Source organism: Jejudonia soesokkakensis, from assembly GCF_042664795.1.
Taxonomy (GTDB): Bacteria; Bacteroidota; Bacteroidia; order Flavobacteriales; family Flavobacteriaceae; genus Jejudonia; species Jejudonia soesokkakensis.
The window spans coordinates 403701-461371 of the sequence record NZ_JBHTBN010000001.1; the positions used below are offsets into that span (position 1 = coordinate 403701).

Sequence of the window (57671 nt, forward strand, 5' to 3'; positions counted from 1 at the left end):
ATTGAGTAAGGATTTTTTGATTCATGGAGGTGTGGTAGTTTGATTAAATTCCTCAAAAGAAATAGGACGAGAAACCAATGCCCATTTTATAGCTAAAGGATAATGTGACTTTATGAAGTCTAAAGGCGGGGTGCCAAACCAGAACAGATCTGGAAATCCTGTTCGTGACTGACTTCTAGCCATCGTGATATCTAACAATTGCCAACGACCATCGATCTTAACAGCATTCCATGTATGGTCTACTTTTCGATTTTTAGAAGTCCGAACGTATTTTTTTGAATACCCATGAATGACTTCAGCTTTGATTCCCACCTCTTGGCAAAGTGCTTGAAATAAAAAAGCATACCCCCCACACAACGCTTTTTTTCTTTTTAATACATTCTGAATGATTTTTTCTTCGGAAGTATAAATCTCTTGCTGTAATGTTCTATCCAATCGAAGGGCTGTGTCGTATTCAATATTGGAAGCAATCCAATAAAATATAGCTTCTGCTTTTTTAGCTTCAGTTGGAGAATTTTTAGTGATCTGAAACGCCAATCGTTGAATTGTTTTTTTCAAATCTATTGTACTAGACGTTGTGCGAACCGTAGTTCTTTCCGAAGCGATTCGCCTAGAAGAAATAACATCGCCTATCTGACTGTACGCAGATAAACCGAACAATAACAACACATAAAAAAACACGTTTCGCATTAAGTAGGACTTGAAATAGAAACGTGTTTCTTTTTAATTTATTTGTAAGCGTGTGTTAAAACTTCACAGTGGCTCCTACTAAAAAGTTAGTAGTAGCCTGCGGGTAATAGCCTGCGCCTTCAATGGTTGTCACTGTTCCAGGAGTAGAAAAATCATCATCAAATGTGAAGAAATACCCGTTAGAAACATATTCTACATTAAAAATATTATTGACCAAGGCAGTAAAAATAATTGAATCTACAAACGGAATTTTTCTTACTTCATAAAACACATTAAAGTCATTGATAAAATAATCTTCAAGTTTTGAACTTTCAGCATCTATATTTCCCAAAAATTGCTCCCCTACATACTTTGATAACAAAGCCAATTGTAAATTAGGAAGGGGTCTATACTCTAAAATGTTTCCAGCCACAATTTCTGGCGAGTAGGAAATATTTGTATTTCCTAAATTGGTCAACACGCCATCACGTTGAAAAAAGAAATCTCTGTTTTTATTACTACTTAACGCAATGTTGGGTCGTACTGTTATTTTTTCTGAAAGTGTAATACTGGCATCTACTTCAAGGCCCAGTCGGTAACTACTTCCGCTGGTAGCACGTATGGGAGCTCCTACATCGTCAATCGCTCCGGTTAGTACCAATTGGTCGGTATAATCCATGTAAAAGCCATTGGTATTTAGCTGTATATTTTCTGAAGCATAGCGCCAACCTAGTTCAAAATCATCCAGCTTTTCAGCCTTAAAAATCCCTTGCTCAAAATCACTTCGGCGCGGTTCTCTGTGGGCTCTTCCGTAGGAAGCGTAGAATTGATTTGCATCATTTAATTGAAATGACGCACCTGCCTTCGGATTAAAAAACGAATAAGTTTCATCTTCATTCAGCGTAATAAGATCTGAAGTTGTTCCGGCAGTCTCGTAATTGACAAAGCGTCCTTGCAGGTCACCAAAGAAACTCCATTGTTCATTGAAGCGATAGGTTGCTTTCCCAAATACTGAAACTTCACTTTTATCTCCGGTTCCAAAATAGTAGCGATCTTTATAATCGAAACCAATTGGAAATTCGGTATACAAGATCTCGCCAAAATGGTCTCCTTTATACGAACTGAAAAACACCCCCGAAGAAATATCCCAACTATTGTCTTTGAAATTGATGTTTCCATTAACGGCATAAAAATCATTGTCGAGCCATCTTCTTCGAATTAAATCGGTTTCAGAAATAGTTTCTCCATCAATGACAATGGGGTCTTCGCCATAGGTTTCAAAGTCTTCATCTTCTTTAAATTGTTCAAAATAACCTCTTCCGTAGGTATAATTAAGGGAGATATTTGAGCTCCAATTGTTGTTGAATTTTTGGTTCCATAATAACTGATAATGATCCTGAGCATAGTTATCTACTTCATTGTCATAAAACTGAATGTTGCCATCGTCATCTGTAAATTGTCCTGCTGGATTAAACGTTCGGTCGGTTGCTAAAGTTTCGGCATCAATTCCAAAATACGCCTGATAGGTTTCTTCTCGCCCTCCAAACGTGATGAATTTTATAAGTGTATTTCTTTCGACATAGGCTCCCTGAAGGTAATAGGACTTCAAATCGGAAGTCGCTCTGTCGATGTATCCATCAGACTGAATTGTAGACAACCTTCCTGCAACTTCAATCTTATCTTGCAGCAATCCTGTAGAAAATTTTACATTATGCCTTCTGGTATTATACGATCCAAATGAATTAGCGATTTGTCCGTACGCTTCTTCAGAAACACCATCGGTCAAGAGATTTAAACTCGCTCCAAAAGCACCAGAGCCATTCGTGGAAGTTCCAACCCCTCGTTGCAACTGTAAACTTTCTACCGAAGAAGTAAAGTCGGGAAGATTGACAAAAAAGGTTCCTTGACTTTCAGCATCATTAAACGGAATTCCATTTAAGGTGACATTTACTCTTGAAGCGTCACTTCCCCGTACCCGTATGTAGGTATAGCCAACACCCGCACCCGCATCACTTGTGGTAACAACAGATGGCAGATAGTTAAGCATATATGGAATGTCCTGCCCCAGGTTTCTTTTTTCGAGTTGCTCTTTGGAAAGGTTGGAGTGGGTAATTGGGGAGTCTGCTTCAACGCGAACCGATTTTATAAAAACCTCCTCTAGTTTTTCGGTTTTTGTAGTGTCCTGCACTTTTTCTTGTGCTGAAACATTTAGGTACACTAAACTAATTGCAATAGGTAAAATAATACGCTTCATTCGTACATATGTTTATGACGAATAAAAGGGGCGTTATTCTGGTTGTTAAAATTGAAAATGGCAAACTAGAGATGCTTCGACAGACTCAGCATGACTTATTGCTTTAATTTTTCCTAAACAGCATTACCTGTTCCAGGTTCTATGGGTATAATCTCAGCCAAAAGGATTTCAGATTTCAGATTTCAGATTTCAGACGTCAGAACTAGGTTTTAGTTCTAAAATCGCCAATCGTCAATCTATATCGTCAATCGATCGAGCACCCCTTTGAGATGTGATGCAAAGATAGAATTTTACTCTAGTTTGGGTGGTTTTCTGTACGCTTTTTTTAAGGCATTGTTCTTTTTGGCTTTAATACGTTTTTCGATGGCAGATCGGGAAGGTTTTGATTTTTTTCTCTTTTTGGCAACTTTGAGGTGTTGCTTCAGTAATTCGAGCATACGTTGGATGCCAATTGCTTTATTGCGGTGCTGACTTCTGGATTCACTGCATTGCAATGTAAGAATTCCTTCCGAAGAAATGCGGTTGGGGATTCTCGCTTTAAGTCTTTCTTTTTCTGCTTCTGAAAGCCCTTCCGAAGAAAAAATAGGGAAACTCACTTCTACTTTTGAGGATGTTTTATTGACATGTTGCCCACCTGCACCACTGCTACGCACTGCCTTAAACTGAAGCTCTTTAATAATTATCTCTTCCTTCATTATTCGTTAGGTCTGTGTTCTAATTCAAGCAGGTCATTTACGGTTTTAACAGGATTAAATGTTTGTAAAGGCACTTGTACCAAAGCTGTGTTCCATTTTGCCATAGCACCGTTCCAAAGACCTGGGAGCTCTAGTGCTTTGAGAGGTTTCCCATCTTCAGATTTATGAGCAATAAATCCCGCTTCAGGATCACTAAACTTATTAAGATCATATTTTTTTCCATGACGATCCCTCACCCCGCAAACCAGATCTACTGGGTTGAAATGTGTGGCTTCGCTAATAATATTTTTTTGTCGTAGGTCAGTAGTATCAATCTGGGAGGTTTCTACGATTTGTAAGGAGGTGTTTCCATAGTCATCTTTGACCCAAAAAGGACCGCCACCCGGAGCTCCAGTATTCTTTACCACTCCACAAACCCGTATAGGTCGCTTTAAGATATATTGTAATTGTATTCTGTCTTTAGAAATGTTTTTAATGTTTAACTCATTCCAAAGAAAAGACTTAATTTCTTCTAACATTTCTGAAGAAACCTCTTTAGCGTCAAGAATGTCGAGATATTTAAACACCTTTTTTTGAATCCAAAGTAGTTTACCTGCCAATATTTTTTTGTAACGGATGGTGGGTTCCACGTATTTTTCAGCAACTACATTATCAATATTTTTAATAAAGATTACATCGGCATCAACATCGTTTAAATTATCAAGCAATGCGCCGTGTCCCGAAGGTCGTAGAACAACATTGTTTTGAGCATCCCTAAAAGGCGTATTGTTTTCTGAAACGGCGATGGTGTCTGTTTCTTTTTTCTGAAAGGAATACGAAATGTGAAAATTGGTCTTTGTTTTCTTCGTGACTCTATTTTTTACCGCTTCAAATTCTTCTTTAAAATAAGGGACGTGTTCTTCTGAAAAAGTAAAATGCAAATACGCATCTTCATTGGCTGTAGCATAAAATGCAGCTTCATACAATTGCTCTTCAAAGGCAGTAGTATAGTATTTTTTATACTTATGAAAGGGAATTAACCCTTTGGGCAGATTTTTATAATTTAGTCCATGCTCTTCCAGCATCGTTTCCACAAACATTTTGAGTCTAACACCCTTCTTATTTGTTTTATAATTGGGATGTATTTCCCGAATCTTTCTTCGAACATCATTTACAAAAGCAAAGTCTTTTAGAGCATTGCAAAATATTTTGAGTTGAGATTTGTCACCTTCTTTGAGATAACTGTTCAACGTTTCTTCTTCGGGATCAAAAGTCTGTAAAAACTCGTGTAAAAAGCTAAACATTCGTGAGGCTGCGCCAGAGGCAGGAACAAACTTTATAATTTCAAGTTTAGTTTTATGTTCGTCGTAAAAAGCTAAAAGTTTATCTTCAGTTTCTGAAGGAATTACTTCAATGCCATTTCCTACTGTGGCTGCTGTAATAACTTCCAAAGGGGGAATCCCTCTTTGAAAAACCTCCAATTGCTTAACGACCTTATCTATAGTTACTCCGTGATTTTTAATTTGGTTTATATCTTTTTCTGTAAGCATATTAGTTGGTAAGTAAGGTATCTATATGAGCAATAGCCGTTTCTAATCGAATTTTTTTTGTGCCCGATAGTTTTTTGAAGGGAAGATTGTTAGTTTGTAATTCGTTTTCAAAAATACGTAATAGTGAGGACCTATCATAGGGTCTGTCTCGCAAATCATCTTGTTGCCAAGGAACATCAATATTGGTTAAAAAATAAAATGTGTAGGTGTTTTTTTGTGAGGCTTTTATTATTTCTGCAGGGCAAAAACCATCAAAATAATAATGAGAATAGACTTTTAATTCTAATAAGTTAGTGTCACAAAAGAGAAGTTGGGTAGCTTTTTCTGCGGAAGCGTTTTCCGAAGCCATTTGTCCTTTTGCAATAGGCACTAAATCTTCTAGGGTACAAACTTCTTTTTTAGAATCCCATTTTTCCTGAAGGTATTCTCGCATATACTCTGGAACCCAAAGCGTATTATAATGAGTAGCCAATTGCTTTGCAAGTGTTGTTTTTCCCGTGGACTCAGGGCCAAAAAGTACAATTTTTAAGCAATCACTTGGTCGCTGTTTAAGTGTTTCATCCATGTACGATATCCTAAAATTGAAATAACTATAAATATAAGATACAATAAACTGCTCAACGTGTATCCTTTGTAAAAATATAAGGGGACGCTTATAATATTACCAGCTAAGAGATAAAGCCAATTGGCAGCTTTTCTCTTAGCAAGCATCCACATTCCTGCAAAAAAGAGTGCTGTTGTTAGCGTATCGACATACGCTGTCCAGCTATTCCATTTGTCAAATAATGTATATACTAAAAACACCCCAATTAATGAAGCAGCACTGATTAATAAAGCAGTTTTATGATCGTTGGCTGTTGCAAGAGTAATGGGAGTGTTTTTGTCTGGCGAAACTTTTCGTGTCCAGATATACCAGCCATAGATACTCATTATAAAATAATACCCTTGGATAATTAAATCGCCCAGCAAGCCCCATTGCCATAGTAAGTATACAAATATAGAGGTGCTTATGATACCTGTTGGATACACCCAAACACTGTTACGCCATGAAAACAATGCAGAGGCCAATCCAAAAGAGACCGCAATTGCCTCTAGTATGATTTGGTCAGTTTGATATGCACTGTATTGCTCAAACAGATATTCAAAAATGGGGCTCATAATTGCTTCTGTCAGATTTTACAATTTTTATATAAAGCACTCCTCTTTCAATGGCTTCTAATGCAGATTTTAATTCCTTAGTAAGAATTTCCATGACCTTGTCATAGTCGCCAAACACCTGTGTGCTCAACGGATTTTCAAGGATGGTGAGTCCAGAGGTGCGTAAAGATTTTATAAGGTTGATAATAGCAGGTTCGTAGTCATCCTGCAGTGGAGTTAATGTAAGTTCGACAGAGATTTTCACAAAGATTCAGATTTAATATACAAAAGTACTTGTTTGAAATTGGAGATTTGGTTTATTGGTATTTAAATTATTGTTCAAAGGCTGTACCCATTACAATCATGTCTGCTCCTGCATTATAAATTTCTTGCTTTTGGGCTTCCGTTTTAATTCCGCCGCCTACGATAAGAGGAATTCTAAGTGTTTTTTTTACTTCGGAAACAATGGCAGGACTCACGTATCTTTTTGCTCCGCTTCCTGCTTCGAGGTAGATAAGTTTAGCGCCCAACAATTGTCCTGCTAATGCTGTATTGACAATAGCTTCTATCGCATTCTGAGGCATTGGATTGGTGCCGCTAACTTTTGCAACAGCCGAATCATTTCCACCCTCTATTAAGATATATCCAGTAGGAATAATTTCTAATGCCGAATCTTTTAGCTTAGAAGCACCTTTTATTTGTTGTCCTATCAAGTACTCCGGATTTCTACCAGAAAGTAGCGAAAGAAATAATAAGCCATCTGCAGTTTCAGTAATTTGGGTGTAATCACCAGGAAATATAAAAATAGGAAGAGTGGTGTAATTTTTTAAAGCAGTAACGGTAGCTTCTGTTTGATCTTTGGGTACTGTGCTTCCTCCCACAAACAAATGTGTTGTGTCTTTTGGGATACTCTTTAAAAAGGATTCACTTTTTGTAGGTATAAATTTTTCAGGATCTATAAGAATGGCTAACGCTTTTCTATTTTCTGAAAGCATTTTAATAAGTTGTGTGTAATATACATGCATCCTATAAAACTTCAGAAGTAATTGCATACGCCATGGTAAATTCCTCGAACTCCTGAAACCATACCTTATAACTTACTTCTCGTTCTTCAAAAGAAATCGTTGCGGTAGTTTCTAAATGGTCAAGTCTAAAATCTTCGACATAAATATGTTGTAAAAAACTAATACCAGGGGTGGCAAAACTTTTATATAGACTTTCTTTCGCGCACCAAACCATGGTAAGCTTTCGCATGATCGCATCATCGTTTGCTAAAGTTCTGTACTCCTCAATTGGAGTAAACTTATGAGCAATCTTAAGAATTTTATGGCGCTGCATCTCGATGTCTATTCCTATTTCTTCTTCACTGATAATGATGGCCGAAAAATTAAATGAATGTGTAATGCTAATGTGTTTACTGTCATTTAGATGAGGTTTTCCGTTCTCATCGTAGTAAAGGTCAAAATCGGTATACCCTTCATTTGCTAGTAAATGTCTAATGCTTAAAAATCCGCGACGGTGTAGGTCGCTTTTCATTCTATTTACTCGTTCACTACAATGCTTTGTTAATGAAATATCTTTATGAAGTTCATCAAATGATTCTTCAATCTTCCAAATCAGGACTTTAGTCTTATTACTTACTGTTATAGTTTTGTAAAGTGGCATTGTTTTTAAAAGTGTATTCCGTATTTTTGCGGTCTGAAAAAAGAGATTACTCCTTTCAGAAATAAAAATAAGTATTTATCAAATAGTTTGTCTGCTTTAGGACAACTAAAAAACAATTTTATGTCAACAAAAACGATTGCATACACGCCTTATAAGGTAAAAGATATTTCCCTTGCAGACTGGGGACGAAAAGAAATTGAACTTGCAGAAGCTGAAATGCCAGGTTTAATGTCTTTGCGTGAAGAATACAAAAATGAGCAACCTTTAAAAGGGGCTCGTATTGCAGGATGTCTTCACATGACAATACAGACTGCGGTTCTTATTGAAACATTAATTGCACTTGGAGCTGAGGTGACTTGGAGTTCATGTAATATATTTTCGACTCAGGACCAAGCGGCTGCAGCAATTGCCGCAGCTGGAATTCCAGTATATGCGTGGAAAGGAATGAACGACGAAGAATTTGACTGGTGTATCGAGCAAACGTTATTTTTTGGTGAAGATCGCAAGCCATTAAACATGATTCTGGATGATGGAGGAGATTTAACCAATATGGTATTTGATAAATATCCAGAATTGGCAAAGGGAATTAAAGGACTTTCAGAAGAGACGACAACAGGAGTTCACAGATTGTACGAACGTATGAAAAATGGGACTTTGGTTATGCCTGCCATCAATGTAAATGACAGTGTTACAAAATCAAAATTTGATAATAAATATGGATGTCGCGAAAGTGCCGTAGATGCTATTCGTCGTGCAACAGATGTAATGTTAGCAGGAAAAAGAGTGGTCGTTTGTGGGTATGGTGATGTTGGAAAAGGTACTGCAGCTTCGTTTAAAGGTGCTGGTTCTATTGTAACAGTAACCGAAATTGATCCAATTTGTGCTTTACAGGCTGCTATGGATGGTTTTGAAGTAAAGAAACTTGAAAATGTGATTGAGAAGGCAGATATCGTTATTACTACTACCGGAAACAAAGATATTGTTAGAGGGGAACATTTTTCGGCCATGAAAGACAAGACGATAGTATGTAATATTGGTCACTTTGATAATGAAATAGATGTTGCTTGGTTGAAGAATAATTCAGAAAAAGTGGAAATTAAGCCTCAGGTTGACAAGTATAATATCAATGGAAATGATATTATTTTATTGGCGGAAGGTCGTCTTGTAAACTTAGGTTGTGCAACAGGTCATCCAAGTTTTGTAATGAGTAATTCGTTTACAAATCAGACCCTAGCACAGATCGAGTTGTGGAAAAACAGTGATAACTACGAAAACAAAGTATATATGCTGCCAAAGCATCTTGATGAAAAAGTGGCAAAATTACACCTAGAGAAAATAGGCGTTGAGCTTACCGAATTAAACAAAGAACAAGCAGACTATATTGGAGTAGAAGTTGAAGGGCCGTTTAAGCCAGAGTACTACAGGTACTAATCTTATTCCTGCGACAGTAGAAATCTTAAGTATAAAAAAACCTCAACTTGGAAAGTTGAGGTTTTTTTATTTTTAAAAGAAGTAAATTTTATCGCTTATTCGCTTCTTTGATATACTTTTCTAATGCCATAGTCATAGAAGGTGTTTCTGGCGTAGGCGCCTGAATATCTACGCGTAATCCACTTTCGGCAGCAGCCTTCACAGTAGTATTGCCAAAAACAGCGATACGAGTGTCGTTTTGTTTAAAGTCAGGAAAATTATGTAGCAACGATTCGATTCCACTTGGGCTAAAGAATACTAAGATATCATAGAAGACATTTTCAAGGTCAGACAGGTCACTCACTACTGTTTTGTAGAAAACGGATTGTTTCCAGTTTACTTTAAGATCATTTAAGACCTGAGGCACTTCAGGTTTTAATTTGTCTGAAGAAGGTAATAGAAACTTTTCATTTTTATATTTTTTGATGAGCGGAGATAACTCGGTAAAAGTTCTTTTGCCAACATAAATCTTTCTTTTTCTGTATACCACATATTTCTGAAGGTAATAAGCGACGGCTTCACTCTGGCAAAAATACTTCATACTATCGGGTACTTTGAAGCGAAGTTCGTCTGCAATTCTAAAATAATGATCAACAGCATTGCGGCTTGTTAAAATAACTGCAGTATAGTCTTTAAGGTCAACTTTCTGAGCACGAACATCCTTACCAGAAACTCCTTCAACATGGATAAAAGGCCTAAAGTCGATCTTTACTTTCTGTCTATCAATTAAATCAAAATAAGGAGAGTTTTCAATCTTAGGTTCGGGTTGAGACACCAAAATAGTTTTCACTTTCATATAGTAGTTTTTTTCTCTATGTTAACGCCTTATAGATAATAATATAAGGTGAAATTTCAAGTGCGCAAAGATACAAAATAAAATAGAAGAAATTACCTAGAATTAATTTTCCATTTGTTTTATAGCTATAAAACAGCGCAATACAATTAAGCACTAGTAATAGTACTGCAAAAATTAGTAATAGCGTTAAACTAGGAGCGAAAACATACACGAAAAATAAATTGGCTACTAAGACCAATATAGCAATTAGGTTGCGATAACTTAATTTCTGATATAAATATCTGTTGATGAGGCTGTCCATGGAGAATACGGTCCCGATGATTTTCTCAACAAAATATTTTGTGAGTATAAAGAAAGTATAACCGCTAATTATTTGAACAAAAATCCATTTGTTAGTAGCAATTTCATCTGGGATTGCTGTCTTGGTAACAAGGTATATAAATACTGAAAAGGAAATAATCTGAGTGACAAATAGCAGCATATTAAAGGGATGCTGAATCTCTTCATTTCTGCCTTGCACTAAAAAATATTTATTGGAAAGCGGGAGCGCTATAAATTCCTGAAAACGCCTTGGAAATAAATATTTGGTGAGTCCGTATACCACAATACAACCTACAAAAAGAAGGGTAAGCCAATCCAGGGACTCGGTATGTCTTTCTATCAATTGCATTTCTAAATCATAACAAAGGTACAGTAATTAAGCAGTAAATTTTAGAGCACTTTGATGTATTTTTTCTGCTTTATATTAATTCAAAAAACGGTACATTTGCCAATAAAAAAGGGTCTATGTCGAAAGGCTTGGTGGTCATACCTACCTATAATGAAATTGAGAATATCGAACGTTTACTACGGAATATTTTTTCTTTACAACGGTCTTTCGATGTGCTTGTGGTAGATGATAATTCACCAGATTTGACAGCTCAAAAAGTAGCGTCACTTTCCGAAGAATTTAAAAACAAGCTTTTTTTATTAAAAAGAGAAGGAAAACAGGGGTTAGGTACTGCATACATTGCTGGATTTAAATGGGCACTGGAAAAGGACTATGAATTTATTTTTGAAATGGATGCCGATTTTTCGCATAATCCGAATGATTTGATACGATTGTACAATGCCTGCTATAAAGGAGGATATGACTTATCTATAGGATCTCGTTACGTGAAGGGTGTAAATGTAGTAAACTGGCCTATGAGTAGAGTTTTGCTCTCCTGGTTGGCTTCAAAATATGTGCAATTTGTAACGGGAATGAATATCTATGACACCACTGCAGGGTTTGTTTGTTACCGAAGAGCAGTGTTGGAAAAAATCAACCTTGATAAAATACAATTTGTAGGCTATGCGTTTCAGATTGAAATGAAATTTAAAACCTATTTAGCAAAATTCAGAATTAAAGAAGTCCCTGTTGTATTTACAGACAGAACGAAAGGAGAATCTAAAATGAGTGGAGGAATTATTTCTGAAGCTATTTTTGGAGTTCTTAAAATGAAATTTAAAAGCCTTATTGGCAAAAACAATTATAACGAAATTTAATGCAAGCCATACTAATTAAAAATGCGCAAATTGTAAACGAAGGCACCCTATTTACTGGAGATGTCCTTATCGAAGGGGACCGCATTGCGGCTGTTGATGAAAATATTAGTGTAAAGTCTGCCGACACAAAAGTAATCGATGCAGATGGACATTACCTTTTGCCAGGAATGATCGATGACCAAGTGCATTTTAGGGAGCCTGGTCTTACACATAAAGCAACTATTGAAACCGAATCTAAAGCAGCTGTCGCAGGAGGAATTACCTCTTTTATCGAGATGCCCAATACAGTTCCTCAAGCTACTACAATTAAACTGTTGGAAGAAAAATTTAGTCGTGCAAAAGAAACATCATGGGCTAATTATAGTTTTATGTTTGGTGGAACAAACGACAATCTTTCTGAAATTTTAAAAGTAGACCCAACTAAAGTAGCAGGATTAAAATTATTTTTAGGATCTTCTACAGGGAATATGTTGGTGGATAATCCTGACACTCTTGAAGAAATTTTTAGTAAAACCAATTTATTAATTTCTGCCCATTGTGAAGATGAAGCAACCATACGCAAAAATCTTTCCGAAGCAAAAGCAATTCATGGTGATAGTATTCCCATAGAAATGCACCCAAAAATACGCAGTGAAGAAGCTTGTTATATTTCCTCATCAAAAGCAGTAGCGTTAGCTAAAAAAACGGGAGCCAGATTGCATGTGTTTCACTTATCAACCAAGAAGGAAACTCAACTTTTTGATGGTAAAAAACCTTTAAAAGATAAAAAAATCACCGCAGAAGTATGCATACATCATCTTTGGTTTACCGAGGAAGACTATGCAACAAAAGGCACAAAAATTAAATGGAATCCTGCTGTTAAAACGGCTGCAGATCGTGACGGGCTTTGGAAAGCCTTGAATGAAAACAAAATAGATGTTATTGCTACAGATCATGCCCCCCACACTCTTGAAGAGAAAGAGAATAATTATGTGAATGCACCTTCTGGTGGCCCTCTGGTTCAACATGCACTAGAAGCATTATTTGAAATGAAAGATAGAGGAAGAATTACTGCAGAGAAAATCGTAGAAAAAACAGCGCATAATCCGGCAATTCTGTTTCAGATTAAAGACCGTGGCTTTATACGAAAAGGGTATAAAGCAGATTTAGTTTTAATAAATCCTAATGCTCCCTGGACTGTAAAAAAAGATAATATCGCTTATAAGTGTGGATGGTCCCCTTTTGAAGGAACGACTTTTAAGAACAGAATTACACATACCATCGTCAATGGTGTAATTGCTTACGAAAACGGAAAATACCCAAATAGAACCCACGGCGAACGCTTAACTTTTGACAGAGGATGAAATTAGTTTATCTACTTATAGTGTTAATACTGGTGGGGTGTCAGGATATACAAACACCAGAAAAACCCTCAAATCTAATTCCTAAAGATAAAATGGTCGATATTTTAGTGGATACTTATTTAAGTAATTCGGCGAGAAGTATCGATAACCGAATTATCATAGATAAAGGCGTAAAGTTAGATTCTTTTATTTATATCAAATATGCAATTGATAGTACACAGTTTGCAAAAAGCAATGCTTATTACACTGTGAATTTAGATGAATATGCAGAACTGTTCAAAAAAGTAGAACAACGACTTGTTACATTACAAGAAGCCTTAAAAAATGATAAAGGGACCGACTCTACAGCAGTTGAAAATGAAGATGAAATGGAGTCTAAGGTATTGGTAACCCCTCCAGTGCCTCAGGAAGAAGATGCTTCCGAAGAATAAATGGTTGCGACTCTGGAAACAGTTTCTTCAAAAGGTAAAAATGTATAGTCCACTTCTTCCCTAATTTTTGAAGCATCATAAAATGAAGTCGTATACATAGATTTCACGGTGCTTTTTAAAAGTTTTCTCTTGGTTCCGAAAAGAATAGCAGCTAACCAATCAAAAAAACGTACTACATTCAAAATCCATTTTGGAGCTTCTTTTGTTGGCGGTTTTTTTCCAAGGGAAGTAGCAATTTCAGAAAGAAATTTTTTGTAAGAAACATTTTCGCTTACAAGAATGTAGTTATTGTGTACGATATCGCTTTTCATCAATTGGAGCATTATGTTCACGACATCTTTGACATCTACAACACCAATGCCTCCGCCAAAATAAAACGGGATTCCTTTGGCCGCTTGTTTAAAAATTGAGCCGCTGCCACTATCCCAAAACCCTTCACCCAGAATGACTCCTGGATTAACGATTACCACATCCAATCCTTCCTGGGCACCCCGCCACACTTCCATTTCGGCACCAAATTTTGTGATTGCATAGACACTATTTTTTTCTTCGGGATTCCATTGAGTTTTTTCATCAATGAGTGCTCCGTTAAGTGTTTCTCCTAATGTCGCTACAGAACTCACATAACATAGTTTTTGAATCTTATTTGCCAGACAAAGATTCACAATATTGGCAGTTCCTTCAATATTTGATTTTTTAAGCTTATAGTAATTTTTAGGATCAAAACTAATGTACGCTGCAGCGTGATAGACATGAGTAATTCCTTTAAAAGCTTCAGACAATGCAGGTATATCGGTAATATTTGCTTCTACCCAATCAATTTTTTTGAACAAGGCTTCAGCATTTTCAGAATAATAGAAAAAGATTTTTTTTACAGCTTCAAGATCGCTTGATGTTCTGTGGATAGCACGAACAGTCGCACCATCTTTCAGTAAAAAATACAATAAATGGCTTCCTACTAAGCCTGTGCCTCCTGTGACTAAAATCATAGGATAAAAATACTCTTTTTTATGATAAACTTTTCAGTGTCGCAGCATCCCACTATCTTTGCTAAAAATCTAAGGAATGAGTGTAAAAAACTTTGTAGAAGAGCTACAATGGCGAGGGATGGTACATGATGTGATGCCAGGTACCGAAGAACATCTGTTAGAAAAAATGCGATCGGCCTATATCGGTTTTGATCCTACTGCAGATTCACTTCATATTGGTAATTTAGTACCTATTATGATCCTGGCTTTTTATCAGCGAAGCGGCCATAAACCTTATGCTTTAGTGGGTGGAGCTACTGGAATGATTGGGGATCCTTCCGGAAAGTCTTCGGAACGAAATTTACTGGATGAAAATACGTTGCGTCACAACCAAGAGTGTGTTCGAAATCAGTTGTCTCAATTTTTAGACTTTACTTCTGAAACTCCTAATAAAGCGGTGATGGTCAATAACTACGATTGGATGAAGGAATTTAGTTTTCTGGATTTTATTCGTGATGTCGGGAAACATATTACCGTCAACTATATGATGGCAAAGGATTCGGTTAAGAATCGGCTAATGGGAGAAGATGCAGACGGAATGAGCTTTACCGAGTTTACCTACCAATTGGTGCAGGGATATGATTTTTTACATTTGTTTAAAAATCATGAGTGTACGTTACAGATGGGGGGGAGTGACCAGTGGGGAAATATTACTACAGGAACCGAATTGATTCGTAGAATAGGTGGCGGAAAAGGGTATGCATTAACGTGTCCATTAATTACAAAGAGCGACGGAACCAAATTTGGAAAAAGTGAAGGGGGTAATGTTTGGCTGGATGCAAAGCGAACTTCTCCTTATAAATTCTATCAATATTGGTTAAATACCAGTGATGAAGATGCCGAAAAATACATTAAAATCTTCACATTTTTAGATAAGATAACTATAGACTCTCTTACTGCTCAACATGCCGAAGCGCCTCATATGCGATTGTTACAAAAACGGTTGGCACAGGAAGTTACAACTACTGTACATGGAGCAGATGAATATGAAAAAGCGGTACAAGCTTCAGAAATTTTATTTGGAAAATCTACTTCTGCCGATTTAAAATCTTTAGATTCTGAAACGTTTCTGGATATTTTTGAAGGAGTACCTCAGGCTGAGGTAAAAGCTTCAGCTATAGAAAACGGTTTGGATATAATTGCTGCATTAGCAGAAAACACAGGATTTTTAAAGTCCAATGGTGAAGCGAGAAGAGCTTTAAAAGAGAATTCAATTTCAGTAAATAAGGAAAAAGTGCAGGAAGGGTATTTGATTTCAAAAGAAGATTTGATCAACAGTCAGTTTGTATTATTACAACGGGGAAAGAAGAATTACTTTATTATAAAAGCACTCTAACTAAAGGAGCCCTTGAACAAGATGTTTAAAGGCTCCTCATTAACAAACTAACCAACCATTTATGAAAGGCAGTACATGCCTCGACATAAAATTCTTCTACTTCTTAATTTCTTTAGTAACAAAAAATAAGTCGGATCAATGCTGGTTACCTTACATACTTTTTACAAATAATTAGTCACTTGTGGATAGGGTACTAAGGAACTAATCAATAGTGCAATCGTATCCTTAACAATAAGTGTAATACTTATTAAAATGGTGACCACTAAGATTGCAACAGCAAGGTTATTTTTCTTTATTTCTTTAAATTCATTCGTGCTTTTTGTAAGAATTGAAAACAGGAAAAAAACCGTTCCATTTATAAGTAGCGCCATCAAAAACCCTATAAACAGGTATAGTCCAGAATATTTAGTGATCAAAATAATATCTAGTGTTTCAGACTGATGTAAAGAAAGCCGGATGACGTTAGTGACCGAGGGTAATATTTCACTGAGAATAATACCTATGGAAAGAATGATCCCTCCCGTAAATACGGTAAAAGCAAGATTGTCTCCTTCCAGAGTTTCATTTTTAAAGAACAACCATTTCAGAATTTTATAGGATACAAAGATGATTACCACGGTAGTACTTATAGAAAGTAGAATTTCTACTAATGCGAGGGTAAATAATTGAGAGTTCATAAGTTTTTATTTGCTGGTTAATACAATATTCCAATGGGTTACATCATTAAAGCTTACGGGTAATGCACCTGCAGCATAATATTTTGCAGTGGTTTCCCAAAGCATGTATTTTTTCCCGTTATAAATTTTATAAGTGCCCGTTGCAGGAATATTTAGACCTAAGATTGAATGTAAATAGAAGTCGCTATTTAAGATAGCAACATCATAATTAAAATGTTTTAAAATGGTATAAATTAAAACGGTGCGGGTATCGCAGTCCCCTTTTAAATTTTGTAAAAAGGCAACAGGAGTTTGTATGCCGTAGGGTTGGTTTCCAATACAACATTCGGGACATTTTCGTAAGATTCGGGCGATCGATTCTTCATAAAATTCTGCTGGTTCGCAGGCTTCAGAAAAAACAAAAGAATACGGGATATCTTGAATACAGGTGACAACCATTTCGGCAAATTCCATTTCATTTAATTGCTTGCTTTCATGGATCGTTTGGAACATATTCATGACAAGGTCTAAACTTGGACCATCCCGTTTCTCTAGATAATCGTACAAGCCGCCCCAATAATTGTTATTCGAATTGAATCGATACGCAAGCGGTTGAGAAGCCAAGGTTATGAAATCCCGCTCTCGAATGGTTAAATCTCCCGTATAATCATTACCAAAATTATCTGTCCATTGCCGTACACTTTGGTAAACCACTACAGAATCTGTTGCTTCTAGAATAGTTGTTTTCTTTACTTGTTCATTTTTTGAAAACGTCAAATCCTCAGAAAAATCTGCATCAATAAGCTGGGCTATAAATCCTATAAAAAATTTAAAAGTAAAGAAAAAAAGAAAAAGTACAATCGAAGTGCTAAAGATACTTTTCTTATTGGAAACACCTAGAATTTTGGAAGTCACAATGATAGAAAACACTAAAGCAGTTAGTAGTGCAAATGTGCTAGTAATACCTAAAAATTGATTTAGAAATACAAAGGCAAATATGGTAAAAAAACCTGCTACAATAAGCCAGAGACAACCATTGTTTCCTTTTTTTTGAGTTTGAGCCATTAGAGAACCATCAAGTTACACCCACGAATATCACTTTCGTCAAATCTACCTAAAATTTTAAAACTACCCTCTGGATTTAATTTGCCAAGATCCTGGGTTGCAATGAACGAACAAGAGTAATAGTTTGCAAGGTCTATCACGTTAATACCTCCAGTTTTACCCTCTACAAGGGTTAACGCATCTTCTGGATCTCTGGTAAGAATTTTCATCCATGGGGGGCAGTAAAAATCTCCATTTTTCTTTGCATAGGCTTGTGATAATAATTCGGTCATCCCATATTCACTATGTATTTGGGAAACACCAAAACCATTTTTTAATACAGCATGTAGCTCTTCTTTAATCATTTCTTTTCTTCTTCCTTTCATACCGCCAGTCTCCATCACTATTGTGTGTTTAAGCTGAAAGTTTTGTTTTTCTATAAGATCCAAAAGCGCATAGGATACACCAATCAGGATCGTTTTTTTTCTTTGGTTTTCGAGCCACTGAAGCTTCTCAATAAGCGCTTCTAAATCATGAAGGTAAAAACCTGAATGTTCACTGTTACTATCTGAAAGCAATGAATTCACCATATACACCAAGGATGATCCTTCCCGTTCTAAATAGGATGGTAAAAGAGCCAAAATTGTATATTCTGAAACAGCACCATAGAAATGAGCGAATCCCTTAGAAAAACTCTTTTTATATACCGACAACTCTGCAACGTGATGCTTGCTCGTAATACTTCCTGTCGTGCCGCTGCTAGTAAATAAATAGGTGCTTTCTTTTTTTTCAGAAAGTACGGTGTGTGTTTTGAAAAAAGAAATGGGTAAAAATGGAATGTCTTCTAACTTTAGAACTGTTTCGGTCGTGCAATTAAGGTGTTCACAAAAATTCTTATAGATAGGAACATGTTTGCTTTGATACTTAAAAACCTGAAGCGCTAGGGCTTCAAATTCTTCCGCAGAAGAAATAGAAAATAAAGCATTTGTGGTCATATGAAGCTTCAGAAATAGGTATCAAAAATAGGCAATAAAAAAGCCCCTTAAAAAGAGGCTTTCATAAAATTCTATTTCAGAAAGAATTATCTTACTACTAATTTTTTAGTAACAGCGCTTCCATCTTGAGAAACTTGCACCATGTACACGCCGCTCTTTAGAGAAGAAATGTTTAATCTCTCTCCAGCAACAACTGTGTTAATTACTTGTTTTCCTAAAACGTCGTATATAATAACATTCATATCTCCATTTAATGGAGATTCTATGTTAATATAACCTGTTGTAGATGGATTAGGGTAGATAGAAAGTTGCTCTAATGCATTTTCTGCTGTACCTAAAACTAATCCAATATCTGATCCTCTTCTCACAAGAAGTTGAGGGGCTCCATTAAAACTAGATCCTAATGCTACAAAAGTTGGGATAGGATTAAAAGGAACAAGTTGTCCAATATAATCTGCTTCTTCGATACTAGTTCTGTGAACAGTAACTGTTCCGTCTAAAGCGTAATCTGTGTCGATCTCAAAAACAGTGGTACCATCTCCATCTGTGTATAAAACGTTAGTTAGTGCAATTAATTCAGATTCATAATCTGTAGGATTTGCATCGTACATCGCTTGCGTAATGGCTTGTGGAGTTAATGTATTTCCAGTAGAACTCGGTGCTCCTGGATCCATAGTTGGTCTAAATTGTAATAAATCTCCAAATTCTGTAAGGGTTCCAGAAATTCCTGTAATACCGTCACCTTCACTATAAGTAGTGGTGATAACACCAGCAGGATCATCTATTAAGATAGCTGCCGTTGCATCTTCAATCCATTTTTGATTACGTTCCATTTTCTGAAAAGTTAATAATACTTCTCCAGTTAATGTATAATCAACACCAAGTGTTCCAGCTCTAAGTTCTGCAATAGTTGCTACATCTGAAGCAGGGATACAATCTGGAGCATTGATCATGTTACTAATAGAACACGTAGTACTTGTTATAGTATATGTAAAATCTGCGCCTTCATCTACTCCAGTAATCGTAATTGTCCCAGAAGCATCTGTTGTTGGATCATCTCCACCAACAGTACCATCTGTAGCTGCTATAGTATAAGTTTCAGTTCCTCCACCTGTAAATGATAAAGTAGTCGTGTATGTATCTGTCCCGCTAGTTACAGCGTCACAAACAACACTTTCTACACTTACTTGTAATGGACAAACAGTTCCACAATCAATATTCATAAGACGAAGAGTTGGTGCTCCTGTACAATACGTTCCATCTGACGCTCTTTGAATAGACTCTGTGTCTTTCATACCATTTGCATCTTCATCATAAAAAGTGCTTAACCCTAATGCCATTCTTAGACCTTCGTCATCACCGTCTCCAGTGGTATAGACTACAGCATCAATAAGGTTTGTGGTCGTTGGAGCAGTTCCATCAGGAAAAGTAGCTGCACTATCTTGATAGATTGCAATTGCGTCAGTTCCGTTTTGAATTGTATTGTCTGGTCCTAGCATAATATCTACTCCAGGAGTAGCATCACTACCAATGATAAAATATCCATTGGCGTCTGTTGTAAAACCAGTTAGATCAACAGTTTCATAACTTGTATCATTTGATCCATTAAAAAGGACTACAATGTATCCATTTAAAGAAAAGTTTGGAGTATCAGATAAAAGTTCAATAAATTCAGTAGTGTCTGTACTTGTTTGATCAGAATCAACTTCGTTAATTACGATCTGACCATAAGATATACTTGCAACTAAAAGGGCAAGTAAAAGTGTAATTTTTTTCATTTCATATTATTTTTAAAATTCAAACAAAAATATATAAACTAATCAATTTATAAAGCAATAGATTTGAGTTTAACGATAAAATAACAAACAATTAATGTTTAGCGTTCTTTTTTCAATATTACCTTATTGTTAAAAATGGATTTTATATGAATTAAAAAACCAATTAAACACTATCTTTATAGACTATTCATAAAGCCTATGAAAAAGAAAGAAACTAAAATTTTATTAGTAGACGACGAGCCGGATATTTTAGAAATAGTAGGGTATAATCTTACCTCAGAAGGATACAACGTTTTTACTGCCGAAAATGGTCTTGAAGCAATTTCTAAAGCCAAAAAACACAATCCACATCTTATTATACTTGATGTAATGATGCCAAAGATGGATGGTATTGAAGCCTGTGAGAAGCTTAGGAAAATACCAGAACTTTCAGAAACAGTTATTACTTTTTTAACGGCAAGAGGAGAGGATTATTCTCAGGTTGCCGGTTTTGAAGCTGGAGCAGACGATTATATTACAAAACCAATAAAGCCAAAGGTGTTGCTTAGTAAGGTAAAAGCATTATTGAGAAGATTTAAAGAATCAACCGAAGAAGAGAGTCTAATCAAAATTGGAAAGCTAACCATTAACAGGGAAGAATATAAAATTATAAACGGAAAGGAAGAGCTTATTTTGCCTAGAAAAGAATTTGAATTACTGTCTTTACTAGCTTCTAAACCTGGCAAAGTATTTAAAAGAGAAGACATACTCGATAAGGTTTGGGGTAATGAAGTTGTGGTAGGCGGAAGAACAATTGATGTCCACATTAGAAAATTAAGGGAAAAAATTGGGGATAAAAAATTTAAAACCGTAAAAGGTGTTGGGTATAAGTTTGTGATTTAATGACTACAAATTTTAAAAAAACATATCGTTTTGCATTTTTAACTTCCACCGCAATTACCTTATTTCTAACACTCGCGATGGGTGTTTTTTTTTACTTCTACTCTAGTGAAATCATGATCTGGTTTCTTTTAGGTTTTGCAATAGTCTGTTATCTTTTTTCTTTTTTTATCATTCAATATAGAGTTGAACGATTTATCTACAACCGAATTCAAAAAATTTATGATGAAGTAAGCCTGTTAGATGCAAGTACCTATGGCAGACCTAAAATCACAACAGATATGGAAACATTGACTCGGGAAGTGGGTCGTTTTGCGCAAAACAAAAAATTAGAGATCGAAGCTCTTAAAATACGGGAGAACTATCGGAAAGAATTTCTTGGAAACGTTTCTCATGAATTAAAGACACCTCTGTTTACAGTGCAAGGATACATACTTACCCTTCTGGATGGCGCTATGAAAGATAAATCTGTTCGTAAAAAATACTTGAACAGAGCAAATAAAGGAGTCGAGCGCCTTACCTATATTATCAAAGATCTGGATATGATTACCAAATTAGAGGTGGGAGATCTCAACCTGGATAAAGAACGTTTTAATATTATCGAACTTGTAGAAAATGTATTTGATTTGCTGGAAATGAAAGCTGGCAAAAAAAAGATCAATCTTACTTTTGATAAAGTATATACAGATTCAATTTTCGTAAATGCTGACAAAGAGCGAATTCAACAGGTACTTACCAATCTTCTGGTAAATTCAATTAAATACGGCCAAAAAAATGGTACGACCGAAGTGAGTATTGAAGACTTAATAGAAAATAAAGTCATTGTGCGCATTGTAGACAATGGAGAGGGTATTGAACAGGTGCATCTTCCCAGACTTTTCGAGCGTTTTTATAGAGTCGACAAGAGCGGCTCCCGTAAGGAAGGGGGTAGCGGATTAGGACTATCTATTGTCAAGCATATTATTGAAGCTCATAACGAAAAAATCTATGTTGAAAGTCAGTTTGGGATTGGCTCAGAGTTTTCGTTTACGCTCGAAAAGGCGAAATAGAGGTGCCAGATCATTAGGTTGGTGCATGCCTTTAAATCCAGTATAAGCATATATATTCTCTAGTTTTTTTTCTGAAAAATTTTCTTGCTTACAGTAGGGAGCAATCCCTTGTTTTTTTAATTTTTTTGCTAAATATTCCTGTTCATATTGTCCCGGGGTAGGAATAAAAAAAGCTTTTTTTTCAAGCATTGCCAAATCCATAATAGTTGTATAGCCAGATCGGGAAATGATTAATTCACTCTCATTGATAGCTTTCTCTAATGCTGAAGTAAGCAAGAAATTTACTACTTGAAGGTTTCCTATTCTTGCTGAAGTCTGTTTGGAAGCCATACAACCTTGGACGAGTAAAATAGATTTTTTTGAAGCCTTTAGCTCTGCAATAATTTTTTCTTCCAATAAAGTTCGTTGGGGTTCTGGTCCCGAAAGAATCACTAAAATATCATATTTTTTTTTCAGGTCGCTACGATGCATTCTACTTAAAATGCCTATATAGTGAACTGGAAAATTTACTTTTTTAGGATGTCCTAATTGGCCGCTCAAATTATTCGTTCCTTCAATGTCTGGCACCCAACACTCGTCAAATTTCTTACTAATGTTCTGGTGAATTTTACTACTAAAAAATGTCGTTATTCCTGAAAGTACATTTAGCTGATGTGTTATAAAGACTGATGGCACCTTTTTACTTCGAACTCCAAATCTATTGTCACTTATAATACCGTCGATAACTCCTTTAGCAACCAGAGATGCTATAATTTTTTTTTCTGAAGCAATTGTTTTCTGAATATGCGGAAGCTTCAATAAAAGATGCCATTTCAAATTGCTTCCTTTTGAAGGATACGTTATATTGTAGGAAGGAAGTTCGAGACTTTCTAAAAGAGGAAATTCTTTCCGAAGTAATAAAAGTGCACCTCCATCTGAAGCTACTATCACCTTAAAACCATTTGCGAGTAATGCTTGTATTATTGGGACACATCGTGTCGCATGCCCTAACCCCCAATGTAATGGGGCTATCAAAATGGTTTTCTTTTTTGACATAAAAACAAAGGTACGTATTATAGCGGCACAGTATAATTACTTAGTTTTGCCAAACAATGTAAAAAAAGGTTCAATTGGGAAGTAAAAATAAATTACGCAGGTTCAAGGAAAATGAAACGTTTGCCAATGTTGTTCAGCCAACTCGGGAAGAGGTGTTTTCTAATGCGTTGGACTTAAAAGGAAACTGGAAGAAAAAGTTCTTTAAGAATGAGAACCCACTGGTCCTTGAATTAGGATGTGGAAAGGGTGAATATTCTGTCAATCTTGCGATTCAGAATCCTGATAAAAATTTTCTAGGAATTGACATTAAAGGAGCTCGTTTCTGGCGTGGTGCCAAAACAGCTTTAGAAGAGAACTACACCAATGTTGGTTTTTTACGTACACAGATTGAACTTATAGATCATTTATTTGAAGAGAATGAAGTAGATGAAATCTGGATTACGTTTCCAGATCCTCAAATTAAATATACCCGCACTAAGCACAGATTAACAAATCAAGAGTTTTTAAATAAGTACCAGAAAATCTTAAAACCAGACGGGTTTGTTCACTTAAAAACCGATAGTGAATTTATGCATGGCTACACCCTAGGATTGTTACATGGACTGGAGGAAGATATTGTCTACGCACATCACGATGTGTATGGTAACACCATGTCACCAAAAGAAGTGACCTCGATACAAACCTTTTACGAAAAACAATATCTTGAAGTAAACAAAAAAATTACCTACATAAAGTTTAGATTTCGTTCTAAATAATTTCTGTATCTTCACGATGCAAACTACCTTTAATGTCTTTGTTACTTAATTTTAGTATTGGTTTTATCGCCGCACTCATAGGTGTTATCCCTCCCGGTTTGCTCAATATGTCTGCTGCAAAAATAAGCATGACCGAAGGCCGAAAAAACGGCCTCTTATTTTCTGTAGGAGTGTGTATAACAGTAATGTTGCAAACATATATTGGTTTTCTTTTTTCTAGATATCTAGACAATAATCCAGAAGTTACAGATTTACTACAAGAAGTGGCCCTTGGTATTTTTATATGTATCACTATTTATTTTTTCTTTATTGCGAAGGATACGCGTCGTGAAATACCTGAAGAAGTTCATAAGTCGAAGACCAACAGATTTTTCTCCGGAATTTTAATTGCAATGTTAAACTTGCTTCCTGTTCCTTATTGGGTGTATATAAGTATCACATTTGCAGGATTTGGTTGGTTTTCTTTTGGGCAACCCGAGCTTTGGCTAGCAGTTTTCGCTTCTGGATTAGGAACGTTTGTTATGCTCTGGATGTATGTGCAATTTTTTAAAAGAAAAAAAATGAAAAAACAGCGCAAAGTGAATATGAATTATGTCATTGGCGCTATTACTGCATTAATATCGATTATTACCGCCTATAAAATTTTTGAAAATGTCTTCTGAAGGTTTTTTCGAACAAGTGTACAAGGTTGCAAAACAAATTCCTCATGGAAGAATCACCAGCTATGGAGCCATTGCAAAATATCTAGGACAGGCAGGAAGTGCCAGAATGGTAGGTTGGGCTATGAATGCGAGTGGTAAACAAGAAAATGTTCCTGCCCACAGAGTGGTCAACCGAAACGGACTGCTCACTGGGAAACATCATTTTGAAGGGACCAACCTAATGCAACAACTTCTCGAGTCTGAAGGTATTGAAATAATCGAAAATCAAATTCAAAATTTTGAGGCTCTTTTTTGGGATCCAATGAAGGAATTGTAAGTCCCATAAGAACCATTATCACACTATAAATCATTTCAATTAAGTTGCTTTAAAATCCAAGTACGAAGCATTATATTTGCATTTAGAATGATTCTAAGCTATGAAATTGAATAAACAGGAAATCTTAACTGCTTTGCAAGGCATTTCAGTTGCCGGAGAAGGAAAGAATATGGTCGAAAGTGGTGCAGTTACCAATGTAATGACGTTTGCAGATGAGGTGGTTGTTGATGTGACCATTGCAACTCCAGCGCTTCATATTAAAAAACGCACCGAAGCAGATATCATAAAAATGATACAGGAAAAGGTTTCAGCAGAGGCAAAAGTACAAGTAAACATAAAAGTGGAAGCTCCCGCCAAACCATCCAACCCCAATCTAATTAAAGGGAAGGCTATTCCGGGGATTAAAAATATCGTGGCAGTAGCTTCAGGAAAAGGGGGTGTTGGTAAATCAACTGTTACGGCAAATCTCGCTGTAACGCTTTCAAAAATGGGCTTTAAAGTCGGAATTTTAGATGCCGATATTTATGGTCCTTCCATTCCAATTATGTTTGATGTTGCCATGGAGCGACCGCTCTCTGTAAATGTAGACGGAAAAAGTAAAATGAAACCTGTAGAGAATTACGGTGTAAAAGTACTTTCTATTGGATTTTTCACAAAGCCAGATCAGGCAGTGATCTGGAGAGGTCCTATGGCGGCCAAGGCATTAAATCAGCTAATTTTTGATGCTGCTTGGGGAGAACTAGATTTTATGTTGTTGGACCTTCCTCCGGGAACGGGTGATATTCATTTAAGTATAATGCAGTCGCTACCTATTACGGGTGCAGTCATTGTAAGTACCCCTCAAAATGTAGCATTGGCAGATGCCCGAAAAGGAGTTGCCATGTTTCAGCAGGAAAATATAGATGTGCCAGTGTTGGGGATGATAGAAAATATGGCCTATTTTACACCAGCAGAGCTTCCTGAAAATAAGTATTATATCTTCGGAAGAGAAGGTGCCAAGCATCTTGCCGAAGATTTAAAAATACCATTTTTAGGAGGAATTCCCTTGGTGCAAAGTATTCGGGAAGCAGGAGATAGTGGACATCCGGCAGCCTTACAAACTGCTACCGCAGTAGAAGAAGCCTTTGAAGAAATTACTAAAAATGTAGTTTCAGAAACAGTTCGAAGAAATACGAATTTGCCTCCTACCGAAGCAATTAAAATAACCACTATGGCTGGTTGCAGCGCTGTAAAAAAATAACTATGACAAACGAAGAATTAATTTCGAAAATTGAAATTGCCTTGGATGAAATTCGTCCTTTTTTGCAAAGTGATGGTGGTGACATTTCCTTACTTTCTGTAGAGGATGGAAAAATTGTGAAGGTGCAGCTAGAAGGTGCCTGCGTGGGATGTTCGGTGAACCAAATGACCCTTAAAAGCGGTGTTGAATTGACCATTAAAAAACATGCTCCTCAAATTGAGCAAGTAATTAATGTAGAAGCGTAAAAGAGTACCCGTCTTCACGGGCAATGAATATGATTAATACAGATATATTAATAATCGGTGCTGGTCCAACAGGATTGTTTGCCGTTTTTGAAGCAGGGTTATTAAAATTAAAATGTCACCTTATCGACGCCCTACCACAACCTGGCGGACAATGCAGTGAGATCTACCCTAAAAAGCCTATCTACGATATTCCTGCTTTTCCAGAAATTCTGGCAGGAGACTTGGTTGATAATCTTATGAAACAGATCGAACCGTTCCAACCTGGATTTACTTTAGGAGAACGAGCCGAAACTATCGAAAAACAAGCCGACGGAAGTTTCATAGTAACCACTAGTAAAGGAACAAAACATCATGCGCCTATTGTCGCAATCGCTGGCGGACTGGGAAGTTTTGAGCCCAGAAAACCCCCTATCGCAACGATTGCATCTTTTGAAGATAAAGGAGTAGAATATATTATCCGGGATCCTGAACTCTATCGAAACAAAAAAGTCGTCATCGCTGGGGGAGGAGATTCAGCATTGGACTGGAGCATTTTTCTTACAGAGGTTGCAAGTGAAGTTACGCTAATTCACAGAAGAAACGAATTTCGAGGAGCGTTAGATTCCGTAGAAAAAGTACAAGACCTGAAAGATGCAGGGAAGTTAAAATTAATTACTCCTGCCGAAGTGATTGATATTGTTGGGAAAGACAAAGTTGAAGGCGTTTCCATAAAACAAGGAGCAGATGTTTTTAATATGGTATGCAATCATTTTATTCCATTATTTGGTCTGTCGCCTAAATTGGGGCCTATTGCAGACTGGGGACTAGAGATCGAAAAAAATGCGATTAAAGTAGATAATACTTTGGATTATCAAACCAACATTCCTGGGATCTATGCAATTGGCGATGTTAATACTTATCCTGGAAAGCTAAAATTGATTTTGTGCGGTTTTCACGAAGCTACCTTAATGTGCCAGAGTGCCTATCAGCGAATTTTCCCAGACAAACGGTATGTCATGAAATATACAACAGTGGGTGGTGTAGAAGGTTTTGACGGCAGTAAAAAAGAAGCTCCTAAAGCAGTTGTAAAGTCTATAAACTAGAAATTAGCTCAAGGAAATAACAATGCAAGACATCAAATTACATATCACAGATCGCGAAGGCACAACTCATGAGGTAACTGCGCCCACCGATATGAATATGAATTTAATGGAGGTGATTCGTTCGTATGAGCTAGCGGAAGAAGGTACCATAGGGGTTTGTGGCGGTATGGCAATGTGCGCTTCTTGTCAGTGTTATGTTGAAAGTGATCACGAATTACCAGAAATGTCTTACGATGAAGATCTTATGTTAGCAGAAGCATTTCATGTAAAGGACAATAGCCGTTTGGGATGCCAGCTTTTTATTGCTGAAACTATGGAAGGTCTCAAAGTGACTCTCGCTCCAGCAGAAGATTAATCTACTATTTTTTTAGCGTCGGAAAGTATTTTACGAACAAATAAACTATATGCTTTTTCTGAAGGATGTAATCCATCTGAAGCTACCAGTTCTTTATCATGTAATCCATTTCTGGTAAGTTCTGTAATGTCAAAATAAAGCACGCCTCTTTCTTCACATATTTTTTTAGCAAAAGCATTATATGCATCTAATTCTTTTGAAATCGTTGCTTTATTGCCACTTTGTTCTCCATAGGGGGTATAAGCATAATCGGGTATCGATAAAACAATGACATTTGTTTTGTTATTCTGAGCAAAGTTGATCGCTTTTTCTAAAAGAATTGGAAATTCGGTTGTATACAAATCAAATGGTTTTCCTTGATATTGATTATTTACGCCGATCAATAAGGTGACTAAATCATAATTGGATTCTGGTTGCTCATCTACAATACCACTAAGCAAATCGGTAGTGGTCCAACCCGTTTCTGCAATGCGTTTAACCGTCCCTCTCAGATCGTATTTTGAAGCTAGTGAATCCACTAACTGACTAGGAAACCCGCAACTATCACATACGCTTTCCCCTTTTGTATAGCTATCTCCCAACGCCAGATATGAATAGTGCGCTGAGGTTTCGGTTGTTTTGGTAATTTCAGGAACTGAAGCCTTTTCAACCTTAGTGTTGCATCCTAAAATGAGTAAAAATATAGCAAGATATTTCATTGTTGTAATTTATAGATAAACAGTATAATGCTTATTCTGTTATATAATCAATTAACTTTTGAGGTCCTTCCAGCAGAATTCGAATCACTTTTAAAGTTCCATCTTCAGAGGTAGAAATATTCCATTTGATCAATGATATTTCGCCATTTTCAATTTCGAGCCCTGTAATACTTCTTGGATGTACACAGCTTCCGTCGTTAAAATATGCAATATCTCCAGGTTCTGGAAACCTTGGGCGGTGTGTATGACCCGTGATGGTAAATAGGTTTTTATTGTCAATAATCCAACGCTTTGTTCTGCGTTCGACTTTTATCAATTCTTTAAAATTTTTTGCTGGACTTGTAGGGTCACTAATGCCAACTACTTGTAATTGGCGCCAAAGTGCCCGAACCATAAACCTGTTAAATTTCCAGCCTTTATAATTCATCCAATCTGCCTGATGACCATGGATCATAAAGATTTCCTGATGGGTAGTTTCATGTTGCAAGATGAGTCCTTCAGAAAATTGAATATCCGGAAAAAGTGGTTCCTGCTTTCCTGTTACTTTATCAAAATAGGTAGACAGGTGTTTTTCAACATACTTTTCATTTTGATACACCATATCATGGTTCCCTAATATTCGGTACCACCGGTTATCATTATAAAATAGCTGAAGTAAGTCATATACATTTTTATGTGCTTCATGAATAGATTGAAAACTTTTGTTTTCCCAAAGCTCGTCACCATCTCCCAACTCACAATAACAAAACCCCTCTTTGTAATAATGCTTTAAGGCATGAAAATACACATTCCGATTGTTTGCGAAGTCATCTGCAAAACTATTATCACCACGATGACAATCACTAAAAATGATGAATTTGGAAGCATCGTTAAAAGAAATCCGACGGGCGGTATCGTAAGCACGTGAAATTCTTTTTTGCGATGACATAACGTAAAGATACTATAAGCCGTTATGTTTTACTAATCAGGTATTCAAAATCTGAACGAGGATCCCTTCCCATAATGCTTCCCGTGCTTTGAGGGATTGATACACAGTTTCTTCTGCCTCTTTCCATTTTTTTCCATCCTCACCACAAAGTTGCCTTACCATTTCTAATGCCATTGGTCCGTGTTCGTCTTCGTCCAACTCAATGTGGCGGTCAAAATAATACTTGAAATCTGCCAGGTCTTCTTCTGGAAAGTTTTGCTGAATATTTTTAATAATAGCAGTAAACATCTGCGGAATTAAATCTTCACGTCCAAAAGTGAATGCTGCAGCAATTTTGTGAAGTTTCCCTTCTTCAATGGTGTCAAAAGTGAACAATAAAAATGCTTTAATGCCTTCTGGAATTGGAAAACTTTGGATGGTCTTCTTAATATCTGCACTTCTAACAGCAGCTTCCATAAAGGCTGTTATAGTTTCGGTTTCTGCACCAGCCTTTGACATGGCATCAAGATACATTTCAAAATGACTTTGACGTGCTCCATTACTGGTAATATCGGTTTCTTCAGCTAAGACGATCTCATTTATAAGGTATCTTGTTTCAGGACTTCCTACGGGTTTCCAGGGTACCGAAGTACAGGTCAACCCGTTTTGAAGGGCTTTCAGCAAAGACATAAAATCCCATACTGCAAAGACATGGTGCTCCATAAAGATGCGCAAGTGTTCTGGAGTACGAATTTCAGAATATAAGGGATGCTCTAAAAGTGTGTTTCGGTATGGAGTAATTCGGGAATTAATCTGCGAGATCATAGCTTTTTTTTACAAAAATAAAAGCCTTTATCGAGGTGGATAAAGGCTTTGTGAAAAGTTTAATACAGCGTCCTATTTAAAGGCATTAAAACCAGTAACATCCAGTCCTGTAATAAGTAAGTGAATGTCATGCGTGCCTTCGTAAGTAATGACACTTTCTAAGTTCATTGAGTGACGCATAATACTGTATTCACCAGTAATTCCCATACCACCCAACATTTGTCGTGCTTCTCTTGCAATTTTTATGGCGATTTCTACATTGTTACGTTTTGCCATAGATATTTGTGCAGAGGTAGCCTTGTCTTCATTTTTAAGCTGTCCAAGTCGTAAAGAGAGAAGTTGTGCTTTTGTAATTTCTGTGATCATTTCGGCAAGTTTTTTTTGCTGCAATTGAAAAGCACCAATAGGTTTTCCAAATTGGATTCGCTCTTTAGAATATCGAAGGGCTGTATCATAGCAATCCATTGCTGCTCCAATGGCACCCCACGCAATTCCGTAGCGAGCCGAATCCAAACATCCTAACGGAGCACCAAGTCCTGATTTGTTTGGCAATAAATTTTCCTTAGGGACTTTTACATCCTGAAAAATCAATTCTCCGGTGGCACTGGCGCGTAACGACCATTTGTTATGAGTTTCTGGAGTGCTAAATCCTTCCATACCTCGTTCTACGATAAGTCCATGAATGCGGCCTTCTTCATTTTTTGCCCATACCACAGCCACATCACAAAAAGGTGAATTTGAAATCCATAATTTAGCGCCATTCAATAGATAGTGATCCCCTTTATCTTTAAAATTGGTTACCATTCCGGCTGGATTACTTCCATGATCCGGCTCAGTTAATCCAAAAGATCCCATCCATTCTCCTGTAGCTAGTTTGGGTAGATATTTTTTGCGTTGTGCTTCATTTCCATATTTCCAGATAGGATACATTACTAGCGACGATTGTACAGATGCCGTACTACGCACACCACTATCACCACGCTCAATTTCCTGCATGATCAATCCGTAGGAGATCTGGTCTAATCCGGCACCGCCATATTCAGTTGGGATGTAGGGTCCAAAGGCTCCAATTTCTGCTAATCCTGGGATGATAGATTTTGGGAATTCTGCTTTTTGTGCAGCTTCTTCTATAATTGGAGAGACATCACGTTTGACCCATGCTCGGGCAGCGTCACGAATTAATTTATGTTCTTCGGTAAGGAGATCGTCAATATTATAATAATCGGGTGCTTCAAATAGATCGGGCTTCATGTAGAAAGATTTTATAGTGTTACAAATGTAAAAATCTGAATGGTAAAGACCTACATTTTTAAGTAAAAATCCTGTACTAATTGGATGTATTCTGGAGTGTAATCGTGACGTGAATTTTCGATAACAAGAGAAGTTGTTTCTGTCTTTTTTTTCTGAAAGGAAAATGCCAGCATGGATCTTTTTACTTCGGAAGACGGAGTACCTTGTACATGACAAATTTTAAATGGAAATAAGTCACTTTCCGAAGCTAACGATATAAAACCCTCTTCTTCTTTCTTCGGAATAATTACTGAAAAAACACCTTCTTCAGAAAGCAAGTGCGCCACACAAACTAGCAAATGCTGGAAGGGGAGTGCGTCTGTAAACCTCGCCGTATCTCTTGCTTCGTCTGAAGATTTATAATCTTCAGAATAAAACGGCGGATTAGAGACAATCAAATCGTATGTTTCATCTATCTCACTGGCAAATTCCTGTACCGAAGCGTGGTAACAAAAAAGACGGTCTCCCCAGTGGGAATTTTCAAAATTTTCTGTGCATTGCTCATAGGCATTATCATCAATTTCTATTGCATCAATAGTTTGGGCATCGCTTCTTTGGGCAAGTTGTAACGAAATAATTCCTGTGCCCGCACCTACATCGAGGATAGTATTCGGATTTGAAGTAAGAGGCGTCCATGCGCCCAACAACACACCATCTGTGCCTATTTTCATGGCACATCGATCTTGGTCAACGGTAAATTGTTTAAATTGGAAGGGTTGAGGTTTCATTACAAATAAATCTCAATGAGTCCTGCAGGCACATCCAAATGGAGTATTTTATGTTCCCGATCTACTTTCTCAATAAATGAGTCATTTACTGGGATTAAAATTTCCTTTCCTTTAAAGTCAATGATAAAAAGGTGTTGCGCCGTAGCGTCGTTTACAGCAATAATTGTTCCCGCTTCGCCAAATGTTTTATCTTTTACGGTAAAACCAATGATCTCATGATAGTAGAATTTATCACCTGTTAGGGGAGGTAAAGCGGTAAGTGGTAAGTAGAGTTCTTTGCCTATCAGGGCATCTGCATCTGCTTCATTAGCTACTTCTTCAAATTGAACGCGAAGCAGTAATGATTTATGAAGGGAGCTACTTTCAATAAAAAATGGAATCAGTGATTTGTGTTGTTCCACAAGTACTGATTCCATTCCTAAAAATTGTTCGGGTTCGTCTGTATCAAGTTTGATTAAGAGTTCGCCCTTAAAACTGTATTTCTTAACGATTTTGCCAACGAAGAAACAATCCTTCTTTTGCATATCGCTTTAGATTTACTCTTCTTCTTTCTTAGCTTCTGCAGCTGGTTCGGCCGGAGCTTCTTCTTTAGCAGGAGCATCTTCTGCAGCAGCTTCAGCGGCAACAGCATCGATAGACGTGTCTTCGGCTACAGCTTCTTCAGTTGTTTCGGCAGCTTCGGGAGCAGCTTCTTCAACTACAGGAGCATTGGCAGCGATACGCGCTTCGTTAGTTGCTTTTTCAGCAGCAAGAGCTTCAGCTTTCGCTTTTTCCTCTGCGTCAGATAATTTTCCTTTTTTAGCTTCTACAGCTTTTGCTTTTTCTTCTAACCAAGCATTGAATTTGTTCTCTGCTTGTTCTTCGGTTAAAGCACCTTTACGTACACCACCAGCTAAATGATTTTTCATCATTACACCTTTGTAAGATAAAATTGCTCTAGCAGTATCTGTAGGTTGTGCTCCGTTTTGAAGCCACTTTACAGAACTATCCATGTCTAATTCGATATGAGCTGGGTTAACGTTTGGATTGTAAACACCTAATTTTTCAAGATATTTACCATCTCTTTTTGCGCGGGCATCTGCCGCCACGATCCAGTAAAAAGGTTTTCCTTTTTTACCGTGTCTTTGTAGTCTGATTTTTACAGGCATAAAAATTAATTTTTGAAGTTCACGACTTCAGTTATAATTTAATAGTTTAATCTCCGTTTAAGGAGCCGGCAAAGATACTATATTTTTTTTCTGAAAGTCAATAGATTAAACTTTTTCTTTTACATTTGTCACATAACCTTTATGACCCCAATCATGATACAACGTTTTTTACTCGCAATACTCACCTTAACAGTTATTTGTAGCTGCGAAGACATTGAAGATAATACACCTGCTTTACAGGGAGAATTTAACAATGGTTTCTTCCAGGCAATCGATGCTCGTGCGATAAGAAATGAAAACGGTAGTTTTTTAATTCAGGGCGTTACTCAGACTGAAACATTGACTATTTTTATTAATAATGGAGGAGCTAACACGTATCCATTAGGTGAAAATAGGCCCAACTATGCCAGTTTTGAAAATGCTTCTGGAAACTTATATATTACTAATCCCGAAGGAGGTGGTTCGGTTGAAGTAACACGTTTTGATACAAGCGCAGGAGTAATTTCAGGAACTTTTAAGTTTCGAGCGGTACTAGAAGGTATCGATACGTTAAGCGTGCAAAACGGAGTATTTTTTGAAGTTCCCTTTAACAGAGAGCAGGATATTGATAATGGACAGACCCAGGTGGCGGGTACATTTGTAGCCCGAGTAGACGGCCAACCCTATAATCCTTTTACAATAACAGCATCGAGCACACTTAATTCTGTGGTAGTAACAGGTTCAACAACCTCTAGAAGTATTAGGATTGAGGTCCCTTTGGATGCTGAACTGGGAACTTACTCGCTACCAACTTCAGGTTTTTTAGCCAGTTATATGGATAATACTCTTAATGAGCAGGCTATAGAAGGAAATATTACCATCTTTGAAAACAATCCAACGACAAAAAAATTAAAAGGTACTTTTGCTTTTCGAACTGATTCCAAACTAATTGAGCAGGGACAATTTAGTGTAACCTACTTTTAAAACACGCTTTATCTAAAAGAAAAACCGCTTTTAAGCGGTTTTTTTGTTAAATAGAATTAACGTTACTACATCATTATTTGTTATAAAGTTAAACCCTGTTAAGTTCTATTAAGCTTAGGTTAATAATTTGTGAGGCCCCACAAATAATGGTATATTAGAGTATATCGAAATAAAGAAAAGCAAAGCATCTTTTCGATTTTTTAAAAATCGCTTTGTACATTAAATGAACGAGATATTATGAGTTATACAGAAAAAATGTCAAATAGAATTAACGAACTACTAACAAAAAACTATGATGCCGAAGCTGGGTATAAAAAGGCTGCAGAAATTGTGGAAAATCCACAATTAAAGCAATTCTTCGAAACACAGGCGCAACACCGTTACGATTTTGGACATGAACTTAAGACTGAAATCAGAAATATGGGCGAAACTCCCGAAAAAGGTACAAGCTTTAAAGGGGATGCTCACAGAACTTGGATGGACATCAAATCTACTTTTACTTCAAATGATGAAGAAGCAATTTTAAATGAAGTAACTAGAGGAGAGAAAGCAGCTGTGGAAGAATATAAAGAAGTAATGAATGATACAACCTTGCCGCCAACCACAAAATCTATCCTGTCAAAGCAAGTTTCAAACATTGAAAACACTTTGAACAATGTGAAAAATTTTGAAGCAGTTATATCCTAATATAGATTGCTATGAAAAAGAAGAGACCGAAAGAGATTTCGGTCTTTTTTTTGTTTGTAATTGAACTTTTGTGAACAACTCTTTATAAAAAGAACTGGTTAAAAGAGCCATCTTTTCTATTTTTACTTCAAAAGGAATTGTCTTCTTTTTTGGTTTGTAGTTTTATCAAATTACAATCACTATTCTTAATATACCTGTTTATGTTTTTAATCTTCGATACCGAAACTACTGGCTTGCCGCGTAACTGGAATGCACCGCTAACCGATAATGATAACTGGCCGCGCTGTATTCAAATTGCATGGCAACTCCATGATGCGATGGGAAAAGTGATTGAACATGAAGATTATCTGGTAAAACCCGACGGATTTAATATTCCGTTTGATGCCGAAAAGATTCATGGAATCTCGACCGAACTCGCCGAAGCAGAAGGTATCCAGCTTAGCGAGATGATGGCTAAGTTTCAAGAAGCTTTATCTAAGACAAAATTTATCGTGGGTCAAAATGTGGGATTTGATCTCAATATTATGGGTGCCGAGTTTTTACGTCTCGGATTGGAAAATCCGTTGCCAGAATTTCCACTGTTAGATACCTGTACTGAAACGACCGCGCAATTATGTCAAATTCCCGGAGGTCGCGGCGGAAAATTTAAATTACCAACACTTTCAGAATTACACGAGTTTCTTTTTTCTGAAGCCTTTGCCGAAGCACACAACGCTACAGCAGATGTTGAGGCAACCACGCGTTGCTTTTTTGAATTGGTGCGTCGACAAATCTATACTGTAGAAGAATTAGACGTGCAGCCGGATTATTTCGAAAATTTTTCCGAAGCAAATCCACAGGAGATTGAACTCATTGGGCTCAAGCATATTAATCTCAAAAAAGCTTCAGCAAAAATTCGGAAAGAGCTGGAAGCGCAGGAGGATACACAAGAAATTTCTTCCGAAGAAATTAAAGAAAACCTTGAAGTTCTAGAGGACGCTCCTTTTGCACATTTACATAATCATTCGCAGTTTTCTATCCTTCAGTCTACCTCCAGCACACAGGATTTAGTGAATGCTGCCATAGCCGACAATCAGCCAGCGGTTGCGATTACAGACAGCGGAAATATGATGGGTGCCTTTCATTTTACCAGAGCTGTGAATAATTATAATGCAGGACTGGCCGAAAATGAAAAACATAAAGCCCTAAAAGCTATAGTAGGATGCGAATTTTTTGTTTGTGAAGATCATACCAACAAGTCACATAAAGACAATGGATATCAGATCGTTTTACTTGCCAAAAATAAAAATGGGTATCACAATCTGGCGAAAATGGCGAGTATCGCCTATGTTAACGGGTTTTATTATGTGCCGCGAATCGACAAAGAAGTCATTAAAAAGTATAAAGAAGATGTCATTGTGCTATCCGGAAGTATGTATGGCGAAGTTTCCAGTAAGATCCTTAATATTGGAGAAAATCAGGCAGAAGAAGCACTGCTGTGGTGGAAAACTGAATTTGGTGATGATTTCTATCTAGAGATCATGCGTCACAATCAAGAGGATGAAAACCGAGTTAATGATACGTTGGTAGCGTTTTCTAAAAAACATAATGTGAAATTGGTCGCTGCCAATAACACCTACTATATCGACAAGAAAAGTGCTAACGCGCATGATATCTTACTCTGTGTAAAGGATGGTGAAAAGCAGGCAACGCCTATAGGTCGTGGTCGTGGCTATCGCTACGGATTGCCAAATCAAGAATATTATTTTAAGTCTCAAAAGGAGATGAAATTGGTATTCAAAGATTTGCCAGAGGCGATTAGTTCTATTTCTGAAATTATTGAAAAGGTTGAGTCCTATTCGCTACAACGGGACGTATTACTTCCCAAGTTTGATATTCCTGAAGCCTTTAAAGTTGCCGAAGATGAATTGGACGGCGGAAAAAGAGGCGAAAATGCATATCTGAAGCACCTCACGTTTGAGGGCGCTAAAAAACGATATGGAGATCTTTCCGAAGCCATTGAAGAGCGAATCAATTTTGAGCTGGAGGTTATTGAAAATACAGGCTATCCAGGCTACTTTTTGATCACCGAAGATTTTATTCGCGAAGCCAGAAATATGGATGTTTCGGTGGGTCCGGGACGTGGTTCGGCTGCAGGTTCCGTGGTTGCTTATTGCTTGTGGATTACCAACATTGACCCGATTAAGTACGACCTGCTTTTTGAGCGTTTTTTAAATCCAGATCGTGTGAGTATGCCCGACATCGATATCGACTTTGATGATGAAGGCCGAAGTCGCGTGATGGACTATGTGATCAATAAATACGGAAGCAATCAGGTGGCACAAATTATTACCTACGGAACCATGGCGGCAAAATCTTCCATTCGGGATACAGCGAGGGTGCTGGATCTTCCGTTAAATGATGCCGACAGAATTGCGAAGTTGATTCCGAATATGACCAAACTGAATAAGATTTTTGGGATGAGCGATCAGGAATTACGAAGTAAATTCCGAAGTGACGAATTGCCTAAAGTGAATGAACTGTTAACGCTTTCAGAGGGAACAGGTCTTGATTCTGAAACTATTAATCAGGCAAAAGTATTGGAAGGTTCGGTTCGAAACACAGGAATTCATGCCTGTGGAGTGATTATTACCCCTAGTGATATTACCGATTTTGTTCCTGTAGCCACAGCTAAAGACAGTGATTTGTATGTAACCCAGTTTGATAATTCGGTGGTAGAAGATGCAGGATTACTGAAAATGGATTTTCTGGGATTAAAAACTTTGACACTGATCAAAGACACGGTTAAAATTGTTAAACATAAGCATAATGTTATTCTGGATCCGGATACTTTTCCGTTGGATGATGAAAAGACCTATGAGTTATTCCAAAGAGGGGAAACCGTAGGGATCTTTCAGTATGAAAGTGGTGGGATGCAAAAACACATGAAGGATTTAAAGCCTACGGTGTTTGCCGATTTGATTGCGATGAACGCCTTGTACCGTCCTGGACCTATGGAATATATTCCGAGTTTTATTCGACGAAAGCATGGCGACGAAGAGATAGCGTATGACCTTCCGGCAATGGAAGAATACCTAAAGGAAACCTACGGAATTACGGTCTACCAGGAGCAGGTGATGTTACTCTCGCAGAAGCTGGCAGATTTCAGTAAAGGTGATGCTGATGTACTTCGGAAAGCGATGGGGAAGAAACAAAAAGCGGTACTTGATAAAATGAAGCCTCGTTTTATTGAAAATGCTTCTGAAAAAGGCCACGATCCTGAAAAATTAGAAAAGATTTGGAAAGATTGGGAAGCCTTTGCGAGCTATGCGTTTAACAAGTCGCACTCTACCTGTTATGCATGGATTGCCTATCAAACAGCCTATCTCAAAGCTCACTATCCCGCCGAATATATGGCAGCTGTACTCAGTAATAACATGAACGACATCAAACAGGTGACATTCTTTATGGAAGAATGTAAGCGTATGGGGCTGGAAGTATTGGGCCCAGATGTGAATGAATCATTCTATAAGTTTACTGTAAATGACAGAGGTGCAGTACGCTTTGGGATGGGAGCCATTAAAGGCGTAGGAGGAAATGCAGTAGCAACGATCGTGGAACATCGTAAAGATGGAAAGTATAAATCGATCTTTGATTTGGCGAAGAGTATAGATTTGCGTTCAGCCAATAAAAAGGCCTTTGAAAATTTAGCATTAGCTGGCGGATTTGACAGTTTTGATACGCACCGTGCGCAATACTTGCATGACGATGGAGATGGAGTAATGTTTTTGGAAAAAGTATTAAAGTATGCGAATAAATATCAGGAAACGCAGAATAGCAGTCAGGTGAGTTTGTTTGGCGACGCCAGTGAAGTACAAATTCCAGAACCCGAAGTGCCTCCATGTGAAGAATGGGGTGCCATGAAAAAGCTGAAATTAGAAAAGGAAGTGGTGGGAGTCTACATTTCTGGCCATCCATTAGACACCTTTAAAACCGAAATGAAGAGTTTTACAAACTGCAAGGTTTCCGAATTTAATAATCTGGAAAAATATGTGAACCGAGAATTGTGCTTTGGGGGGATTGTGACCGATGTGCAGCATAGAGAAAGTAAGGCAGGAAAAGGCTGGGCGTTGTTTACGGTGGAGGATTATGAGGATAGTTATGAGTTTCGGATTTTTGGCGAAGAATATTTAAAGTGGCGTCATTTTTTAATTCCAAATAGTTTTATCTATGGGAGAGTTTTTGTAAAAGAAGGCTGGACCAACAGAGATACTGGTAAAAAAGGCGAACCAAGATTACAGTATAACAGCATGCAGTTGTTGCATGACGTGATGGACAGTCAGGCGCGAAAATTAACCCTACAAATTCCAATAGAACAACTGGAAGAAGGAAAGATAGATAGCTTAAAAGAATTGTTCGATTCGCACAAAGGGGATAAGCAATTGCATTTTACGATTTATGAAGTAGAAAATAAAGTAAAGCTCAATATGCCCAGCCGAAAGCAAAAAATACATATTTGCAATGAGTTGCTGGACGAGTTAAAACGAGTGGGGGTAAAGTTTAGGTTGAATTAAGAATAAAGCCCTAATTTATCTATTTCATATTAAACAAATTTTACGCATAGTTTTCACTTCCCTAACCCAACATAGGTATTCACTCATTATGGCTTGTAAACCAAGGTGCCTATTTTATAGTTTTAGTTTGAATTAAAACTATACCATCATGAAAACAGTATCCACGTATGTAATAACCTTATTTTTAATCGGACAATGCCTTGCTCAAAACCCATCAACTGCAGACATAGAAACCGTAATGTTGAGTACTCGCGATCTTATTACGCATGCTGCAGATCAATATCCGTCTGAGCAATCACAACAACTTTTACTCTTAATTAATACTAATGATTCAAAATTTAATAGTAACGAACGTTTTTATATTCAACAAGGTATAAAATTACTACTGAAACGTTCGCTGCCTTCAGATAAATTGGCGATTGGAACCTACGGAACTTCAAATAAAATAATTTTACCATTTACGGAAGTCTCAAACACTTTATTTATTGAAACCGCTATACATAAATTATTGTCAGAAAACATTAAATCCAATGATGAAGATGGAATTGATAAGGCGTATCAATTGATGCTTACATCAATCTCCCCTGAGAATCATAATAAAGTTATCATGCTTAGGAGCGACACTAATAATTTAAGTTCTGTTGCAGCCAATCAAAGTTCAAATAGCGCAGTTTCAAAAAATGAAAACAATGAAAATGATTCTAAAGAACAACAAGTAAAATCCACAGATGACAAAAAAATAGGAGGCGCTATTATCTTAACAGCGTTATCTTTATTGCCAGAAATACTTGAAGTAATCAAAGATTAAGTATAAGTAGAAACGTTTAATTATAACCTCCACCTATACTCACATCACCTAAAGTAATGTTAACCTGTCTACTACTGCTAGTTATTTTCTTTATTTTTGTTTCATAATTAATTTGATAATAACAAATTCCTTTATTAAAGGAATTTAAAATAATAAATAAAATGGCTTTAGAAATAACAGACGCGACGTTTGAAGAAACAGTATTAAAAAGTGATAAACCAGTAGTAGTTGACTTTTGGGCAGCTTGGTGTGGACCTTGCCGTATGGTTGGACCAGTTATCGATGAGTTAAGTAAAGATTACGAAGGGAAAGCAGTAGTTGGAAAAATTGATGTAGATGCAAATCAGGAATTTGCTGCAAAATATGGTGTGCGTAATATCCCAACAGTATTGGTTTTTAATAAAGGAGAATTAGTAGGACGGCAGGTAGGTGTTGCTCCTAAAAATGTATATGCAGAAGCGATCGACGGACTTTTATAGTCGGTACTCAAAATAAAATGTAAAAGCCTGACGAATATGTCGGGCTTTTTTTATGAATTAGTATATTTACCATAACAGATATTTAATGAAAATGAGCACAGACAAAAAACAAAAGATTCAGGATAAAATCGAACAACAACAATTAGATAACCGTACTATATTTTTATGGGGACAGGTGGACGATAAAAGTGCACGCCATGTTGTTGACAGATTGATGTACCTTGATTCGATTAATCATGATGAAATAAAATTGTATATCAATAGTCCGGGAGGCTATGTGACTTCCGGGTTTTCTATGTATGATACTATCAAGCAGATTAAAAGCCCGGTGTCTACCATTTGTACAGGATTGGCAGCGAGTATGGGAAGTATTTTACTTTCGGTTGGAGAAAAAGGAAAACGATTCATTCAGCCACATGCACGAGTAATGATCCATCAACCAAGTGGTGGTGCTCGTGGGCCAGCCAGTGATATAGAAATTACTGCTCAGGAGATCTTAAAAACTAAAGAAATCAGTGCCAAGATCTTAGCAGAAAATTGTGGGCAAACATTTGAAAAAGTAATGAAGGATTTTAACCGTGATCACTGGATGGATGCAGAGGAAAGTGTGAAATACGGCATTGTAGACGGAATTCTATAGTGAACACTGAATCGCGATTAGTGAGAAATACTATTGTCTCACGTCTCACGGTTCGCTATTTATGAATTTAGAAAAACAAATAAACGAAATTACGGGTTTTAAAAACCTGGAACTGCTCGCTACTCAAGTGGTAGAAGGGTTTATTTCGGGCTTGCATAAAAGTCCGTTTCATGGTTTTTCTGCGGAATTTGCCGAACATAAAATTTACAATAACGGGGAGAGTACAAAGCATATTGATTGGAAGTTGTATGCTAAAACCGACAAGCTGTATACAAAACGGTACGAAGAGGAAACCAATCTTCGCTGTCATTTAATTATTGATAATAGCAGCTCGATGCATTACCCGAAGCTGAAAGACTTTTCTATAAGTTCACTTAATAAAATCGGATTTTCGGTGCTAGCAAGTGCAGCTATTATGAATTTGTTGAAACGTCAGCGGGACGCTGTAGGGATGAGTATCTATAGTGATACCTATGAGTTTTACAGTAATGAAAAAGGAAGCGAGCGGCATCACCAGATGTTGTTAAATCAGTTACATACTGCATTGTCGGGTTCAAAAGAGAATATTGAGACCAAAACATACACCCATTTACATCTTATTGCTGAAAAATTGAAACGCAGATCGCTGGTATTTTTATTTACCGATATGTTTCAGAGTGATACGGAAGAAGAAAAGTTATTTGAGGCGCTTCAGCATTTAAAGTATAACAAACACGAAGTAGTGTTATTTCATACATTTGATAAAAAGAAAGAACTCAGTTTTGATTTTAACAATCGCCCGAAGCGTTTTGTGGATGTAGAGACAGGAGAGCACGTAAATTTATATGCAGATTATATCAAAGAAACCTATGAAGAAGCTGTGCAGCAGTATTTTTCAGACTTAAAGTTAAAGTGTGGTCAATATCGAATTAAGTATGTGGAGGCAGATATTAATGAGGGTTTCAATAAAATTTTGACTACCTATTTAGTAGAGCGACAGAAGTTTGGGTAAATAATTTTATTTTTTTGAGATTTTTATTTGCAGGTATTAAAATGCGGTGTATATTTGCCACCGCTAATAGCAATATTAGTAAAGACACGCTGATTAAAGTCTATAAAATAGTAGCACGGTCTGGTAGTTCAGTTGGTTAGAATACCTGCCTGTCACGCAGGGGGTCGCGAGTTCGAGTCTCGTCCAGACCGCATATTAGGGAGTTTATACTCCCTTTTTTTATGCTCTAAACTTTCGTTTACAAGGATTTTCTCCTATATACATTACTTCTATACGACTTTCTTGTCATAGCTATTTCGTCACATTTCGTCATGTTTAGACAAAATGTAAACCCCTATTAGAACCCCCCAATGTTTTTTGTTCAAAAAGCTCACCATAATCTTCCTAAAAAAAGGGTATGTCTTACTGGGGTATTTTCTTAACTGTAAATTTTAACATTCATTGAAACGCTGAATTTTCCAGGGTTTTTCATTGTTTTTTTAAAAATGACATAGAAATTCGTTACAAAATTTTTTCTCACCACTATTATATAGTAGAACAAAAATATATTTATTATGAAATTAAATTTTAATGTTAGAATTGTTATCAGAAAAGATAAAGAGCGTGAAGACGGAACTTGTCCATTGTATCTTAAAATTACTAAAAACGGTAAGCCATTTCTCAAACTTTCAATGGGGGAAAGTATTAGAAAAACTCATTGGGATAGTAAAAATCAAAAGGCTATTGGTAAGGGTTATGGTTATTTTAATAGCCATTTAAATAGATCAGTTATAGAGATAGAGGACTTAATTGGAAATTTGAAAGCGAGAGGAAAGACACCTACAAAAGAGAACATTGTTAGTTTTTTTAAGAAAGAAGATAAGCAATGTTTTTACAAGTTTTTTGATGATGATTTTTGTAAAAACAAATTTCCAAACCTGTCTGAAGCTACAAAAGAAAGTTATTTACTATTACGGAAAAGATTAAAAGAATTTAAGCCGAACTTAAGGTTGAGTGAAATAAATCTAAAATTATTACAAGAATTTAACTACTTTCTAATCCATGATAAAAAAACAGGGAAAGGTGGAGTTTGGAATAGACACAAAAACTTTCGTACAGCTCTAAAATCTGCTTTTGACCTTAAAAAAATTGACGAATATCCGTACGGCAATTTTAAACTTGACGTTCCTAAATCGAAGACTGAATGCTTGACTCTTCAAGAGTTAAAAAAGATAGTAGATTTAGATTTAAGCCATGATAAAAAACTTGAAGAAGCAAAAGACATGTTTTTGTTTGGATGCTACACAGGGTTGCGATTTGGGGATGTTAAGAAGTTGTGTTGGAATAATATTAAAAATGGAGTTATTAAGACTATTCAAGAGAAAACTAAATATCCAGTACAAATTCCTGTAAATAAAGGTGCAAAATCAATTATTGCTAAGAACGTAAAATCTAAAAGACACCGTAAAACTATTTTTAAAAAATTGGATAATCAGGTTGTTAACAGACGACTTAAGGTGATAGCGGAAATGGCTGAAATTGATAGAAGAGTTTACTTTCATCTTTCACGACATACTTTTGGAACTATTTTAGGGCAAAATCAGAATGCGTTTACAATTATGAAACTTATGGGGCATAAAAAGATAAGTACTTCCGCTATTTATGTTAATACAAACATTAACACATTAAAGGAAACGATGAAAAATGTCCGCTTTGAATAGCGATATTACCTGTTATAGCTTAATTATTTATTAAATGAATCGACAGAATTTAAAAGTTCTGTCGTTTTTTTTTGTAGCATTTTAATTGTTAACATTGTTAAAGAAATACATTAGTTCATAAAAAATGGAATTTGTATTTTCGAGTTTTTACTCCATATGAAGAAAACCAACTACATTATAGAAGAAATAATTGACCAATATACTATTGAAGATAATAATAGACCGTGGATAATTGGATTTAGCGGAGGAAAAGATTCTACTGTTATGCTTACTTTAGTTTGGCTAAGTTTACTTAAAATAAAAAATGAAATTGGCGAGAAGTATCTAAAAAGAGAAGTTTTTGTAGTTTGTAATGATACACTTGTAGAAAATCCTATTATTACTAATTACGTAACTGATATTATTGATAAAATTGAACAAGCAGCTCTAAAACATAAACTTCCTATAAAAACTCGAATCACTACACCAAGATTGGAGGATTCTTTTTGGGTAAACTTAATTGGAAAAGGGTATCCAGCACCCAACAATGCTTTTAGGTGGTGTACTGAAAGACTTAAGATAAAGCCAACTTCCCGTTTTATCGATGAAATTGTTAGTGATGAAGAAAATGACCACCATGAAGCTATTGTGCTTGTAGGAACTAGGAAAAGTGAGAGTTCAACGAGAGCTAAATCTATAAAAAAGCATGAAATAAAAGGTAAGCGTCTTACCAAACATCCTTTACAGAAGAATGTTTTTGTTTACTCTCCAATCAAAGAACTTCATTTAGAAGAAGTTTGGTATATAATCAATACTTTTAAATCTCCTTGGGGCGCTGAAAAAAATCAGTTGTTTAATTTGTATTCAGATGCAAGTGCTGATGATTACGAATGCCCCACAATGGTATCTGATAAGGAGCATAAATCATGTGGGCAAAGTAGGTTTGGTTGTTGGACTTGTACCGTTGTAAAAAAGGATAAATCTATATCTGCTCAGATTGAAAATGGGCAAGAATGGTTAATACCCTTGAGAGATGTAAGAGATTGGATTCAAGAACAACGTAATATTATTAAAAATAGAGAACCTCACAGAAGAAATGGTGCGCCTGCTCAAAACGAAATGGGTGTAGTGAAATTAAAACATAGGGCAGAAATTCTTGAAAGAGTTTTTGATGCTCAAAAAAAGGTTAACGATATGGGTTACGACATTGAGTTAATCAATAATCAAGAGTTAATCGCTATACAGGTTACATGGTATCGAGATTTATATTTTGATTTCAAAGTCGCTGACATTTATAATAAAGTATTCAATAAAAATCTTGATATGAAGGAACATAACGAACTCATTCAGAAAGAAGAAGAAATTCTCTTAGCAGCTTGCAACAATGATAAGAAACAATTTGTACTTATCCAAGATTTACTAAAGCTCGAAAAGGCAAAAACTATTATGATGAAAAGAAGAGGTCTAATAGAAGATATTGAAAATAGATACAAACAGTTTATTTCAGCATAATGATTATAAAGTCTATCGAACTTAATGATTTTCGGATATACAAAGGAAAAAACCCTATCGACTTAGGAGTTTCCAAAGATGAAAATATCATTATTATAAGCGGAAAAAATGGGTTTGGTAAAACCACATTTCTAATGTCATTAGTATGGTGCCTTTATGGAAGGCAAATGAGCGATGTAGATGACATTTATAAAAAAGAAATTGAAAGCAATGGTAATTATCGTCAGTATATAAAAAGTAGTTTAAATAGTAAAGCAGAATACGAAGGAAAAACTAAGTTTTCAGTTTCTGTAACCTTTTCAGACATAACTACTATTCCAGACGTAACTTGTAATGAATTAAAAATCACAAGAACCTATTTCACTAAGGGAAATAAAGAAGAGGATTTAGAAATACTTATTGATGGTCAAAAAAGTGAGCTTGTCCAGGATGTAGGTGCTGAGCATTTTATTAGGGATTTTATTATGCCTAAAGAGATAGCGAAATTTTTCTTTTTCGATGCTGAAAAAATCGTTTCTCTTGCCGAAATACATACCGCTGAGCAAAGGCAGAAATTAAGTAGAGCATATTCAGAAGTTTTAGGAATAAAGCAGTATCAAAGCCTAAAGGAAGATTTAGAACAATACTTAGAAAAGCTTAAGTCAGAAACCGCAAACACAAAAGAGAAAGCCGAATTAAAGAGATTAACTACAGATGCTGAAATAGCAGATGATAGAATTAAAGAGGTTCGTGATGAAATTAATAATTTGGAAGAAGAAGCTTCTGGGTTAAAATATGAAATTAATAAACTACAAGAAAAACTTATTAAACAAGGTAGTGTTATTACAGTGGAGCAACTTAATGAACTTAAAGAAAGGAAAGATGAGCTTGAAAAGCAAGTCGCTATTTTAAATACCGAATTAAAAAATCATTATGAAATTATCCCTTTCGCTATTGCTGGTAATTTACTTACCGAAGTACTTGAACAGGTAATACTTGAACGAGATATAATAAGTCAAAAATTTAATCAAGGTAAAGTTGAGCAAGTAGCTGATAATATTATTAACGACCTTATTAAAATTCCTCATCCTAAAGAACTTGTAATTCATCATGAGGTTCAATCTTTTTATGTAAATAGCCTAAAAGGTTTAATATCCAAGCATCTTGGTGGAGACTCTCAAAAGAAAGATGGTAATGATGATGAGGATAAAGTAATCCATAATTTATCTGAAACATCTAAAGCAGAACTAAACCAGTTTATTAATAATATTAGGTTGTCGTTTAAAGAAACGTTTAATCGTATAAACAGTGATTACGTGAGGTCTAAGAATGAATTAAATGATATTAATAAAAGAATTAAGCTTGCTGAAGAAAAGTCGGAGAATCCACTTGTAAAGGCTGATAGAGAAAGAAAAAGCGAACTTGAAAAAGAATATGATGAGATTTTGAGGAGTATTGGAGTTTTAGAACAAGAAGTTTTAACTAAGCAAGATGTAAAAACACAGTCGAAAAAAGAAATTAGACGAATTGCCGATAAATTAAAAGTTTCTAAAGGAAAACAGGAAATTAGTAATGAGGTAGAGAAATCTATAAAGTATCTAAAAAAGTTTATTGCTGACTTTAAGATTGAAAAGAAACATAGTCTTTCTAAAAGAATTAAAGATGGACTGGACATTCTACTTCATAAGAAAAGTTTTATAAGTGATGTAAATGTTGAGATTTTAGGGGATGATATAGAGATAAACTTAATAGATGCGAGAGGTAAAGAAATTAATAAAGATTCTTTATCCAAAGGAGAGCAACAAATGTATGCAACTGCATTGTTAAAGGGATTAGTTGATGAATCTAATATCGATTTTCCTGTATTTATAGATTCTCCTATGCAAAAATTTGACATAGACCACTCCAATAGTATTGTTAAACACTTTTACCCAAAAGTTTCTAACCAAGTAATCATATTTCCTCTTCTTAAGAAAGAAATGACTGAGGATGAGTTTAACATTTTGTTACCGAGTATTAGTAAAACGGTTTTAATTAAAAACACGGACAACGAACAATCAAGCTTTGAGCATGTAGAGAAAAAAGAAGACTTGTTTAGAGTGTTTGAAAAAGATTATCAAGATGCAGTTTAATATAAGTACATCACCCGAAAATGAGCCATTAGTAAAGTCTTTAACACAACGCATTGGACTTGGTTCGGAAAATCATATTTCAAGAATTGCCTTAGCATATTCGTTAAGCAAAGGATATACATTGGATTTAGAAAACGATTTACAATCTTTTGGAGGAAAAGAGTATAAAGACCACACCCTTTTTGGAAATTTTAAAGAATATTATATAGCATTAATTTGTCAACGCTATCAGATACACAAGGACGATACTAATATCAGGAAGTTCTTGAAAATGCATATTGACCAAGGTTTAGAATTAATACATAAATTCTTTGAAGACAATCAAAACTTTTCGGGAATAGAATTTCTGTTGGATAATATAGAGATAGGAATTGATGCTATGAATGACGGCGAAAATGCGTTTGAATTTATTAAGAATAATAACTCTTCATTAAACGAAAAAGAAAGCTATATAAAGCCTGTAAAAGTTCTTGTAGGAGAAACGGATAAAGGGAAGGATATATACTTCACTCCTAACGACACCTCTATATATGGAAATTGCCATATAGCAGTCGCTGGAAATTCAGGCACAGGGAAGTCTTATTTTTCACGGAAGATTTTAGAGCGAGTTGTTACTGAAACTAAAGGAAAAGTAAATTTTCTTTACCTTGATTTTAAAGGATTGAATGAGAGTGATAAATCTAATTCAGACTTCAAAAGTTTCTTCAACACAACAAACGCAACACTAATTGATACACCCCAAGAATCTTTTCCTGTAAATCCACTATCGTTTATTGATAATGTAAATGAGAAAAACAAGATTGTAGGCATTGGCAGATTTGTAGATATAATAGTTAAGTACGCTAACCTTGGGAATGTTCAGAAACAGCATTTAAAAGATGCTACAATAGCTGCATTTGAAAGTAGAAATGACGGTACATATCCGACTTTAAAAGAAGTTTTGGAAAATGTCTACGAAATAGCAGGAGATAAACCTACATCCTTGACTCAAATATTAATTGGGTTGACAGAAATAGAATTGTTCGATAATAAGAAGTACGGAGATTTTATAAACTCAAATTATTACCTAAGTCTTTCAGGAGACCTTAGTAAAGAAGTCAGATTTACTGCTACTTTTCTTGTTATTTACTACCTATACAATACGTTCATGAATATGGATAAAACCCCTATTGAAGATGATTATAGCGGGCTACGATATGTACTTTTAATTGACGAAGCGCATAATGTTTTTAAAGAGAAGAAGTCACAAGAGATTCTTGAAAAACTACTTAGAGAAATACGCTCGCAAGGGGTTGCAGTTATGTTAGTATCACAAGGAATAGAAGAGTTTAACCAACCAACGTTTGATTTCTCATCAATGTGTCAATCTGCTTTTTTAATGTCTATAAAAGACGGTAATAACTGGAAATCGATAAGTAAATTCTTAGGCGCAGGAGAAAAACAGCGAACTAAGATAAACCGCTCTATGGAAGCCATAAACCCTAGACAAGCAATTACGAACATTAAGGAGTTTGAATTTGGCGAGATTTTTAACACGAAATAGTTATGAGCAATAAAACTGAAAGACAATTAATTTGGGATTTTATTTCCAATAGAGCAAAAAAACCTAAGTCTTCATTTTCTTATGGTTTATATTTTATTCTTATAGTTTTTATAGTTGGGGTAACTGGGTCATTAATTTCAGCTTTTCCTTCTTATGAACTTCAAAAAGGTCAAATGGATGCTACCGCACTTAGCTTAATCGGTTATGCTGTAGTTTTACTTTGCTCTTCATCTTTAGAACTTATTTTTATTGAATTTAAAGATGACGAAGAGAAATTTGAACCTGTAAAGAAGGGTATTATAATGCTTGGCGTTGCTGTTATATTATTAAGTATAGTTTTTGGACTGGTTACATATATTATTAATAATGGTTGCTATAAATTAATTTTAAGTGTTACTGCTTGTTTACTAGCTATGTTTTTTTGGTGGATTACTAATGCGACAACTTCTTCTGTTCTTACTAATTTAGTTATTCCAGATGTTAATGAGGCTACAGGAGGAGACCCCAGTCAGTCAGAGCTTAGTGGTAACTTAACTGGTTATAATGTTTAATATGGAATTTCCGAAAAAATATAGAGCCTTACGAGTTGACCAGCCATTTGGAACTTTTTATGCAATTTCTATTTCTGCCAAAACCATTTTAGATGTTACATTTAGTGATCCACTTAGGTATAACGAAAATAAAGAACTTCAGGGTAGCCAAAGAAAATTAGATGAAAAAGGAAGGGTAAAGTCAATTGCGAGTTACATTAATGGAAATGATACCGCATTTCCTAATTCTATTATTCTTGCAGCTAATTACAATGAAAAAGGGCTAATTGAAGAAGACGATATTTTAACTTGGAAAATATCTGAATTGGATGAATTTGGAAATTATGAAATTGAAATTCCTACAAATAAAAAGCTTGCCGCCATTATAGATGGTCAACATAGGGTAAATGGATTTAAAACTGCAAGTGAGGAAAGAAAAAATGAAATGGAGCTTTTAGTTGCCATTTACTTTGACTTGCCTAATCCATATCAAGCATATCTTTTCGCAACTATAAATTATAATCAGAAAGCCGTTGACAAAAGTTTAGCATTAGAACAGTTCGGATATTTTACTGAAGTTACTGAAAGTGATACATGGTCGCCAGAATTACTTGCTGTTCATTTAACAAGAAGATTTAATGTTGAAAATGATTCTCCGTTTTATAATCATATAAAGGTAGCCCCTCAAAACGATAAATTTCTATTAGAGAAAAACCCTAAAGAAATGGACTGGCTTATATCTACCGCTACAATCGTTGATGGTATTCTAAAGCTGATTTCAAATAACCCAAAAGAGGATTCTAATCAACTTAGAAGATTTAATGACGATAAGCGGAAGAGAATGAAAATTGATAGAGTTGATACCGCTCCTTTACGAGAATTTTACTTGAGCAATAATGATTTGTTTATTTATAAAGCTATTTATAATTTTTTCAAGGTTGTAAAGTCAGAGTTATTTGATGAAGCTACTGAAAAAACTTCATACATTAAACGAACTGTTGGTATTCAAGCACTTTTTGTAATTTTAAAAGACATTTTGAAAGCGAGACTTACAGAAGATAAAGATGTTAGTCAAGAATACTTTTCAAAATTCATAGATAAATTTAAGCACATAGATTTTACGGACAATTTTTTTACTGCCTCAGGTATAGGAAAATCAAGAATTCAAAACTCTATTCTCATAAGTATTGGATTTAAAAATTATGGTGATATAAGAAATCAAGATCACTTACAAGAATATCGGCGATTAATTGAGAATTAACTTTCATTCAAAATTTTAATATGATAGCAACCTTAAAAGGGTTGCTTTTTGTTTTTATAAAGATTGATGATATTTTACTTATTTTTACTGTAATAAAATAATTGTTAGCGCAAGCTATTTATAGTGTTTCGAGAAAACTGGTAATTTTTATACACTACAACATAAATAGACTTTCGCTCACGCTACGGCGTGGGCTAGGTTTATTTGTAGTGTGGGTATACCAGTACCTCTCGAACGGTAAGCACTAGTTCCACGCTTTTTATTTGGAGCTAGTTGAGCTAATCTAAACTGGTAAAAAATGAAAACTATTTTAACACTTCTACTCACTCTCTTCCTTTTAAACACTTCCTTCAGCCAAGAAAAATTTGAAGACGATTTGGATGCTTTTAAGTTAAGAAAATTTAGAGTTGAACTTAACAGGGCTTTTAATCAACATGAAGGTTTTAGAATTTTAATGGTTAATTGGTTAGATGTAACGACCTTGAACGAGTATGAAAATTTAATGAGTAAATTTCTCGAACCAAAAATGAAAGGTATTCGTCAAATGGTTTTTGACGGTATGGCAAATAAATTATGCCCATTTAGAGAAAGGTGTGAAATGGAATTACAAAGTGTAGGTATCAGTAATGAAGAGTATTGGAGTAATTATTTAGTAAATATATATAAGCCAAGTTCTATCCAAGCCTTTTACAAAATTGATGAAGATAATCCCAACACTTTAGATAAGGTAGAAGTAATTAAACTTGTTAGTACTGAAAAATGGATGATATATAATTCTGAAAAAACTTCTAAGGGTTACTTTCAAATGGATTTTTATGAGGATTATAGTTGTAATATAGAAATGGAAATCGATAAAGTCTTATATAAATCAATAAAATGTATTAATAGTGAGAATTTAAGCGCAACACTTAAAAATCAAATGGGAGATGTTTTAGAAATTGAGTTTTTTATACCTGAATTAGCAGGAGTAGATATTGATATTTTAGGAACCAATGTAAGATTTGACTATTCATCTTTTAAAAACTAAAATCGGCAACTTGGCAGAAATTAAACTAATTTCTTATAATATGGCAGTTTAAGCAGTTTCGGCACATAAATAGATTATTTAAAATAGGTCAATTCGTGAAAACGTTTTGACCTATATTGTTTAAATAAAATATATTATTATGAACTCAGAAATTGAAATTCAAAAACTAAAAGTATTCACGTTAAAGAAGTTAATAGAGTTAAAAACCATGATTAAAGAACAAGAAAAAAAGAAAACTTGGCTAAGTGTGGCAGATGTTGAAGATGAATTTAAGTTAAGTAGAAAAACATTCGATAGGATGCGTTTGGATGGATTAAAAGTTTCACAACCAAAACTAAATGGGAAGATTTTAGTCGAGAGAGAAGTCTTGAAAACATTTTTAAACAAAAACCATGGTAGATAAAATAAAATTAATTTTAGATAATATAGAATTATCTAATGAGGCTTTCGGAAAGTTCAAATTTTTTAGTACAGCTAAAAATGATAAAAGAATTAAGGTTTTCAAGCGTTTCATTAAGAACGATTCTCGTCTTAATATTGAGTATAAAGAATATAAAATTTCGCTAACCTTATTGAGTAATGAGAAGCTTAGTAATAATAAGCTTATTATCGAGGGTAATTTTAGAAAATGGTATTTTGGCACTGATAATATTAGTGATTTAAATAAAAAAAAGTTTTGCAATGTTGTTTCTCAAGTGGCTAAAAAAATTGGAATTGAGCAAAATGTTCTTTGGAATGCGAGAGTAACTAAACTTGAAACTGGTGTAACGGTAAAATTAAAAGAAAAGCACAGGGGGATAGTAAATTGTATTTTTTCATACAAGAATTTTAGAAAAAATACTTATGATAATTCTGGTGTTGAATTTAAAGGAGAAAATTATGATGTAATATTCTACGATATGCTCAGAAGAATGTTTAATAGAAAGCATAAACTTGAGCGACAGTATAAGAAGCTAACTAAAAGTAATTTCTTTTTTAGATATGAAATTCAAGTACACAAAGTGAGTGGCGTTGATATGTTTAAAGAAAAAGCTAACACGCTACTGAAAATAAAAAATAATTGGAAATATTTAGGTCAAAACCTTATCACTACCTTAGATAATGTAAAATTTGTAGATGTTATTTCACCTTCTCAGTTCATGGAATTAAAGGGAGCAACTAAAAAGCCAATGACTGATTATTTAACCTACAAGGGTATTGAGAGTATTGGGATGGAAAACTTAAGACAATTAATAAACCAAATGAAACCCAAAAGTAGACCAGATTATAGGAGAGATTTTATTGAATTGTACGAAAAGCAATTATCAGAGGATAAAGAGGATTACGAATCTATTTTCAAAGAATTTATACAAAATAGAGTTAAAGAACTTATCTAGCAATAACCAATTATATAATAAGAGTAAGATATACCTCTAATATAAGATAATACTACTATATAGATTGAGGCGAATTATGCTTGAAGGTTTTAAGTTGGTGTAAATCTTAAACAAGTAAAATGTAATTATTTTAATAGACGGATAGACAAGTTAGGCAAGTATAGATTAAATTTTCAAGTACTTGTAGTTAACCCAATTTTTATTGGACTTTGTCGTAAAGCTTACCAGACACATTTAGAATGATGAAAATTTTAGTTTAAGAATGCCTGGCATATGTTTATTATTAATAGTTTAGAGGTTGTATTTTGAGAAATATAGGTTTTAACGATTAAACTATAATTAAATAAAAAAAATGGTTTAAAGCTTCTTTAAATGAGCCTAACATTAATATATAAAAATGTTTGCACGAATAAATATTCTGATTATCTTTGGCAAATCTTAAATGATGGATTTATCATGGTAAAAAACCCCTGTATAAACCCCTTTGAGAATTGAAAAACTGATAATTCCTATAAAATATAGTGCGGGAGCAAGGTTTTAATGCCTTCTCGTCCAGACCGCAATTAAAATGTTGTGTTGAGTCACTTACATGTGGCTTGTGGTTTAGAAATAGACCGATGAGAAGCTTATCCGAATGGATGGGCTTTTTTTGTTTCTGTTAACTTCTAATGTTGATAATGTAAAATAAGCTTTATCAAGTAGAATAGTATTCAAATACTTTTTTAAATTTTAAGAAACAGTTAGCACCTAATAACTTATATTTTATAAAAAGTGTTCTTTATTTTTACATTATGATATCAGAAATTATACAAAATCGTCGCTCCGTTTATCCGGATTCATATTCCAAAGAGCTTATTACAAAAAATGAAATAAATCAAATCCTTGAGTCAGCTAATTGGGCTCCCACACACAAACGCACAGAGCCCTGGCGATTTAAGGTGTTTCATACAGAAGAAGCTCGACAAAACTTATCTGAATTTTTAGGGAGGGCATACGCAAAGTCCGTAAGTCAGGTTTCAGATTTTAAACAAAAAAAGATGGAACAAAAAGCATTGCAGTCAGGTTGTGTAATTGCTATTTGTATGCAGCGCGATCCTCAAGAACGTATTCCAGAGTGGGAAGAAGTTGCTGCTACTGCTATGGCGGTCCAAAATATGTGGCTTACTGCCTACGACCTACATATAGGTGCTTATTGGAGTTCACCAGGATTAATCAAATTCTTTCATGAATACGTCCCACTAAATGAAGGTGAAAAATGCCTTGGTTTTTTCTATATGGGTAAAATGCATGGGGAAGTGCCTCAGGGAAATAGAAATTCATCTATAGAAGAAAAAACAAGGTGGTTCTAAATTTTTTGATGACATTATACAAGTGTTTCGATGGAAGGATAAACCTTCTAAAATGAAACCAATACATGTATTACTCGTTTGTCTCCTTTGTCTAATTGTTTCCTGCAGTAAAAATGATGACGGAAATCCGCAAAATGATTTTGCAAATTTCACTTCAGAAATCTGTGTGGATGCTAATGGAAATCCTGGAATCGTAGGTATCCCAGCTTTATATTGGGATTATTCTAACGCTAGGCCGGTTCCTTTAACTCAAATTCCAACCATTGCCAATCCAGGGCAACAATTTATTCATAGTGGATATCCTCAACTTGGTTTTACATTGCCTGCAGGCTATACTGCTCAAGAAATTTCAAGTGCAAATCCTCCTGTAGTAGGAGTGAATGTCATTCGAAATGATAATCAAGCACTTTGGCAGTATGTACCACTACTTTCAGTACAGGGGCAAGTGCCTATCAATGATATAGTAGCATTTCAAGTGAACTCCATGTTCAATTTTCATAATTTTAATGGAAACTTCAATGTATTATGTACCGCTACTCGGACGATGAATCAAAGCGGACTTCAATTCACATTTGGTGCCCGATTGATTCAATTTGGAAATTTTACCGGACTTGTGTGGGTAAATACACTATACTCACCTGGCACCAATTTCACTTCAGTTTCTGTGTCTATTTCTTCGGCTCCTACAGCCGATTTCAACGCAGAGGTGTTTAATACGTTTCTTCCTATAAGCTTTCAGTTACTAGTTATAGATGATGGAGTAAGGGATAGTGACCTGGATGGTTTCCCTGATAATATCGATGCATTTCCATTTGATCCAAACAGACATTAAAGAGTAATTAGCCAAATTACTTGCAACCTTCCAAAGAAATAATTCTTTGGAAGGTTTTTTTTAAATAAAATATATAACTAAAAAATTAGTTTAAACTAATTTTTTAGTTATATTTGAATTCAGAAAAGTATATACATGAAACAACTCACAAAAGCAGAAGAAGATATTATGCAGGTACTCTGGCAACTTGGAGAAGCCAATGTCGCGGCAATTATAGAAGAATTACCAGAGCCTAAACCAGCCTATAACACGGTTTCTACCATTGTTCGAATTCTGGAAAGTAAAGACTTCGTCGATTACCGAAAAGAGGGAAGAGGACATATTTACTTTCCGAAAGTAAAAAAAGAAGCCTATAGTCATCAATCGATACATAAATTGGTCGATGGATATTTTCAGGGTTCTTTTAAAAGTATGGTATCGTTTTTTATGAAGAAGAATGATATTACGCTTATCGAAATGGAAACCATCTTAAACGAACTTCAGAAAAACGAAACAAAATGATACATTATATCCTACAAACTGTGGCATTTCAACTGCTATTTTTAGTAGTGTATGATCTTTTTTTGAAGAAGGAGACCTTCTTTAATTATAACAGAGTGTATCTCTTGCTTTCGCCACTGCTTAGTTTTGTGCTGCCGCTCATTCAAATAAATGCATTAAAACAGCAAATACCTTCAGAATATTATGTACAGTTACCCACCGTATTATTAGGAGATATTTCGACTGTTTCGAGTGGAATTACAACAACAGCAATAGCTTCGGAAAGTATTTCGGTTTTTCAAATCCTTTCAATCATTTGGGTAGTTGGGCTCACAATTTCAGTATTAATTTTCGGCATAAAAGCCTATAAAATTTATAGGCTGAAACAACTCGCAACGCTTAAATCTATGGATGGAATTTCGTTCTATGAAATTCCTGGCACTGATACTGCATTTACTTTTTTAAAAACAATCTTTTTAGGAGCAGCACTTTCAGAAATACAACAAAAAAGTATTTTGTTACACGAACAAGTGCATGTAAAGGAAAACCACTTTGCAGATCTGCTATTTTTTGAACTGCTTCGTATGGTATGCTGGTTTAATCCGTTAGTCTATATTTTTCAGCAACGCGTATCGGTATTACAGGAGTACAAAGCAGACGCTGTCGTTATAAAGCAGCAGTCGAAGCAGGAGTATTATCATAATTTACTTTCTCAGGTTTTTAGCGTAGACCATATTTCATTTATCAATACATTTTTTAATCATTCATTACTCAAAAAACGAATCGTCATGTTACAAAAATCAAAATCCAAACGTATTTTTCAATTAAAGTATTTATTATTAGTTCCTGTAGTCTTCGGAATGCTTCTCTATGCTTCATGCACCAATGAAGGTTCTAAAGAAGTTACACAGGATGACACCGAAGTCATGCAAAAGATCAATGAACTTTCTGAAGCAATTATGAAAAAAGGAAATATTTCTGATGAGGAAATGAAAGCATTAAAATTCCTTTCTGCTGAAGCAAAAGAAGGAGATAAGATTTACGTATCGGTACAAGAATATCTTGATGATCCAGATGCCAAAGAATATACAACTACTGTGGTTGAAACTCAAGAAATTGAAGGTATTCCATTTTCTTTGTTGGATAAAGCACCTGTTTTTCCAGGTTGTGAAGGCATGAGTGCCGAAGATAACAAAGTGTGTTTTACAACAATGATTAACGAGCATATAGCCGCTAATTTTAATACGAAATTAAGTGAGGAATTAGGATTATCTGGCCGACAA

General features: G+C 35.5%; 58 protein-coding genes and 1 tRNA gene (1 of these 59 only partly in view). 35 read left to right on the top strand and 24 right to left on the bottom strand.

The window, feature by feature from the left end; genetic code table 11:
* Window positions 1-21: 21 nt before the first annotated feature.
* The 9 genes from ACFQO1_RS01840 to ACFQO1_RS01880 all read right to left on the bottom strand — a co-directional run bounded on the left by ACFQO1_RS01840 (window position 22) and on the right by ACFQO1_RS01880 (window position 7949).
* The gene (locus ACFQO1_RS01840; protein WP_380216131.1) at window positions 22-690 is read right to left on the bottom strand and encodes a transglutaminase domain-containing protein; all 669 of its coding nucleotides are present in this window, start codon (window positions 688-690) and stop codon (window positions 22-24) included.
* 55 nt (window positions 691-745) lie between these two features.
* Window positions 746-2923, bottom strand: coding sequence for a TonB-dependent receptor (locus ACFQO1_RS01845; protein ID WP_380216133.1), 2178 nt, complete (start codon window positions 2921-2923; stop codon window positions 746-748).
* Window positions 2924-3213: 290 nt separating this feature from the next.
* Window positions 3214-3618, bottom strand: coding sequence for an alternative ribosome rescue aminoacyl-tRNA hydrolase ArfB (arfB, locus tag ACFQO1_RS01850; RefSeq protein ID WP_380216135.1), 405 nt, complete (start codon window positions 3616-3618; stop codon window positions 3214-3216).
* Entirely contained in the window at window positions 3618-5147 is a 1530-nt protein-coding gene (locus ACFQO1_RS01855) for a DUF4301 family protein (protein WP_380216137.1), read from the bottom strand. The genes arfB and ACFQO1_RS01855 overlap by 1 nt, the downstream gene beginning before the upstream one ends.
* A 1-nt stretch (window position 5148) precedes the next feature.
* On the bottom strand, window positions 5149-5712 hold the full coding sequence (locus ACFQO1_RS01860; protein ID WP_380216142.1) for an AAA family ATPase: 564 nt from the start codon (window positions 5710-5712) through the stop codon (window positions 5149-5151).
* The gene (pnuC, locus tag ACFQO1_RS01865) at window positions 5673-6305 is read right to left on the bottom strand and encodes a nicotinamide riboside transporter PnuC (RefSeq protein WP_380216147.1); all 633 of its coding nucleotides are present in this window, start codon (window positions 6303-6305) and stop codon (window positions 5673-5675) included. The genes ACFQO1_RS01860 and pnuC overlap by 40 nt, the downstream gene beginning before the upstream one ends.
* Window positions 6289-6549: a thiamine-binding protein gene (locus tag ACFQO1_RS01870; protein ID WP_380216148.1), complete on the bottom strand. Its 261-nt coding sequence runs from the start codon at window positions 6547-6549 to the stop codon at window positions 6289-6291. The genes pnuC and ACFQO1_RS01870 overlap by 17 nt, the downstream gene beginning before the upstream one ends.
* Window positions 6550-6616: 67 nt before the next feature.
* The gene (locus ACFQO1_RS01875) at window positions 6617-7309 is read right to left on the bottom strand and encodes a phosphoglycerol geranylgeranyltransferase (RefSeq protein WP_380216149.1); all 693 of its coding nucleotides are present in this window, start codon (window positions 7307-7309) and stop codon (window positions 6617-6619) included.
* A gap of 1 nt (window position 7310) precedes the next feature.
* Window positions 7311-7949, bottom strand: a complete 639-nt coding sequence (locus ACFQO1_RS01880; RefSeq protein WP_380216151.1) for a 4'-phosphopantetheinyl transferase superfamily protein — start codon at window positions 7947-7949, stop codon at window positions 7311-7313.
* Between the two features lie 120 nt (window positions 7950-8069).
* On the opposite strand from ACFQO1_RS01880, the gene ahcY reads away from it, so the two are divergent.
* The gene (gene ahcY / locus ACFQO1_RS01885; protein ID WP_380216153.1) at window positions 8070-9380 is read left to right on the top strand and encodes an adenosylhomocysteinase; all 1311 of its coding nucleotides are present in this window, start codon (window positions 8070-8072) and stop codon (window positions 9378-9380) included.
* 88 nt (window positions 9381-9468) lie between these two features.
* Here the strand turns inward: ahcY and ACFQO1_RS01890 are convergent, their stop codons facing one another.
* Together ACFQO1_RS01890 and ACFQO1_RS01895 are read right to left on the bottom strand one after the other, a co-directional pair.
* Complete coding sequence (locus ACFQO1_RS01890) at window positions 9469-10215, bottom strand: uroporphyrinogen-III synthase (protein WP_380216155.1); 747 nt, start codon at window positions 10213-10215, stop codon at window positions 9469-9471.
* Window positions 10216-10231: 16 nt separating this feature from the next.
* Window positions 10232-10885, bottom strand: coding sequence for a DUF4271 domain-containing protein (locus tag ACFQO1_RS01895; RefSeq protein ID WP_380216157.1), 654 nt, complete (start codon window positions 10883-10885; stop codon window positions 10232-10234).
* Window positions 10886-11001: 116 nt separating this feature from the next.
* Here ACFQO1_RS01895 and ACFQO1_RS01900 point away from each other — a divergent pair, with 116 nt between their 5' ends.
* Genes ACFQO1_RS01900 through ACFQO1_RS01910 form a run of 3 tightly spaced genes read left to right on the top strand, consistent with a single transcriptional unit; the run spans window position 11002 to window position 13516 of the window.
* Complete coding sequence (locus ACFQO1_RS01900; RefSeq protein WP_380216159.1) at window positions 11002-11742, top strand: polyprenol monophosphomannose synthase; 741 nt, start codon at window positions 11002-11004, stop codon at window positions 11740-11742.
* Window positions 11742-13085, top strand: coding sequence for a dihydroorotase (locus ACFQO1_RS01905; RefSeq protein WP_380216161.1), 1344 nt, complete (start codon window positions 11742-11744; stop codon window positions 13083-13085). Before ACFQO1_RS01900 ends, ACFQO1_RS01905 begins: the two co-directional genes overlap by 1 nt.
* Window positions 13082-13516 carry a DUF4296 domain-containing protein gene (locus tag ACFQO1_RS01910; RefSeq protein WP_380216163.1) on the top strand — a complete coding sequence of 145 codons (435 nt, stop codon included), beginning with the start codon at window positions 13082-13084 and terminating at the stop codon, window positions 13514-13516. The genes ACFQO1_RS01905 and ACFQO1_RS01910 overlap by 4 nt, the downstream gene beginning before the upstream one ends.
* Here the strand turns inward: ACFQO1_RS01910 and ACFQO1_RS01915 are convergent.
* Window positions 13489-14505 (bottom strand): NAD-dependent epimerase/dehydratase family protein, encoded by a 1017-nt coding sequence (locus ACFQO1_RS01915; RefSeq protein WP_380216165.1) that lies wholly within the window; start codon window positions 14503-14505, stop codon window positions 13489-13491. The genes ACFQO1_RS01910 and ACFQO1_RS01915 overlap by 28 nt on opposite strands.
* 76 nt (window positions 14506-14581) lie before the next feature.
* On the opposite strand from ACFQO1_RS01915, the gene tyrS reads away from it, so the two are divergent.
* Window positions 14582-15880 carry a tyrosine--tRNA ligase gene (gene tyrS / locus ACFQO1_RS01920; RefSeq protein WP_380216167.1) on the top strand — a complete coding sequence of 433 codons (1299 nt, stop codon included), beginning with the start codon at window positions 14582-14584 and terminating at the stop codon, window positions 15878-15880.
* A 161-nt stretch (window positions 15881-16041) separates the two neighbouring features.
* Here the strand turns inward: tyrS and ACFQO1_RS01925 are convergent, their stop codons facing one another.
* The 4 genes from ACFQO1_RS01925 to ACFQO1_RS01940 form a co-directional block, all read right to left on the bottom strand.
* On the bottom strand, window positions 16042-16557 hold the full coding sequence (locus ACFQO1_RS01925) for a DUF350 domain-containing protein (RefSeq protein WP_380216169.1): 516 nt from the start codon (window positions 16555-16557) through the stop codon (window positions 16042-16044).
* A gap of 6 nt (window positions 16558-16563) precedes the next feature.
* On the bottom strand, window positions 16564-17601 hold the full coding sequence (locus ACFQO1_RS01930) for a hypothetical protein (RefSeq protein WP_380216171.1): 1038 nt from the start codon (window positions 17599-17601) through the stop codon (window positions 16564-16566).
* A complete protein-coding gene (locus ACFQO1_RS01935; protein ID WP_380216173.1) occupies window positions 17601-18575 on the bottom strand; it encodes a LuxE/PaaK family acyltransferase in 975 nt (324 codons plus the stop codon). Before ACFQO1_RS01935 ends, ACFQO1_RS01930 begins: the two co-directional genes overlap by 1 nt.
* A gap of 86 nt (window positions 18576-18661) precedes the next feature.
* A complete protein-coding gene (locus tag ACFQO1_RS01940; protein ID WP_380216175.1) occupies window positions 18662-20353 on the bottom strand; it encodes a T9SS type A sorting domain-containing protein in 1692 nt (563 codons plus the stop codon).
* A gap of 198 nt (window positions 20354-20551) precedes the next feature.
* Here ACFQO1_RS01940 and ACFQO1_RS01945 point away from each other — a divergent pair, with 198 nt between their 5' ends.
* Window positions 20552-21235: a response regulator transcription factor gene (locus ACFQO1_RS01945; RefSeq protein ID WP_380216177.1), complete on the top strand. Its 684-nt coding sequence runs from the start codon at window positions 20552-20554 to the stop codon at window positions 21233-21235.
* Window positions 21235-22281 carry a sensor histidine kinase gene (locus tag ACFQO1_RS01950; protein WP_380216179.1) on the top strand — a complete coding sequence of 349 codons (1047 nt, stop codon included), beginning with the start codon at window positions 21235-21237 and terminating at the stop codon, window positions 22279-22281. Before ACFQO1_RS01945 ends, ACFQO1_RS01950 begins: the two co-directional genes overlap by 1 nt.
* Here ACFQO1_RS01950 and ACFQO1_RS01955 read toward each other — a convergent pair.
* Complete coding sequence (locus tag ACFQO1_RS01955; protein WP_380216181.1) at window positions 22246-23316, bottom strand: glycosyltransferase; 1071 nt, start codon at window positions 23314-23316, stop codon at window positions 22246-22248. The two genes, ACFQO1_RS01950 and ACFQO1_RS01955, sit on opposite strands and share 36 nt — an antisense overlap.
* A gap of 74 nt (window positions 23317-23390) precedes the next feature.
* On the opposite strand from ACFQO1_RS01955, the gene trmB reads away from it, so the two are divergent.
* From trmB to ACFQO1_RS01990, 7 genes are all read left to right on the top strand, one after another.
* Window positions 23391-24071 (top strand): tRNA (guanosine(46)-N7)-methyltransferase TrmB, encoded by a 681-nt coding sequence (gene trmB / locus ACFQO1_RS01960; RefSeq protein WP_380216183.1) that lies wholly within the window; start codon window positions 23391-23393, stop codon window positions 24069-24071.
* A 32-nt stretch (window positions 24072-24103) separates the two neighbouring features.
* Window positions 24104-24733, top strand: a complete 630-nt coding sequence (locus ACFQO1_RS01965) for a LysE family transporter (protein WP_380216185.1) — start codon at window positions 24104-24106, stop codon at window positions 24731-24733.
* Window positions 24723-25049, top strand: coding sequence for an MGMT family protein (locus ACFQO1_RS01970; protein ID WP_380216187.1), 327 nt, complete (start codon window positions 24723-24725; stop codon window positions 25047-25049). The genes ACFQO1_RS01965 and ACFQO1_RS01970 overlap by 11 nt, the downstream gene beginning before the upstream one ends.
* A gap of 100 nt (window positions 25050-25149) precedes the next feature.
* Window positions 25150-26289, top strand: coding sequence for an Mrp/NBP35 family ATP-binding protein (locus tag ACFQO1_RS01975; protein ID WP_380216189.1), 1140 nt, complete (start codon window positions 25150-25152; stop codon window positions 26287-26289).
* Window positions 26290-26291: 2 nt separating this feature from the next.
* Window positions 26292-26534 (top strand): NifU family protein, encoded by a 243-nt coding sequence (locus tag ACFQO1_RS01980; RefSeq protein WP_380216191.1) that lies wholly within the window; start codon window positions 26292-26294, stop codon window positions 26532-26534.
* A 29-nt stretch (window positions 26535-26563) separates the two neighbouring features.
* On the top strand, window positions 26564-27616 hold the full coding sequence (locus ACFQO1_RS01985) for an NAD(P)/FAD-dependent oxidoreductase (protein ID WP_380216193.1): 1053 nt from the start codon (window positions 26564-26566) through the stop codon (window positions 27614-27616).
* Window positions 27617-27638: 22 nt separating this feature from the next.
* On the top strand, window positions 27639-27971 hold the full coding sequence (locus ACFQO1_RS01990; RefSeq protein ID WP_380216195.1) for a 2Fe-2S iron-sulfur cluster-binding family protein: 333 nt from the start codon (window positions 27639-27641) through the stop codon (window positions 27969-27971).
* Here ACFQO1_RS01990 and ACFQO1_RS01995 read toward each other — a convergent pair.
* The 7 genes from ACFQO1_RS01995 to ACFQO1_RS02025 form a co-directional block, all read right to left on the bottom strand.
* Window positions 27968-28669: an SGNH/GDSL hydrolase family protein gene (locus ACFQO1_RS01995; RefSeq protein ID WP_380216197.1), complete on the bottom strand. Its 702-nt coding sequence runs from the start codon at window positions 28667-28669 to the stop codon at window positions 27968-27970. The genes ACFQO1_RS01990 and ACFQO1_RS01995 overlap by 4 nt on opposite strands.
* 31 nt (window positions 28670-28700) lie before the next feature.
* Window positions 28701-29597: a metallophosphoesterase family protein gene (locus ACFQO1_RS02000; RefSeq protein ID WP_380216199.1), complete on the bottom strand. Its 897-nt coding sequence runs from the start codon at window positions 29595-29597 to the stop codon at window positions 28701-28703.
* Window positions 29598-29633: 36 nt separating this feature from the next.
* Window positions 29634-30401 carry a DUF3050 domain-containing protein gene (locus ACFQO1_RS02005; protein ID WP_380216201.1) on the bottom strand — a complete coding sequence of 256 codons (768 nt, stop codon included), beginning with the start codon at window positions 30399-30401 and terminating at the stop codon, window positions 29634-29636.
* A gap of 72 nt (window positions 30402-30473) precedes the next feature.
* Entirely contained in the window at window positions 30474-31652 is a 1179-nt protein-coding gene (locus ACFQO1_RS02010; RefSeq protein ID WP_380216203.1) for an acyl-CoA dehydrogenase family protein, read from the bottom strand.
* Window positions 31653-31702: 50 nt separating this feature from the next.
* A complete protein-coding gene (locus ACFQO1_RS02015) occupies window positions 31703-32362 on the bottom strand; it encodes a tRNA1(Val) (adenine(37)-N6)-methyltransferase (RefSeq protein ID WP_380216205.1) in 660 nt (219 codons plus the stop codon).
* Window positions 32363-32418: 56 nt separating this feature from the next.
* A complete protein-coding gene (gene rimM / locus ACFQO1_RS02020; RefSeq protein WP_380216207.1) occupies window positions 32419-32943 on the bottom strand; it encodes a ribosome maturation factor RimM in 525 nt (174 codons plus the stop codon).
* A 12-nt stretch (window positions 32944-32955) separates the two neighbouring features.
* Window positions 32956-33567, bottom strand: a complete 612-nt coding sequence (locus tag ACFQO1_RS02025) for a 30S ribosomal protein S16 (protein ID WP_380216209.1) — start codon at window positions 33565-33567, stop codon at window positions 32956-32958.
* Between the two features lie 153 nt (window positions 33568-33720).
* Here ACFQO1_RS02025 and ACFQO1_RS02030 point away from each other — a divergent pair, with 153 nt between their 5' ends.
* The 21 genes from ACFQO1_RS02030 to ACFQO1_RS02130 form a co-directional block, all read left to right on the top strand.
* Window positions 33721-34530 (top strand): DUF6252 domain-containing protein, encoded by an 810-nt coding sequence (locus ACFQO1_RS02030; RefSeq protein ID WP_380216211.1) that lies wholly within the window; start codon window positions 33721-33723, stop codon window positions 34528-34530.
* A gap of 255 nt (window positions 34531-34785) precedes the next feature.
* Complete coding sequence (locus ACFQO1_RS02035; protein ID WP_380216213.1) at window positions 34786-35217, top strand: ferritin-like domain-containing protein; 432 nt, start codon at window positions 34786-34788, stop codon at window positions 35215-35217.
* A gap of 200 nt (window positions 35218-35417) precedes the next feature.
* Entirely contained in the window at window positions 35418-39770 is a 4353-nt protein-coding gene (dnaE, locus tag ACFQO1_RS02040) for a DNA polymerase III subunit alpha (RefSeq protein ID WP_380216215.1), read from the top strand.
* A 148-nt stretch (window positions 39771-39918) separates the two neighbouring features.
* Window positions 39919-40578 carry a vWA domain-containing protein gene (locus tag ACFQO1_RS02045; protein ID WP_380216217.1) on the top strand — a complete coding sequence of 220 codons (660 nt, stop codon included), beginning with the start codon at window positions 39919-39921 and terminating at the stop codon, window positions 40576-40578.
* 161 nt (window positions 40579-40739) lie between these two features.
* On the top strand, window positions 40740-41057 hold the full coding sequence (gene trxA, locus ACFQO1_RS02050) for a thioredoxin (protein ID WP_380216219.1): 318 nt from the start codon (window positions 40740-40742) through the stop codon (window positions 41055-41057).
* 91 nt (window positions 41058-41148) lie between these two features.
* On the top strand, window positions 41149-41697 hold the full coding sequence (locus tag ACFQO1_RS02055) for a ClpP family protease (RefSeq protein WP_380216221.1): 549 nt from the start codon (window positions 41149-41151) through the stop codon (window positions 41695-41697).
* A 61-nt stretch (window positions 41698-41758) separates the two neighbouring features.
* Window positions 41759-42688, top strand: coding sequence for a DUF58 domain-containing protein (locus ACFQO1_RS02060; protein WP_380216223.1), 930 nt, complete (start codon window positions 41759-41761; stop codon window positions 42686-42688).
* Window positions 42689-42805: 117 nt separating this feature from the next.
* Window positions 42806-42879: transfer RNA gene (locus tag ACFQO1_RS02065), tRNA-Asp, on the top strand.
* Between the two features lie 363 nt (window positions 42880-43242).
* Window positions 43243-44388 carry a site-specific integrase gene (locus ACFQO1_RS02070; protein ID WP_380216225.1) on the top strand — a complete coding sequence of 382 codons (1146 nt, stop codon included), beginning with the start codon at window positions 43243-43245 and terminating at the stop codon, window positions 44386-44388.
* Between the two features lie 156 nt (window positions 44389-44544).
* On the top strand, window positions 44545-45879 hold the full coding sequence (gene dndC / locus ACFQO1_RS02075; protein ID WP_380216227.1) for a DNA phosphorothioation system sulfurtransferase DndC: 1335 nt from the start codon (window positions 44545-44547) through the stop codon (window positions 45877-45879).
* On the top strand, window positions 45879-47990 hold the full coding sequence (dndD, locus tag ACFQO1_RS02080) for a DNA sulfur modification protein DndD (RefSeq protein ID WP_380216229.1): 2112 nt from the start codon (window positions 45879-45881) through the stop codon (window positions 47988-47990). The genes dndC and dndD overlap by 1 nt, the downstream gene beginning before the upstream one ends.
* A complete protein-coding gene (locus ACFQO1_RS02085) occupies window positions 47980-49533 on the top strand; it encodes a DndE family protein (protein ID WP_380216231.1) in 1554 nt (517 codons plus the stop codon). Before dndD ends, ACFQO1_RS02085 begins: the two co-directional genes overlap by 11 nt.
* A gap of 2 nt (window positions 49534-49535) precedes the next feature.
* Entirely contained in the window at window positions 49536-50084 is a 549-nt protein-coding gene (locus ACFQO1_RS02090) for a hypothetical protein (protein WP_380216233.1), read from the top strand.
* Between the two features lies 1 nt (window position 50085).
* Complete coding sequence (locus tag ACFQO1_RS02095) at window positions 50086-51324, top strand: DNA phosphorothioation-associated DGQHR protein 1 (protein WP_380216235.1); 1239 nt, start codon at window positions 50086-50088, stop codon at window positions 51322-51324.
* A gap of 298 nt (window positions 51325-51622) precedes the next feature.
* Window positions 51623-52351, top strand: a complete 729-nt coding sequence (locus ACFQO1_RS02100; protein WP_380216237.1) for a hypothetical protein — start codon at window positions 51623-51625, stop codon at window positions 52349-52351.
* A 139-nt stretch (window positions 52352-52490) separates the two neighbouring features.
* A complete protein-coding gene (locus tag ACFQO1_RS02105) occupies window positions 52491-52754 on the top strand; it encodes a hypothetical protein (protein ID WP_380216239.1) in 264 nt (87 codons plus the stop codon).
* Window positions 52744-53727: a hypothetical protein gene (locus ACFQO1_RS02110; RefSeq protein WP_380216241.1), complete on the top strand. Its 984-nt coding sequence runs from the start codon at window positions 52744-52746 to the stop codon at window positions 53725-53727. Before ACFQO1_RS02105 ends, ACFQO1_RS02110 begins: the two co-directional genes overlap by 11 nt.
* 791 nt (window positions 53728-54518) lie before the next feature.
* Window positions 54519-55076: a nitroreductase family protein gene (locus ACFQO1_RS02115; protein WP_380216243.1), complete on the top strand. Its 558-nt coding sequence runs from the start codon at window positions 54519-54521 to the stop codon at window positions 55074-55076.
* 52 nt (window positions 55077-55128) lie between these two features.
* Window positions 55129-55908: a hypothetical protein gene (locus ACFQO1_RS02120; protein WP_380216245.1), complete on the top strand. Its 780-nt coding sequence runs from the start codon at window positions 55129-55131 to the stop codon at window positions 55906-55908.
* Window positions 55909-56043: 135 nt separating this feature from the next.
* On the top strand, window positions 56044-56409 hold the full coding sequence (locus tag ACFQO1_RS02125; RefSeq protein ID WP_380216246.1) for a BlaI/MecI/CopY family transcriptional regulator: 366 nt from the start codon (window positions 56044-56046) through the stop codon (window positions 56407-56409).
* Window positions 56406-57671, top strand: the 5' portion of a protein-coding gene (locus ACFQO1_RS02130; RefSeq protein ID WP_380216248.1) for a M56 family metallopeptidase. 195 nt of this gene lie beyond the right edge of the window; 1266 of the gene's 1461 nt are visible here — the first part of the coding sequence; the start codon lies at window positions 56406-56408; its stop codon lies beyond the right edge, outside the window. Before ACFQO1_RS02125 ends, ACFQO1_RS02130 begins: the two co-directional genes overlap by 4 nt.

What these genes read in the sequence shown, in the direction of transcription:
- ACFQO1_RS01840 (WP_380216131.1), bottom strand. Translation starts at nt 690, where the DNA reads ATGCGAAACGTGTTTTTTTATGTGTTGTTATTGTTCGGTTTATCTGCG.
- ACFQO1_RS01845 (WP_380216133.1), bottom strand. Translation starts at nt 2,923, where the DNA reads ATGAAGCGTATTATTTTACCTATTGCAATTAGTTTAGTGTACCTAAAT.
- arfB (WP_380216135.1), bottom strand. Translation starts at nt 3,618, where the DNA reads ATGAAGGAAGAGATAATTATTAAAGAGCTTCAGTTTAAGGCAGTGCGT.
- ACFQO1_RS01855 (WP_380216137.1), bottom strand. Translation starts at nt 5,147, where the DNA reads ATGCTTACAGAAAAAGATATAAACCAAATTAAAAATCACGGAGTAACT.
- ACFQO1_RS01860 (WP_380216142.1), bottom strand. Translation starts at nt 5,712, where the DNA reads ATGGATGAAACACTTAAACAGCGACCAAGTGATTGCTTAAAAATTGTA.
- pnuC (WP_380216147.1), bottom strand. Translation starts at nt 6,305, where the DNA reads ATGAGCCCCATTTTTGAATATCTGTTTGAGCAATACAGTGCATATCAA.
- ACFQO1_RS01875 (WP_380216149.1), bottom strand. Translation starts at nt 7,309, where the DNA reads ATGCATGTATATTACACACAACTTATTAAAATGCTTTCAGAAAATAGA.
- ACFQO1_RS01880 (WP_380216151.1), bottom strand. Translation starts at nt 7,949, where the DNA reads ATGCCACTTTACAAAACTATAACAGTAAGTAATAAGACTAAAGTCCTG.
- ahcY (WP_380216153.1), top strand. Translation starts at nt 8,070, where the DNA reads ATGTCAACAAAAACGATTGCATACACGCCTTATAAGGTAAAAGATATT.
- ACFQO1_RS01890 (WP_380216155.1), bottom strand. Translation starts at nt 10,215, where the DNA reads ATGAAAGTGAAAACTATTTTGGTGTCTCAACCCGAACCTAAGATTGAA.
- ACFQO1_RS01895 (WP_380216157.1), bottom strand. Translation starts at nt 10,885, where the DNA reads ATGCAATTGATAGAAAGACATACCGAGTCCCTGGATTGGCTTACCCTT.
- ACFQO1_RS01900 (WP_380216159.1), top strand. Translation starts at nt 11,002, where the DNA reads ATGTCGAAAGGCTTGGTGGTCATACCTACCTATAATGAAATTGAGAAT.
- ACFQO1_RS01905 (WP_380216161.1), top strand. Translation starts at nt 11,742, where the DNA reads ATGCAAGCCATACTAATTAAAAATGCGCAAATTGTAAACGAAGGCACC.
- ACFQO1_RS01910 (WP_380216163.1), top strand. Translation starts at nt 13,082, where the DNA reads ATGAAATTAGTTTATCTACTTATAGTGTTAATACTGGTGGGGTGTCAG.
- ACFQO1_RS01915 (WP_380216165.1), bottom strand. Translation starts at nt 14,505, where the DNA reads ATGATTTTAGTCACAGGAGGCACAGGCTTAGTAGGAAGCCATTTATTG.
- tyrS (WP_380216167.1), top strand. Translation starts at nt 14,582, where the DNA reads ATGAGTGTAAAAAACTTTGTAGAAGAGCTACAATGGCGAGGGATGGTA.
- ACFQO1_RS01925 (WP_380216169.1), bottom strand. Translation starts at nt 16,557, where the DNA reads ATGAACTCTCAATTATTTACCCTCGCATTAGTAGAAATTCTACTTTCT.
- ACFQO1_RS01930 (WP_380216171.1), bottom strand. Translation starts at nt 17,601, where the DNA reads ATGGCTCAAACTCAAAAAAAAGGAAACAATGGTTGTCTCTGGCTTATT.
- ACFQO1_RS01935 (WP_380216173.1), bottom strand. Translation starts at nt 18,575, where the DNA reads ATGACCACAAATGCTTTATTTTCTATTTCTTCTGCGGAAGAATTTGAA.
- ACFQO1_RS01940 (WP_380216175.1), bottom strand. Translation starts at nt 20,353, where the DNA reads ATGAAAAAAATTACACTTTTACTTGCCCTTTTAGTTGCAAGTATATCT.
- ACFQO1_RS01945 (WP_380216177.1), top strand. Translation starts at nt 20,552, where the DNA reads ATGAAAAAGAAAGAAACTAAAATTTTATTAGTAGACGACGAGCCGGAT.
- ACFQO1_RS01950 (WP_380216179.1), top strand. Translation starts at nt 21,235, where the DNA reads ATGACTACAAATTTTAAAAAAACATATCGTTTTGCATTTTTAACTTCC.
- ACFQO1_RS01955 (WP_380216181.1), bottom strand. Translation starts at nt 23,316, where the DNA reads ATGTCAAAAAAGAAAACCATTTTGATAGCCCCATTACATTGGGGGTTA.
- ACFQO1_RS01965 (WP_380216185.1), top strand. Translation starts at nt 24,104, where the DNA reads ATGTCTTTGTTACTTAATTTTAGTATTGGTTTTATCGCCGCACTCATA.
- ACFQO1_RS01970 (WP_380216187.1), top strand. Translation starts at nt 24,723, where the DNA reads ATGTCTTCTGAAGGTTTTTTCGAACAAGTGTACAAGGTTGCAAAACAA.
- ACFQO1_RS01975 (WP_380216189.1), top strand. Translation starts at nt 25,150, where the DNA reads ATGAAATTGAATAAACAGGAAATCTTAACTGCTTTGCAAGGCATTTCA.
- ACFQO1_RS01980 (WP_380216191.1), top strand. Translation starts at nt 26,292, where the DNA reads ATGACAAACGAAGAATTAATTTCGAAAATTGAAATTGCCTTGGATGAA.
- ACFQO1_RS01985 (WP_380216193.1), top strand. Translation starts at nt 26,564, where the DNA reads ATGATTAATACAGATATATTAATAATCGGTGCTGGTCCAACAGGATTG.
- ACFQO1_RS01990 (WP_380216195.1), top strand. Translation starts at nt 27,639, where the DNA reads ATGCAAGACATCAAATTACATATCACAGATCGCGAAGGCACAACTCAT.
- ACFQO1_RS01995 (WP_380216197.1), bottom strand. Translation starts at nt 28,669, where the DNA reads ATGAAATATCTTGCTATATTTTTACTCATTTTAGGATGCAACACTAAG.
- ACFQO1_RS02000 (WP_380216199.1), bottom strand. Translation starts at nt 29,597, where the DNA reads ATGTCATCGCAAAAAAGAATTTCACGTGCTTACGATACCGCCCGTCGG.
- ACFQO1_RS02005 (WP_380216201.1), bottom strand. Translation starts at nt 30,401, where the DNA reads ATGATCTCGCAGATTAATTCCCGAATTACTCCATACCGAAACACACTT.
- ACFQO1_RS02010 (WP_380216203.1), bottom strand. Translation starts at nt 31,652, where the DNA reads ATGAAGCCCGATCTATTTGAAGCACCCGATTATTATAATATTGACGAT.
- ACFQO1_RS02015 (WP_380216205.1), bottom strand. Translation starts at nt 32,362, where the DNA reads ATGAAAATAGGCACAGATGGTGTGTTGTTGGGCGCATGGACGCCTCTT.
- rimM (WP_380216207.1), bottom strand. Translation starts at nt 32,943, where the DNA reads ATGCAAAAGAAGGATTGTTTCTTCGTTGGCAAAATCGTTAAGAAATAC.
- ACFQO1_RS02025 (WP_380216209.1), bottom strand. Translation starts at nt 33,567, where the DNA reads ATGCCTGTAAAAATCAGACTACAAAGACACGGTAAAAAAGGAAAACCT.
- ACFQO1_RS02030 (WP_380216211.1), top strand. Translation starts at nt 33,721, where the DNA reads ATGATACAACGTTTTTTACTCGCAATACTCACCTTAACAGTTATTTGT.
- ACFQO1_RS02035 (WP_380216213.1), top strand. Translation starts at nt 34,786, where the DNA reads ATGTCAAATAGAATTAACGAACTACTAACAAAAAACTATGATGCCGAA.
- dnaE (WP_380216215.1), top strand. Translation starts at nt 35,418, where the DNA reads ATGTTTTTAATCTTCGATACCGAAACTACTGGCTTGCCGCGTAACTGG.
- ACFQO1_RS02045 (WP_380216217.1), top strand. Translation starts at nt 39,919, where the DNA reads ATGAAAACAGTATCCACGTATGTAATAACCTTATTTTTAATCGGACAA.
- trxA (WP_380216219.1), top strand. Translation starts at nt 40,740, where the DNA reads ATGGCTTTAGAAATAACAGACGCGACGTTTGAAGAAACAGTATTAAAA.
- ACFQO1_RS02055 (WP_380216221.1), top strand. Translation starts at nt 41,149, where the DNA reads ATGAGCACAGACAAAAAACAAAAGATTCAGGATAAAATCGAACAACAA.
- ACFQO1_RS02060 (WP_380216223.1), top strand. Translation starts at nt 41,759, where the DNA reads ATGAATTTAGAAAAACAAATAAACGAAATTACGGGTTTTAAAAACCTG.
- ACFQO1_RS02070 (WP_380216225.1), top strand. Translation starts at nt 43,243, where the DNA reads ATGAAATTAAATTTTAATGTTAGAATTGTTATCAGAAAAGATAAAGAG.
- dndC (WP_380216227.1), top strand. Translation starts at nt 44,545, where the DNA reads ATGAAGAAAACCAACTACATTATAGAAGAAATAATTGACCAATATACT.
- dndD (WP_380216229.1), top strand. Translation starts at nt 45,879, where the DNA reads ATGATTATAAAGTCTATCGAACTTAATGATTTTCGGATATACAAAGGA.
- ACFQO1_RS02085 (WP_380216231.1), top strand. Translation starts at nt 47,980, where the DNA reads ATGCAGTTTAATATAAGTACATCACCCGAAAATGAGCCATTAGTAAAG.
- ACFQO1_RS02090 (WP_380216233.1), top strand. Translation starts at nt 49,536, where the DNA reads ATGAGCAATAAAACTGAAAGACAATTAATTTGGGATTTTATTTCCAAT.
- ACFQO1_RS02095 (WP_380216235.1), top strand. Translation starts at nt 50,086, where the DNA reads ATGGAATTTCCGAAAAAATATAGAGCCTTACGAGTTGACCAGCCATTT.
- ACFQO1_RS02100 (WP_380216237.1), top strand. Translation starts at nt 51,623, where the DNA reads ATGAAAACTATTTTAACACTTCTACTCACTCTCTTCCTTTTAAACACT.
- ACFQO1_RS02105 (WP_380216239.1), top strand. Translation starts at nt 52,491, where the DNA reads ATGAACTCAGAAATTGAAATTCAAAAACTAAAAGTATTCACGTTAAAG.
- ACFQO1_RS02110 (WP_380216241.1), top strand. Translation starts at nt 52,744, where the DNA reads ATGGTAGATAAAATAAAATTAATTTTAGATAATATAGAATTATCTAAT.
- ACFQO1_RS02115 (WP_380216243.1), top strand. Translation starts at nt 54,519, where the DNA reads ATGATATCAGAAATTATACAAAATCGTCGCTCCGTTTATCCGGATTCA.
- ACFQO1_RS02120 (WP_380216245.1), top strand. Translation starts at nt 55,129, where the DNA reads ATGAAACCAATACATGTATTACTCGTTTGTCTCCTTTGTCTAATTGTT.
- ACFQO1_RS02125 (WP_380216246.1), top strand. Translation starts at nt 56,044, where the DNA reads ATGAAACAACTCACAAAAGCAGAAGAAGATATTATGCAGGTACTCTGG.